The sequence below is a fragment of the Mycolicibacterium pyrenivorans genome, assembly GCF_025821625.1.
GTDB classification, from domain to species: domain Bacteria; phylum Actinomycetota; class Actinomycetes; order Mycobacteriales; family Mycobacteriaceae; genus Mycobacterium; species Mycobacterium pyrenivorans.
Map to the genome: position 1 here is coordinate 1 of NZ_JACKSH010000211.1, position 43,018 is coordinate 43,018.

The window sequence follows — 43,018 nt, forward strand, 5'->3', positions numbered from 1 at the left end:
GACCCGCGAACACACCAAACCCGCCGTGGCACCCACGGCAACACCGACGCGCCCACACCCAGCGCACCTCACCTCTATTTTCGGATTAGCAGGCCCGCTCTCGCGGTTTTCCTGCTGGAATGCAATTCCGGCGGGTCAGGCAGGGGGTCAGCGCTTGCGGGCGGGGGCCTTCGTCGCCTTGCGCGCAGGCTTGGTGTTCTGCTCGAGGAGCCGGCCTGCATGGTCGAGGATGCACTCGAGACCGAACTCGAAGTTACGGTCGTCGGCGGCGCTGAGGTGATGACCCTGCTGCGTGACGGCCGCCAGCAACGGGGCGGTCTCCGGGTCGATCGCCATCGTGTCGTCGATGTCGCCGTGCGCCTCCTCCCCGGCCAGGTTCTTCTCCCGGAGTCGCTGCAGGACCACCGACCCGCGGACGTGGACCGACATCGCCGAGTAGGTGTCGAACGCGTCCTCGGGGGACAGCCCCGCCTCGACGAGGCTGCTGATCGCCTTCTCCACCTCCTGGACACCCAGTTTCGCCGCGCGGGGGCTCAGCGCCGACCGGATGAGGATCAGGTCGGCCAGTATCGGGTTGCCCAGGAAGGTCTTTCGCATCGCCCGCGCGTGATTGCGCAGTGTCTCGCGCCAGTCCTTCGCTTCGACGTAAGGCGTGGCGAAGGCGTACTGCCGCAGCGCGCGGTCCGTCATCGCGTTGAGCAGGTCGTCCTTCTTGCGGAAGTACCAGTAGATGCTGGTGACTCCGACGCCCAGATGCTTGCCGAGAAGCGGCATGCTCAGGTTGTCGATCGACACCTGCTCGGCGAGCTCGAATGCGCCGCTGATGATGTCGTCGGGGTTGATGGAACCACGTTCGCGCCGTTGACGCTTCTCCGCGGTCGCCTGCTTCGCCACTCAGGGCACCTCCGTCATTCGATGCTGCGCTGTGCAGCTCCTGGAGCGGGTCGGTAGTCCTGAAGGTACCCGCCGCAGTAGTCTGAACTGCGCCTTTGCAGTCGTGTCGCGCCGCCGCCGTGAACGCGACCTTACCGTCCGGTTGCTGCCCGGTCGCGGCCACCGTGGTTCCGCTCTTTTACTGTAAGGCCTATAGTAAGCTCTTCCAGCAATATCCGGCGACATCGCGCGAACGGTGTTGAGCGGCAAGCGAAAGGGATGATGTGTCAGACGAGGTTCTCCTGGAACGCCACGGACGCATTCTGGTCATCACCATCAACCGACCGGAGGCGCGCAACGCCTTCAACCTCGCGGTGGCGCAGGGTCTGGCCGATGCCATGGACGAGCTCGACGACACGAACGAGCTCTCGGTCGCGATCGTCACCGGCGCAGGCGGCACCTTCTGTGCGGGCATGGACCTCAAGGCCTTCATGGCCGGCGAGGTGCCCGCGATCCCCGGTCGCGGCATCGGCTTCACCGAACGCCCGCCGCGCAAGCCCGTCATCGCCGCCGTCGAGGGCTACGCGTTGGCCGGCGGCACCGAGATCGTGCTGGCCACCGACCTGGTCGTCGCGGCCAAGAACGCCAAGTTCGGCATCCCGGAGGTCAAGCGGGGGCTGGTGGCCGCGGGCGGCGGACTGCTGAGGCTGCCGCACCGCATTCCCTACCAGAAGGCACTCGAACTGGCGTTGACCGGCGACAATTTCACCGCCGAGGAAGCCTCGCAGTGGGGCTTCGTCAACGTCCTCACCGAGCCGGGCGAGGCCCTGGCGGGTGCGATGGCGCTGGCCGAGCGCATCACTGCCAACGGGCCCCTGGCGGTGGCGGTCACCAAGCAGATCATCGCCCAGTCGGCGGACTGGAGCGAGGCCGAGATGTGGGAGAAGCAGAGCGAACTGATCATGCCGGTGTTCTCGTCGAAGGACGCGATGGAGGGCGCGACGGCGTTCGCCGAGAAGCGTGCGCCGAACTGGACGGGAACCTGACGGCACCCGCATGGACCTCGGGTTCGCGAACGCGACCGCCGTCGTCGTCGGCGGTGGTCGCGGTATGGGCCTGGCGACCGCGCGTTGCCTCGCTGAGGACGGCGCCCGGGTGGCGCTGGTCGGCCGCACGAAGTCCGTCCTGGATCAAGCCGCCGGGGAGCTGAGTCGTCTCGGTAGTCCCGACGCCCTGGGCATCGTCGCCGACGTCGCGGACAACGACCGGCTGGAAGAGATGTTCACCGAGTTGGGGAACCGTTGGGGCGGCGAACTCAACGTACTGATCAACACGGTGGGCCCCAGCGCGGCCGGCTCATTCGAGGAGCTGACCGACGACCAGTGGCGGGCAGCCGTCGAGGACGGCGCGATGGGCATGGTGCGGTGCGTGCGGGCGGCGCTGCCGCTGCTGCGCAACGCCGAGTGGGCGCGGATCGTGAACTTCTCCGCGCATTCCACCCAGCGTCAGAGCACCAGGCTCGCGGCCTACACCGCCGCCAAGGCGATGGTGAACAGCGTGTCGAAGAACCTGTCCCTGCAGTTGGCTCCCGACGAGATCCTGGTGAACGTCGTCTCGCCGGGCAGCATCTCGTCGGAGGCGCTGCTGGGCTGGGCCGAATCGGTGGGCGTCGACGGCACCGATCCGTACCGGTTGATGGAGGCCATCGACGAGCACTTCGGACACCCGGCGCACCTGCCCCGGGCGGGCCTGCCCGAAGAGATCGGACCCGTCGCAGCGTTCCTGGCGTCGCGACGCAATTCCTACATGACCGGTGCGAACGTCAACGTCGACGGCGGTAGCGACTTCATCTGAGTTCTCATCCGATCAACTCCGGCGAGGGAGCGGCACATGGCAACGGCCAGGGAAGCGCGCGAGTGGGCGCATGGGGTGATCCGCGGGATCGGTGATTCGCTCTACACCCCGTTCGCGGGCGATGCGGGCGACGACATCGACTGGGACGCCTACCGCACGCTGGTGCGCTACTGCGTGGGCGACCTCGGCCGCGAAATGCTGTGGTGCGTCAGCGGTCTCGCCGAATTCTGGGCGCTGACACTCGAGGAGCGCAAACGGCTCCTGGAAGTGGCGATCGAGGAGGCGCGGGCCATCAACCCCGACGTCGTCATCCAGGCCTGCACGGCGGCGACGGCGGCCAAGGACTGCCTGGAACTCACCCGGCACGCACAGGAGTCCGGCGCCGACATCGTCTACATCCAGACACCGATGATGGAGTGCCACGGTGGCGAGGGCGTGCTGAACTTCTTCCGCTACATCGCAGACCGCACCGACATCGCCCTCGGCATGTTCAACTCCCCGTCGTCCGGGTACGTGCTGAGCGCCGAGGAGAGCGCGCGGATCGCCGCCGAGATCCCCGCCGTGTGCGCCACCAAGGAGGGTGCGTTCCGGCCCGCCAACAGCCGTCGGCTGCACGACCTCGCGCCCGAACTGCTGATCTGGGAGTGCGACACCACCGTCTACCGCGCGGGGTGGCTGCGCGACGGAATCGTCTGCGCGGCCCAGTTGGGCACCGCGGGCTACCTGTTCGAGACGCCGCAGCGGCGGCTGTTCACCGAGTACTGGAACCTCGTGTGGGACGGCAAGCTGATCGAGGCGATGGACTACGCGCGGACCACCGGGATGGACCGATTCGAACTCGATCGGGGCTCCTGGTACACCTGCTACCCGGGCCGGCCGGACTACTTCACGCACTGGGGTGCAGCGTTCAAGCACGCCGCGTCAGTGCTCGGCCTGCCCGTCGGCTCCTACCCGCACTCACGACCCCCGCAGGCGCTGCTGCCCGACGCCGCCAAGGACCAGATCCGGTCGGCATACGTGGGCCTCGGCCTGGTCGAAGCCTGACGCTCATGGGTGCCTGAGCCGTCTTGCGGAAGGGTGTACCGATAGGTGTACAGTATGTGCATCCATCCAGCTGATGCCCTAGGAGTCGACCAGGCGATGAGGTCGTCACGATGACTGTTGCGGACAACGCCGGAACCGTCTCCGACACAACCAGTCCGGTGCTTTTCGAACTCCGCGACAGCGGTGTCGCCGTGGTGACGCTGAACCGCCCCGAGCGCATGAACGCGTGGGGCGGCGGACTGGCGGGTGCCTTCTACCGGTGCATCGACCGGGCCGAAGCCGACCCCGCCGTCCGGGTCATCGTCCTCACCGGCAACGGTCGCGCGTTCTGCGCCGGCGCCGACATGGGTGACCTGGACACGATCGGCGAGGCAAACGAGTCTTCCGGAGAAACGGACGTGACGAAGCTGGTCGGGGAACGCCACCCCCACTTCGTCACCGGGCTGCGCAAGCCGATCATCGCGGCGATCAACGGAGCGTGCGCGGGCATCGGCCTCACGCAGGCGTTGATGTGCGACGTCCGGTTCGCGGCCGCCGGCGCCAAGTTCACCACCGCGTTCGCCCGTCGCGGACTCATCGCCGAGTACGGCATCTCGTGGATACTGCCGCGCGTGGTCGGCTGGGGACAGTCGCTCGATCTGCTGTTGAGCGGGCGCACGTTCTATGCCGAAGAGGCCAAGGAACTCGGCATGGTCTCCGAGGTCGTGCCGCCTGAGGACCTGATGCCCCGGGTACTTGCCTACGCCGAGGACATGGCCGCGCACTGCGCGCCGAGCTCGATGGCGGTCATCAAACGTCAAATCTACGGCGACGCTTTACGAAACGTCCACGACACCAGCGCCACAGCGGAGAAACTCATGCACGAGTCGATGCTGCGGCCCGACTTCATCGAAGGTATCACCGCCTTCTTCGAGAAGAGACAGCCCAGCTTCCCGCCGTTGGTATCGGAGCAGGAGGAACTGCCATGAACGTCAAACCCCTCGATTATCGGGCGATCGATGTCGACAACCATTACTACGAGCCGATCGACTCGTGCACGCGCCACCTGCCCAAGGAGTTCAAACGCCGCGGCGTGCAGATGCTGACCGAGGGCAAGCGCACGTTCGCCGTGATGGGGGGTGTGGTCAACCATTTCATCCCGAACCCGACGTTCGATCCGATCATCGAGCCCGGGTGTCTGGACCTGCTGTTCCGCGGCGAGATCCCCGAGGGCGTGGATCCGGCGTCGCTGATGAAGGTGGATCGGTTGGCCGACCATCCCGAATACCAGAACCGCGATGCCCGGGTGAAGATCCTGGACAAGCAGAACCTCGAGACGGTGTTCATGCTGCCGACGTTCGCCTGCGGTGTGGAAGAGGCCCTCAAACACGATATCGAGGCCACGGTGGCGACGGTGCACGCGTTCAACCTGTGGCTGGACGAGGACTGGGGTTTCGACCGCCCTGATCACCGGTTCCTGTCGGCGCCGATCATCTCGCTGGCCGACCCGGACAAGGCGGTCGAGGAGGTCGAGTTCGTGCTGGGTCGCGGGGCGAAGATCGTGTGTGTGCGGCCGGCGCCGGTGCCGGGTGTGGTGAAGCCGCGGTCGCTGGGTGATCCGGTGCACGACCCGGTGTGGGCGCGGTTGGCCGAGGCGGGGGTTCCGGTGGTGTTCCATCTTTCCGACAGTGGCTATCTGGCGATCGCCGCGCTGTGGGGCGGCAAGGCGACGTTCGAGGGGTTCGGCAAGAAGGATCCGTTGGATCAGGTGTTGCTCGACGATCGGGCGATCCATGACGCGATGGCGTCGATGATCGTGCACCAGGTGTTCACCCGGCATCCGAGGCTGAAGGTCGCCAGCATCGAGAACGGTTCGTACTTCGTCTACCGGTTGATCAAGCGGTTGAAGAAGTCGGCGAATACCGCGCCGTATCACTACAAGGAGGATCCGGTCGAGCAGTTGCGCAACAACGTCTGGATCGCGCCGTATTACGAGGATGACGTGAAATTGCTGGCCGAGACGATCGGTGTGGACAAGGTCCTGTTCGGTTCGGACTGGCCGCACGGCGAGGGGTTGGCCGATCCGATGGCGTTCACCGCCGACATCCCGCAGTTCCCCGAGTTCAGCGCCGAGGACACCCGGAAGGTGATGCGCGACAACGCACTCGACCTCCTGGGCGTGAACGTGAGAGCCTCCGCCTAGTCATGGGGGAATGGACCATCGGCGATGTCGTCGACGCCATCGCCGACGTCATCCCCGACCGGACGATGACGGTCTGCGGGGAGCGCACAACCACCTACGGTGACATGGCGCAGCGCACCCGCCAATTCGCGAACTTCTTGGCGGCCAAGGGATTCGGTGTGCACCGCGGTCGGGACGAGCTCGACAACTGGGAGTGCGGGCAGGATCGCATCGCGTTGATCATGCACAACGACCGCTACCCGGAAGTCGTCGTGGGTGCGCTCAAGGCCCGCACCGTGCCGGTCAACGTCAACCACCACTACACGCCGCGCGAAGTCGCCGACCTGTTGGCCTACGTCAAGCCCCGCGCGGTCGTGTACCACCGCGCGCTGGGGGCGAAGTTCGCCGACGTGCTGCCACCCGCCGGTTGCGATCTGATGATCGCCGTCGACGATGGCAGCGACGCGGTCGCCCTGCCCGGGTCGGTGTCGCTGGACGCCGCGGTGGCCATGGGCGATCCGGAAAACCGCATCGTCGCCTCGCCGGACGACCTCATCATGTACTGCACCGGTGGCACCACGGGACGCCCCAAGGGGGTGCTGTGGCGCCAGAGCGACACGTATGTGTCGTCGATGGTCGGCGCCGATCACGAGTCGGCCACCGAGATCCACGACAAGGTGATCCGAAACGAAGGCCCGCCGTGGTTCGCCGTCTCGCCGCTGATGCATGCGGCGGGGTTGTGGACGGTGTTCTCGGGCGCGCTCGCGGGATTGCCGGTGGTGCTGTACGACGACCGCGCGAAGTTCGATCCGCGGTCGGTCTGGCAGACCGCAGAGCGCGAGAAGGTCGGCCTGATGACGATGGTGGGTGACGCCTACGCCTCGCCGCTGATCGACGAACTCAACCGCAACAACTACGACCTCTCGTCGATCTATGCGATCGGAACCGGTGGCGCGGCAACCAATCCCAAGCACGTGAGTGCGCTGCTGGAGAAGCTGCCGCAGCTGACGATCATCGACGGCTACGGATCGTCGGAGACGGGGAACATGGGCTTCGGGCACAACCAGCGAGGGTCTCATCGCGAGACGTTCGACCTGCGCGAAGGGGGGACCGTGGTGTCCGAGGACATGACGCGGTTCGTCGAACCCGGGGAGCCGGAGGTCGGCTGGGTGGTACGCAAAGGCCGCATTCCGCTGGGCTACTTCGACGGTCCCGACGCCACCCGCAAGACGTTCCCCGTCGTCGAAGGGCAACGGGTCGTGGTGTCCGGTGACCGCGCGTCGCTCGAGTCGGACGGGACACTGCGGCTGTACGGGCGCGACTCGCTGGTGGTGAACACCGGCGGGGAGAAGGTGTTCGTGGAGGAGGTCGAGGCGGTGCTGCGCGCCCACCCCGGCGTGGCCGACGCACTCGTGGTCGGACGCGACAGCGACCGGTGGGGGCAGGAAGTGGTGGCACTGGTGCAGATGCACCCCGGGGAGAACATCACACCCGATTCACTGCATGCCGCGTGCACCGCGGAGCTTGCTCGATTCAAGGCGCCCAAGGAGTTCATCGTGGTCGAAAAGGTCCGTCGGCTCGGCAACGGGAAGGCCGACTACCGGTGGGCGAAGACCGAAGCGGGCCGCCGATCGGATACGGCGGCGGGCCGCCAATCGGATACGGCGGGCAGCCGGCCATGACACGACGCGTCAGCCCGAAAGTCATTGATTGCCTGGTCAACGTCCACTTCGGCGAAACCGCCAAGCAGCCCGACTTCATGCTCAAGGTGCGTGACGACTACTTCAAGGGCCCCCAGTCGCTGTACGACCAGGTCGAGCTCCCGGCGCTGCTCGACGAAATGGACGAGCACGGTGTCGCCAAGGCCATCCTGATGGACAACCTCGTCAAGCCGTCGGTCACCGCGCGCAAGTTCGCCGAGGAGCGCCCCGACCGGTTCGCCCTGGCGATCGGCGGCGTCAACCTGCTGCGTCCGGTCCCGGCGCTGCGCGAGCTGGCCGCTGTGCACAACGGCCTGCCCGTCGCGTATACCGCTGTCGGACCGAGCTTCTGGGGCGACGGGATGTACCCGCCCAGCGATGCGGTGTACTACCCGCTGTACGCGAAATGTGCCGAGCTGGAGCTGCCGCTGTGCGTCAACACCGGGATTCCCGGTCCGCCCATCCCCGGCGAGGTGCAGAACCCGATCCATCTCGACCGGGTGTGCGTCCGCTTCCCTGAGCTGAAGCTGTGCATGATCCACGGCGCGGATCCGTGGTGGGACATCGCGATCCGGCTGCTGATCAAGTACGCCAACCTGCGCATCATGACCTCGGCCTGGTCGCCGAAGCGGCTGCCCGACAGCCTGTTGCACTACATGCGCACCCGCGGGAAGGACAAGGTCATCTTCGCCTCGGACTGGCCGGTGCTGCGGCAGAGCCGCGTCGTCCCGGAGGCGTTGGCCCTGGATCTGCCGCCCGAGGTTCTCGACAACTATCTCTTCAACAACGCGAACGACTTCTTCTTCGGTGGCGAGCACAAGGAACAGGAGCCCTGATCATGGACCGCTACGAACTGCGCAGGCTGGATTACAGCCTCAGCGAGGACCACCAGGCACTGCAGGCGGCCTACAACGACTTCTTCGGCAGCCGATGCTCGATCGAGACGGTCCGCGCTGCCGAAGAGTCCGGTTTCGACAAGAGCCTGTGGGAACGGCTGTGCGCCATGGGCGCGACGACGATGGCGCTCCCGGAAGCCGTGGGAGGCGACGGGGCCACGCTGGTCGACCTGACGCTGGTCGCCGAGGAGATCGGTCGGTCGCTCGCCCCGGTGCCGTGGATCGACCACGTGTGCGCCGCGCGGCTGCTGGGAAGGCTCGGTGCAGTGGAGCCCGAGATCGTCAACGGCAAGCAGTTGGTGGGGTTCGATCCGCAGCAGGACAGCGCATCCGGAGTCAGGTTGATCCCGACGGGGTCGGTCGCCGACCACATCGTCATGCGTGACGGCGACAACGTCGTGCAGCTGACCTTCGCCTCGCGCCCCGCGCGGGTCGACAACATAGGCAAGCTGCCGATGGCGTGGGTGGACCCGGCCGCGGCCGACAACCGCACCGTACTGGCCAGCGGCGCCGAAGCGCTCGCTGATTACCAACGCGCACTGGATGAATGGCGGTTGCTGACCGGCGCCGCACTGGTCGGGCTGGTCGAGGAGACGATGACGATCGCCGCCGAGTTCGCCAAGACGCGCTACACGCTCGGCGTGCCGATCTCGACGCTGCAGGGGATCTCGCATCCGCTGGCCAACATCGCCATCACGGTGCAGGGCGGCCGCAATCTCGCCAGGCGCGCGGCCTGGTTCCTCGACAACGAGCCCGACGAACGGCCGGAGCTGGCGCCTTCGGTCTTCGTGTTCATGGCCGAGGAGGCCGCCAAAGCCGCGACGATGGCCGTCCACGTACAGGGCGGGCTCGGCGTCTCCGCCGAGGCCGCCGCCACCGCCTACCTGGTTCGGGCCAGGGGGTGGGCGATCGCCGGCGGTGACCCCGGCGTCACCGCCAAGCGCATCGCCGCAATCGTCGCCGATCGTGAAGGACGGAGCTGAGCAATGGATTTCTCACGAGTGCGACTCGACGACGACGACCAGAAGTTCCAGAACGAGGTCCGCAGCTTCCTACAGGAGGTGGTGACCGAGGACGTCCTGCGGCGGGATCGCGAAACCGGGGACAACTTCGACGAGGGCGTGCATCTCGCGCTCGGTGCCGCCGGTTACCTGGACCGCGATTGGAACCCGGACTCCGAGCGGCCCTTCACGCGGATCGAGCGGCGGATCTGGGAGCTGGAGAAGCGCCGTGCGCACGTGCCGTGGGTGACGTCGGGGACGACGTCGATGATCGCCAGGTCCGTGGAGAAGTTCGGTTCACCGGAGCTCAAAGACGAAGTGCTGCCGCGGGTGTACAGCGGACACGTGCGGCTGTGCCTGGGCTACACCGAGCCCGAGGGCGGCTCCGACGTGGCCACCTGCAAGACCCGCGCGGTCCGCGACGGCGACCAGTGGATCATCAACGGGTCCAAGATGTTCACCACCGGCGCACACAACTGCCAGTACGTCTTCCTGATCACCAACACCGACCCGAGCGCGCCGAAACACAAGAGCCTCACCATGTTCCTGGTGCCGCTCGATTCGTCCGGTGTCGAGATCCAGGGCATCCGCACCGTCGACGGCGACCGCACCAACATCGTCTACTACAGCGATGTCCGGGTGGACGACCGATACCGGATGGGGGAGGTCGACGGGGGGTGGACGGTGGTCCGCGAACCGCTCAACGCCGAGCACGGTGCGGTGGACGCGGCCGACGACGGACTGGCGGACGTGTCGATCATGATGCACCAGGCCGGGTTCATGGCCGCCGCGGTGGACAAGGCCGCCGCACAGTCGACAGTGGCAGATCCCAACGGCCGCAGGCTGATCGACGATGGCTCGGTCACATACCGTCTCGGCCGCAGTGTTGCCAGAATGGAGGCCGCGCTGTCGGCACCGAGCATCTTCGGCAGGGTGGCACTGGCGCAGACGATGCGTGACATCTCGCCGGACCTGATGGACATTCTGGGCGCCGCGTCGGCGCTGCCGCTCGGGACCGATGGCGCGGCCGACGACGGCGCAGCCGAATACGTCTACCGGTTCGCGCCGCTGGTCGGCATCTACGGCGGCACGCTGGAGGTATTCCGCAACATGATCGCGCAGTACGTCCTCGGGCTCGGCAAGCCGAACTACTCGCCGCCGGCGGTCAAGGCCGCCTCTTAGCCCGAGCGTGGCAGCCGACGAGCGCCGCATCGGCACGATCCGGCAGAGAAAAGGCGAGGAACGAGCGCGATGACGACAACAGACGTGGCGTTCGACCCCTTCTCCGAGGAGTCTTCACCTCCCCCTACGAGACGTATGCGCGCATGCGTGACGAAGCTCCGGTCTACTACAGCGCGGAGTTCGACTTCTACGCGCTCACCCGCCACGAGGACGTGGCGGCGGCGTTCAAGGACCACCAGACGTTCTCGTCTGCCTATGGCGTCGACCTGGCGATGGTGCGCAAGGGCGAAGTGACCGAGCACGGCTCGATCATCGCCATGGACCCGCCGGAGCACCGCCGGATGAGGAGCTTGCTGAACAAGGTGTTCACGCCGCGGGCGATCAAGGCGCATGAGCCGCTGGTGCGATCCCTGATCGACAAACACCTCGATGCCGTGAACCCGGACCGCTTCGACGTCGTCCAGGACTTCTCCGCGCTGTTTCCCGTGGACGTGATGACCACCCTGCAAGGCGTGCCCGAGCAGGATCACCAGCAGATCCGGGTCTGGATCGATGAACTGCTGCACCGTGAGCCCGGCGACGTCGACATGACGGAGTCCGGCCGGAAGGCCGCCGTCGACATGGCGGTCTACTACTACCGTCTGGTCAAGCAGCGCCGAAACGAACTCGGTGACGATCTGCTGAGCCAACTCATCACGGCCGAGATCGAACGCGACAACGGTGAGATGGCCCCGCTCGAGAACATCGAAATCACCGAATTCGCAACACGGTTAGGCGGCGCGGGCGCGGAGACGGTAACCAAACTGCTCGGCAACGCAGCCGTGGTCTTCGCTCAGAACCCTGACCAGTGGCAGAAGCTGCTCGACGACCGCAGCAAGATTCCTCTCGCGGTCGAGGAACTCCTGCGGTATGAAGCGCCGGCGCAATACAACGTGCGGTGCTCACTACGCGAGACCACGCTGCATGGCGTCACGATCCCTGCCGGGAAGCCGGTGTTCCTGGGGGGCGGCTCGGCGAACCGGGATCCCGCCGCATGGACCGATCCGGACAGGTTCGACGTCGACCGGGACCGAACCGAAGCCCAGAACCTCGGATTCGGGTACGGAATCCACAGCTGCCTCGGCGCGGCACTGGCCCGCATGGAAAGTGTGATCGCACTGGACAAGCTGCTGGACTTCATGCCGCGGTACGAAGTGGATTGGAGCCGGTGCCAGCGGGTCAACATGCAGAATGTCGCCGGCTGGAGCAATGTGCCGGTGCGGGTCCTGAGATAGCCCGGGGGCTTGACTCAGGTACTCAGGATCGTGGCGCCTGCGGTACCCGGTGCCCCGTAGAGCTGGGCGAAACCCACCTTCGGGTTGCCCGGGACCTGCCGGTCGCCCGCCTCTCCGCGCAACTGACGGACGATCTCGTGCAGCTGCCGCAGCCCGGACGCGCCGATCGGCTCGCCGTTGGCCAGCAGGCCACCGTCGGTGTTGACCGGCATCGCGCCACCGATCTCGGTGGCGCCCTCGGCGATCAGCTTCTCCTGGTCGCCGTCGGCGCAGAATCCGGCCTCGGCCATGTGGATGACCTCGGCGCCGGCATCGGTGTCCTGCAACTGGATCACGTCGACGTCGGCGGGTTCGATGCCCGCCTTCTCGAAGGCCGCGCGTGCGGCGTACACCGTGGGCGCCACATCCTCCTCGACTGGCGCGAAGGTCGTATTGACCTCATAGGCGCCGTATCTGCGGGTGCGCACCTCGACCGCGCGGACGAACACCGGCTTGGCGGTGTACCGGTGGGCGAGGTCGGCGCGGCACATGACGACCGCCGCCGCGCCCTCGTCCGGTGAGCAGAACATGTACTGCGTCAGCGGGTAGTTGAGCATCGGGGAGTCGAGGATCGCTTCTTCGGCCATGGGCTTGCGGCGGAAGGCATTGGGATTCAACGCCCCGTTGCGGAGATTCTTGTTGACCACCTTGGCCAGGGTCTGGTGGCTGATCCCGTGCTCATGGAGATAGCGGTTGGCTTTCATGCCGAAGAACTGCGTCGTCAGGTACTGACCGTTCTCGGCGTACCAGCTCGGCATGCCCACCAACGCCGGGTCTTCGGTGAAGGCGCCGCGGGGATGCTTGTCCAGGCCGACGGCGATACCGATGTCGTAGTCGCCCAAGCGGATTCCGTCGGCACACGCCTTGGTGGCGCTGGCCGCCGTGGCGCAGGCGTTGAACACGTTGGTGAACGGGATCCCGGACAGGCCGACCATCCCGACGATGGCGTCGGGGTTGGCCACCGTCCAGCTGCCCCCCACCCCGAACTGGATGTCGTTCCAGGTGATTCCTGCGTCGGCGACGGCGGCGGTGATGGCGTCCACGCCCATCTCCATCGCCGATTTGCCCTCGAACCTGCCGAACGGGTGGATACCCACACCGATGATCGCCACGTCGTGCATGTCGGGAGTTCCTCTCGGGTCAGACCGGCTGGAAGGCGAAGGTGACGATCTCGTCGCCGTCGACAACGGTGAGGGGAATCATGGTCAATTCGACCTGCATGCCGAACTCCAGCCTGCCGGGGTCGCACTCGGTCAGGCGTCCCTCGACACGGATGATGTCGCCGAGTTGCACCAAGCCGACGCCGAAGGGTTCGAACCGGCGGCCCGTCGGTCCCTTGTAGGGCGGTCCCGGTGGGAAGCCCTGTGTGGTCCAGGCGATCAACGTGCCGCGGCGGGGGAGTGCCAACTCGGTCATGCCTGCGGCGCTGCATTTCGGGCAACGGGTCTGGGCGGGGAACGCCGTGGCGCCGCAGCCCTCGCACTGGCTGCCGATCAGCTGCGGCTGCTCGTCGGGCCAGGTCGTGATGTCGGGCGCGAGTGCCTTCTGCATGCGGGTCCTCCGTGCGTTCCGGTCTTCATGATGAGCCAACGGTAAATATTACGGTAAAGTCCCTCAGCCGGAAACGTCCGGTGGTGGACGCCGGCGAACCAGCTGAACCTGTTGGATCGCGGCCACCGGGCCGAGCTCGTCGAACAGCGTCCCTCGGGAAATGCCGACTCCGTCTCTGCCGTAATGATTCTCGGAGCGGACGCCGACCCACTTTCCTTCGGGGAGCCGGTGAATGTGCACCGCGAGATCGGTGTTGAGGAACGTCCACTCGGCGGGGTCGAGCCGGGTTCCCATGCCGTTGGCGATGTCGGCCACCGCGAACAACTGCTGGGTCGGCGTCATCGTCTCACCGGCGACCAGATCGACCAATGGCCTGGCCCAGCACTCCGCCTGCACGCTGTTGAGGATGTCGTTGAGCCAACGCCAGTCCAGGCTCTGGATATAGGTCTGATCCGCGCCTGCATCGGCCATGCGGCGCCGCCCCTGCGTCACCGGCGGGAGCGTCTCGGCGGGCGTGAAGTGCAGTTCGTCGGTATCAGTGTGCTGGAACCGCCAGGCGGTGGCCTTCGCGACCGGCCGCGGAGAGCCGTCCGGACCGGGGGCCAGCATCTCCGCGGCGACAAGTTCGATCCTCGTGCCCGGACGTTCGACACGGGCGCTCACCCACAACTCGTCGGTGACCGGAACCGGCCCGAGGAGGTCGACCACGACCCTGCTGATGCGGGCATCGTCGCGGGGTGAGCAGCGCTCCAGCGCCCGGACCAGCAGAGCCGACACCGGCGCGGCGTTCTGCATCGTCGACCCCCACGTGCTGATCACATGATCGGACGCCGCGAACTTCTCCCCCTGGGGATCGGCAGAATCGATGAGCTCGTAGTAGGCGTCGGTCACGTCCCGGTCCTGTCTTTTCGCACACGGCGGTCGCCAGCGGCAGGATATGGTCGCACTTATCGAAAGTGCAACTGGAGGCCTTACAGGATGTCACCGGGGGTCGATGAGATCCCGGAGGCGTTCGGCGGGGAACACGGTCGCCTGCGCCGCTCGCACCCGATCGGCCAGATCGCGGTCCGATGTCGCGACCCTGAGCTGTTCCGGATGCGGGTCGGAGGTCACCAACCGGACGATCTCGTCGTCGGCGGAGTTCGGCGCCGCCGACGAGGCGTGGGCCACGGTGACGACCGTCGACTCGATCGGCGGCGAGGGCGGCCGCTCGAACACCACCGTCACGTCCACGCCGTCGCGCAGCGCCCACCCCTCCAGGCGGTCGACCAAGGTGGCCATCGCGCGGTGCCGGTTGCGCCACCAGCCGTCCGGGCGCGAGCCGATCACATTCATGCCATCGACAATCCAGCGCACCCGAATCAGACTATCCCGGTACCGCGCTGCAGAAAGGGCGACTTGACATGGCCGAGAACACCGCGGCGAGCGCTGGGCGCGAGGCCGCAGCCGGGGCCGAACAGAAGGTCACCTTCTGCCGGATCTGCGAGCCGCTGTGCGGCATGATCGCCACCGTCGAGGACGGCAAGCTCGTCGCGCTGCGCCCCGACAAAGAGCACCCGCTGTCGTCGGGGTTCGCCTGTCAGAAGGGCATCGCCTTCACCGAGGTGGTCAACGACCCCGACCGCGTCACGGTTCCGCTGCGCCGGACGGCCGCCGGGTTCGAGGAGGTGACCTGGGACGAGGCGATGACCGACATCGCGACGCGGCTCTCGGCGATCCTGCGGGAGCACGGGTCGGGCGCGGCGGGTTGGTACTTCGGAAATCCCGGTGCGTTCAGCTATTCGCACGTGCTCGCCGCGCTGGCATTCGTGAAGGGCCTCGGCAGGCGTTCGCATTTCTTCACGGCCTCGTCCCAGGACACCAACAGCCGTCTGATGGCCAGCCAACTGCTCTACGGCACCCCGACGTCGGTGCCGATCCCGGACTTGACCCGGACCGACCTCCTGGTGATGATGGGCGCCAATCCCGTTGTCTCGCATGGCAGTTTCCTGACTGCACCGAGGATCAAGGACCTGATGCACGACATCGTCAAGCGGGGTGGCCGCGTGGTCGTGATCGACCCACGCAGATCGGAGACGGCCACCCAGTTCGAATGGTGCGGGATCGTCCCCGACACGGATTCGCACCTGTTGCTGTCGCTTCTGCAGGTGATGTTCGCCGAGGACCTCGTCGACACCCGCCGGCTGGCGTCCTACGCCGAGGGGCTGGACTGGCTGCGCGCGCTTGCGGCACGGTTCACTCCCGAGATGACGCAGTCCCACACGGGCATCGACCCAGGCGTGGTGCGCGGGCTGGCGCGCGACCTCGCGATGACGCCGCGGGCGGCCGTCTACGGACGGTTGGGGACCTGCGCCGGCAGGTACGGGACCCTGACCTCCTACCTGATCGACGTCGTCAACCTCGTCGCAGGCAACCTCGACGAGCCGGGCGGATCGGTGTTCGGCAGTCTGGACCTGCCCGCCCAACGCTGGGCGAACATGGCCATGGGCGCGATGCTGCGGCGCACCTACCGGCGCAGGCGATCCCGTGTCGGGGGGTTCCCGTCGTTGATCGGCTCGGAACCCGCAGCGCTGATGGCCAAGGAGATCCTCACCCCGGGCCCCCGTCAGATCAGGGCGTTGTTCGTCAGCGCGGGCAATCCGGTGCTCTCGGTGCCCAATGGCGACGAACTGGAATCGGCGCTGTCGTCGCTGGAACTCTCTGTGGCACTTGATTTCTACGTCACGGAGACGACGTCGCACTGTGACTACATCCTGCCGGTGACGACCATGTACGAACGTGACGACTTCCCGCTGACGTTCCAGGCCTTCCAGGCCACGCCGTTTCGCCAGGCCACCGAGGCGGTGGTGGCGCCTGCCGGGCAGGCCCGTCAGGAATGGCAGATCGTCGGGGAGTTGATGCGGCGGTTGTCGGGACGCACGCCGGTGTTCACGCTGCTGTCGCTCTCGGGCAAGGTGCTCAGGAGATTGGGTCTCGACGCCTCGCCCCGACTGCTGGCCGACGGCATCATCCGGTCGACCCGTGGCGGTGACCTCTTCGGGTTGCGGCGCGGCGGCCTGACCTTCCGCCGCCTGACCGATCGCCACCCGCACGGGACCGTGCTCGCCCCCCACCTGAGCACGGGCGTGCTAAAGAAGTGCATCAGCTACCCGCGGGGCCGAATTCGGTTGGTGCACGACGAGATCGCCGAACAGATCGCCATGCTGTCGCGCAATCGCCACCCGGACGGCTACCCGCTGCGGATGATCGGGATGCGTGAACCGCGTTCGGAGAACTCCTGGATGCACAACTCGCCGCTGCTGATGCGCGGGGAGCGCACCCACCACGGGCTGATCAACGTCGACGACGCCGCCGATCTGCACATCGGCGACGGCGACGATGTACAGGTCAGCTCGCCCTACGGCCAGATCAGGGTCCCGGTCGCCGTGACCAAGGACATCATGCCGGGGGTCATCGCCGTGCCCCACGGTTGGGGCCACAAGGGCACCGGCGGTTGGCGTCTCGCCAATCGGGCGGGTGGCGCCAACGTGAATCGGCTGACCTCGAGCGACCCCCGCGATGTGGAAGCGCTCTCCGGCATGGCGTGGCTGACCGGGGTGCCGGTGCGCGTGGAGAAGGTCTGAGCCCCGCCTACCGGCGTTGCTGTCGACAACTTTCCCGGTCGCGTGTCCGCGGGGTCGTGCCCCGGGTTCGACACCGTGTGCCCGATTTGCCCCCGATCTTCTCGAGAGCCAGCTAATCTGCCGGCAGAAGAGTTTATGACGGGGATGTCAATTTGGGGTCGCGCCGGGGCGAAGCTGCGCGCGACCTGGGAGAATCACGCCCTGTTCACCCCGATCTGAGCAAACTGCTGACAGCGGCGAGGGGGCGGGGTAGCTTCCGAGACGAAACGCCGGTGGCGTTCCGTGTTTGCCGCGGTTGCGGTGCCGCCGTGTGGCTCATAGCCTATGACCTGCTCGCGCAATCATTGCGCGACTCACACGTTAGGGGGATCGGCTCATGATGCTTCCAGATATGTACTTCTCGCGACCCGCGACTGTCCTTCCCGAGACGGCGATGGACAACGACGAGGTGCTCGCCCGGGTCCGTGACTCGTTCAGCGGTCCGGCGTCGGAGTGGGATGGGATCGAGCAAACCATCCGCTATGTCTTCGATCGATGTAATACGAAGACGCGCTATCTGGACCAGAGCACGACCCTGTCGCCCGGCGAGTTCGCGGCGAGTGCGGCGACCGCCTGCCTCGAACAGAACGGCGTGGCGGCGAGCGACCTCGATCTCGTCGTCTACGGGGGGATCGCGCGCGACAACTTCGAACCGGCCACCGCGGCCGAGGTGGCCGGCCGCATCGGCGCGCGGCCACTCCACGCGACCGACGTGACCTGCGCCTGTGCCGGACTCATCGAAGCGATGCACACCGTCGCGGGCTACTTCGCGCTGCACCCCGAGATGAAGACCGCGCTGATCTGCGCCGGTGAGCTGACGCGCGACCGGATCACCTACGACATGGGATCGCTGCAGGACGTGGCGCACTTCGCCGCGGGCCTGACGCTGGGCAACGCCGCCGCCGCACTGCTGGTATCCCGGGAGCCGCTGGCCGGGGGGAGCGCGCGTCTGGAGGGCATCTTCCACAAGACGCTCTGCGAGCACTACGGCCTGTGCAAGACGCCGGTCGACGGGCACTTCACGTCGAAGTCGAAAGAGCTGTTCGCACTGTCGGTCCACGTGCCGCCCGAGGTTCGCGCCATGCTCTCCGAGATCGGATGGTCGTCGGAGGAGGTCGACCACTACGCCTTCCACCAGCCGAGCGAGGCTGTGCTCGAGCGAGTGCTCACCGAGCTCGGCGCCCGTCCGCAGGCATGCATCCACACCCACTCGTTGTTCGGCAACACGGCGAGCACCGCGTGGGCCCTCGCGCTCGACTACCGCCTCAAGAGCGGCACCGTGGAACCCGGTGACAAGATCGTGCTGGCGAGCGCCGCGGCCGGGTTCACCATCGTGGGCGCCGCCGCCGTGTGGGAGGGCTGAATGGATCGCTACCTGCGGGTCTACCGGGTCATCAGCAAGACGTTCGGATTGCGGCTACGGCCGCTCGGCACGTTCCTGGTGCTCCAGCTGCGGCAGGCGATCTCTGCGACCACCATGGGTCTCGACCGCGTGGTCTTCCCTCGTTACAAGGAAGAGCCGATCGACCGGCCCATCTTCATCATCGGCAACCCGCGCAGTGGCACCACGTTCCTGCACCGGTTCCTCCTCGGAAACGGCGGCCTGGCCGCGTTCGAGCTGTGGGAGATGCTCTTCCCGGCCATCACGGCGCGCAAGCTGCTCGGCCGCGTCGTCCCGCGATTCGACCGGCTCTCACCCGCGCGTTACCACCCGTCCGACGTGCACGACACCAGCCTGCGCGGCATCGAGACCGACGACCCGGCGTGGTTCTTCCACACCCTCGACGGACCCTTCGCGTGGGCCTACTTCCTGGCCTGGCAGGATAACTGGGGGAGCGAGCTGTCCCAGCGCGCCTTCGGGATCAGCGGGGTCACGCCGCAGGAGAAGGAACGTTTCTTCCGTTACTACGAAGAGTGCTGGCGAAGGAACCTCTACTACAAGCACAGCGAGCGCATCCTCGCCAAGACGAGCATGCTCACCTTCCGTCTCGACGAGGTCCTCGAGCGCTACCCCGACTGCAAGCTCGTGTACATCATCCGGGACCCGGTCGAGGTCATCCCGTCCGGGATGTCGCTCATCGCGAGCGTGCTCGAGAACGGCTACGACGCCTTCAACAGGACCAGCAAGGAAGACCAGCAGCGCTGGATCGAAAACCTCTACCAGGCGTCCTGTGACATGCTCCGGGTCTTCTACGAGGCGTACTCGTCCGGCCGGATTCCGGAGAAAAACCTCTGTGTAGTGAGGTACACCGATCTCATCGAGAACCTCGAGCCCACGATCGACCGGATTCTGGAGTTCGCCGAGATCGAGCCCACAGAAGCCTTCAGGGAAGAAGTGCGCGCGCAGGCCGAGCGGCAACGCTCGTACACCAGCAAGCACAAGCACGCCCCCGACCGGTTCGGTCTCAGCGCAGAGCGCATCCACAAGGACCTCGCGTACGTCTACGAGGCATTCGGTCTCCCGATGAAGTCCGGCTGACACGGGTGCATACAAACGACGGGCCGGACGAGAATCGCTCGGTGCGCGACGGCGAAGCCGACGGCGCGAGGACGATATCCAGCAACAATGGAAAAGTTTACTGAACGATGCTGAAAACCGGCTGTGTAGGCGGCCCCGACTTGTATAGTTCTGCTGACACGCTGGTAGCCCATGGGGGAGAGCAATGAACGCTGGAAGTTATATCGGTCGCATCGGAGGACTCGCGGTTGCCCTCGGGGTAGGCGCGGCGGTCTTCACGGGAACCGGGGTCGCCTACGCCGAGCCCACCGGCTCGGACTCGTCGACTTCAGGCGCGAGCGATACCGGGACGAGCAGCGCGGCCGGCGGCTCGGATTCGGAGACGACCTCGACGGCGGACACGACCTCGGAGTCGGACGACTCCTCGACGTCGGAGGCCGAAGATGCCGAAGATGCCGAGGAGGCCGAGGAGGCCGAAGAAGCCGAAGAAGCCGAGGGCACCGGCAAGAAGCCCCGCCAAGGCATCTGGAGGGATCTCTTCGGCGGAGGCAAGGGGGACACCACCCCGGACGAGGAGACCAGCGAGCCGACACCGGGATCGTCCGACCCCGCCGGCGAGACCCCGCAGAGCACGGGTGACACGGCGGACGCCGAGAAGGCGCCGCGGACCGGCAGGCATCGGTTGTGGTCGAAGCCGGCCGACGAAACGACGACGTCCGCGTCGGAGACGGAGAGCGACACCAGCGCCGCGAAGGTCGTCGCGGACACGCAGGAAACCAAGACCTCGCTGGCGACCGTGAGTGTCGATGAGCCACAGACGGCGTCGACGGCGTCGGAGGAATCGACGACCGAGGATTCGGCGGAGACGACCACCACGGCGGTCACGACGGAATCCGCCGAGACCACTTCGTCGGTCTCGAGGCCCCTCGCCACGCTGGTCAGGAACATCCTGGACGCGTTCGCCGGCAACTCGCCGTGGTCGCCCGCGGCAGAGTCGCCGCTTTCCTGGTTGTTCGCCGCGGCGGCACGCCGGGATTTCACCAGTTCCGCCGACGCAGAGGCCCAGAACCCCACCATGGTTCTGAACGGCTACCACGTGGTGGCCACGGGTGACCCGCTGTTCGTGGGTTCCTTCTACGGCATGTTCACGAACTTCCCGGGCTTCCAGGGCGTGGTGCAGGGAGAGCAGGAGTTCGACCTCGTCGACCCGGACGACGGTACCGTGGTCGGCTCCTTCACCGGGCTGGTGAGCCAGAACAATTCGATCGGCTTCAACAAGGTCTACACGGAGGTCGTCGTCACCGAGGTGTCGGATGAAAACCTTGTCGGCACCGAAGCCGGCGACCTTCCGCCGGTCGGCACGGTGCTCGCCAGCTTCGGCACGGGCCGCTACGGCACCGTCTACTCGGCCATGCCCGTCGAAGGCGGCGAGACCGTCATCAGGTACAACCGCGTGACCCGCTTCGGCACCTTCAAGATCTTCACGCCGTACGACGCAGCCCACGACCTCACCGACTACGTGTCGTTCAACAGGCCCATCAAGACCGTCGACGGCTTCTATCTCGCGCCGACCGTCGACAACTCCGCCGAGATGATGTCGGTGACCGGCTTCCCGCCGTTCTTCACCGCCGTTCAGGGAAAGCAGATCTTCAGCGTCTTCGACGACGAAGGCAACGAGGTCGGCCAATTCGAGGGGCTCGTCACGGTCACGTCGGACGTCCTCGGTACCTACACCGAGGCCGTCTACGTCACCGAGACCCTGTCGGGGAACGTCGGCACCGCCGCCGGGGACACCCCGCCGGTCGGCACGGTGTACAACGTCATCTACTTCCACAGCGACAACCTGTACGTGATCTACTCGGCCAAGCCCGATCCCGGCGGCAACGTGATCTCGACCATCTTCGTCACCCCGAACGGGAACAAGGAACTCGACATCAACTTCGATGCGGCGACGCCGCCGGAGCGCGAAGAGCTGGTCGTTCCCGGCGAGTACACCCTGGTTCCGGTCGGCGAGAAGCAGGTCATCGGGATCAACGGGCTGCCTCCGCGTGAGGCGATCATCCAGGCGTACCAGCAGTTCAAGGTCTACGACGCCGACGGCAACCTGCTCGGCACGGTCGATGCCGACAGGACCACCCAGTGGGATGTGGACGGTGACAGCACCGAGGCGGTCCTCATCACCAACGTCACCTCGGGCACCCCGGGCCTAGGTGACGGGGACGTCCCGCCGGTCGGCTCGGTGTTCAACTTCAACTACACCGGAACCACGGGATTCGGGCAGGCGTACTACGCGCTGCCGCGCGAAGACGGAGCCCGCAGCAAGATCGTGTTGAAGTTCGTGACACCGTTCGGCGGTATCCCGTTGTGGACGAACTATGACGCCGCCAAGGGTCTGGCCGACTACGACTACTACAACCCGTTCGCGCAGAACTTCGAGATGTCGGCACTGAGCGCACCGCTCTCCGCGTCGGGTGCCAGCGCAGGATTGCTGGGCGCATCCCAGATGTTCTGCGTGCTCGACTCAGGGGACGAGTGCGTCGCCGCCTGACGTCAGCAAAAAAGCACCCGGCGCCGCGGCGCCGGGTGCTTTTTTGCGATAGCTCCGCCGGAATTGCATTCCAGCAGGGCCGAACTCGAACTTTCTCTGCTGGAATGCAATTCCGGCGGCGATGAACGCTAGGCGATGGCGCCGCTGTCCTTGAGCGCTTCGATGCGGTCCCAGTCCAAACCGAGTTCCATCAGCACGATCTCGGTGTGCTCGGATGCCTGCGGCGCCCGGGTGGTCTCCAGTGGCTCGTGATTGAACTGCACCGGCCCGCGCACCACCTTGAAGGGTGCTCCGCCGTCGCTCGCCTCGACCTCGACGATCATGTCGTTGGCAATGGCCTGCTCGTCGGTACCCAGATCGACAAGACTCTGGAACGGCGCCCACTGGCCTTTCATGGTCTTGAGGTGCTGACGCCAGTATTCGAACGGCTTGCTGCGGATCGCCTCGGCGATGAGTTCCACACCGGCTTCGGCGTTTTCGATCAGCGGCATGACGTCGGAGAACCGCGGATCGTCGGCGAGTTCCGGCAGGCCGAGGTGTTCGAACGCATCGCGGATGTAGCCGGTCGGGCTGACGATGCACAGGTTGATGGTTCCGCCATCCGAGGTCAGGTAGTTGGCCATGAACGGGTTCACCGATGCAGTGGCGCCGGGCATCAGCGACCGCATGGTCTCGCCGGTCTCCATGCCCTGCGTCACGCTGGCGCCGGCTGCCCACCACGCGGTGCTCAGCAATGACACGTCGATCTCGACCGCCTCGCCGGTGCGCTCGCGGTGGAACAGCGCCGCGGAGATCCCGCCCGCGATGTTCATGCCACCGATCGAATCGCCGAACGCCGGAATGCCTTGCGGCAGCGCCCCTCCGAGCTCCTCGGGCGTCAGCGCATGCCCGACGCCGCTGCGGGTCCAGAACGCGGTGCCGTCGAAGCCGCCGGTGTCGCGTTCGACGCCCTTGTCGCCGTAGGCGCTGCCGCGTGCGTAGATGATGTTCGGGTTGGCCGCGCGGATGTGCTCGACGTCGAACTTGTTCTTCTGACGCTGCGCGGGCATGTAGTTGGTCAGGAACACGTCCGCGGTCTTGGCGATCTCGTAGAGCACCTCCTGACCGTCGGGCGTCGACACGTCGATGCCGACGCTGCGCTTGCCGCGGTTGGGATGCTCGATCAGCGGATGACGATTGGGGTCCAGCTGGAACCCGCCCATGTTGATGAAGCCGCGCTGGGTGTCGCCGCGCACCGGGTGCTCGACCTTGATGACGTCGGCGCCCCAGTCGGCGAGTATCGCGCCCGCCGCGGGCACGAACGTGAACTGCGCAACCTCAAGGACGCGTACGCCCTCCATCACCTTGATCAAGGCTCGTCCCTTCTGACGTCGGCGTCGAGCGGCTTCTCAGGGAGCGAGTGTAGCGGAGATCCGATACTGTAACGTTTACCGTTGATCATACGACAATTCCCGCCCACGGAGGTGCAGGTGAGCGACGGCCCGGAAACCCCAGTAGTCCCGGGGGCCTCAGCGCAACGATCCGAGACCAGTGTCGAGGCGGGCGGCCGCGCGAGGCAACGCGCCGAGCGCCGCATGCTCATCGACGGTGAACTCGTCGACGCAGCTTCGGGCGCGCAGTTCGACAACCTCAGCCCAGCCACTGGCCTGCTGCTCGGCACCACCGCAGCGGCAGGCGCGCGCGACATGGACCGTGCCATCGGCGCGGCGCGCCTGGCGTTCGACACGACCGACTGGTCGACCAACCGGCGGCTGCGGAAGCGGTGCCTGGAGCAGTTGCAGGCCGCGCTGGAAGCCGAGAAGGAGTACCTGCGCGACGAACTCGTCGCCGAGGTGGGTTGCCCGGTGATGACGACGCAGACGGCGCAACTGGACTGGCCGCTGACCGAGTCGCTGCGTTATCCGGCGCAGCTGATCGATGCCTACGAGTGGGAACGGATGCTCGAGGGCGGTGGGCTGTTCGGCGACCGCAACGTCCGCATCGTCGTCAAGGAGCCGGTCGGCGTCGTCGCCGCGGTGACGCCGTCGAACTTCCCGATCGAGGTCATCCTCAACAAGCTCGGACCGGCGTTGGCTGCGGGCAACACCGTCGTCCTCAAGCCCGACCCCAACACCCCGTGGAACGCCACCCGGCTGGGGCGGCTCGTCGCCGAACACACCGACATCCCGGCCGGGGTGGTCAACGTGGTGACGACGCCGTCCAACGAGGTGGCGGGAAGGCTGGGCACCGATCCGCGCGTGGACCTGGTGTCGTTCACCGGCTCCACCGCGGTCGGCAAACTGCTGATGCGCCAGGGCGCCGACACGATGAAGCGGATGTTCCTCGAGCTCGGCGGCAAATCGGCGGCCATCGTTCTCGACGACGCCAACCCGGCCGTCATCGTCCCCACCGCTGTGGGGGTCTGCGTGCACGCCGGGCAGGCGTGCGCGGCGACCAGTCGGATGCTGATCCACCGGTCGCTCTACGACCAGGCGGTCGCCGACATCACCACGGCGTATCAGTTCGTCCCGGTGGGTGATCCGGTCGACCCGGGAACCCTTGTGGGTCCGGTGATCAGCGCCGCGCAGAAAGACCGCGTGCTGTCCGCGATCGACGGAGCGCGGCGCGACGGCGCGGAGATCACCGTCGGTGGGGGACCGGTCGAGCGGCTGCCGGAACACCTGGCCGGGGGGCACTTCGTCGCGCCGACGGTGGTGGTCGGGGTCGACAACAGCGCGGCGATCGCACAGCAGGAAGTCTTCGGGCCCGTGCTGGTGCTGTTGCCGTTCGACGATGACGACGACGCCGTGCGGATCGCCAACGACAGCGCGTTCGGGCTGGCCGGCGCCGTCATGTCACGGTCGGTCGATCGCGGGATGGCGATCGCGCGGCGTGTCCGCACCGGCGCCTTCGGCGTCAACGGCGGCATGTTCTACGGGGCCGACGCGCCGTTCGGCGGCTACAAGAGCAGCGGCCTCGGCCGCCAGTGCGGCATCGAGGGGTTCGGACAGTACCTCGAGACCAAGACCATTGCCCGCCGCGAACGCAAGCAGAAGTAGGAGAGCACGAATGGGCAAGCTGGACAACAAGGTTGCGATTGTCGATGTGCGCGAACCCGCTGCGGTGTGGAACGCGATCGCCGACGGGGTGGAGGCGCTGGGCCGCCTCGACGTCGTCGTGGCGAACGCGGGTATCTGCGCGATGGGCAAGGGCCAGACGATCCAGTCGTGGTCGGACACCATCGACACCGATCTCGTCGGTGTTGAACACCGACATGCTGCACAACGAGGGCATGTACACGGTGTTCCGCCCGGACCTCAACGAGCCGACGCGCGAGGACGCCGAGCTGTCGTCCCGGTGATGCAGGCGATGCCGGTGCCGTACATCGAGCCGCAGGACGTGTCCGACGCGGTGGTCTTCCTGGCCGGCGACGACTCGCGCTACATCACCGGCACGCAGCTGCTTCGACGCGGGTGGCTACGTCAAGTCCGTGCCCTGGAAGGGGTAGCGGGGGTGAAGGTCACCGGCAACGCGGTCGGTGACCGGAACGGCTGACCGTGGATGTGCGGGTCGTCATCGAGGACCAGCTGGATATCCGACAGCCTGTCCAGCAGGCACTCGACGGCCACCCGGGTCTCCATCCGGGCCAGATGCAGGCCCATGCACGTGTGCTCGCCCGCGGCGAAGGAGATGTGCGGCACCCGCTTGCGGAAGATGTCGAACTCCTCTGAGCGCTCCCAACGATGCGCGTCGCGGTTGGCCGACCCGATGCAGACGTCGATGACCGACCCCGCAGGGATCGCGACGCCGTCGATCTCGATGTCCTCGGTGGCGAAGCGCTGCACCGTGGTCAGCGGGGTCTCGTAGCGCAGCCCCTCCTCGATCGCGGGCCCGATGAGTTCGGAATCGGCGTTCACCGCGTCGAATTGGTCGCGGTGGGTGAGCAACAGGTAAAGCAGGTTCCCCGACGACCGGTAGGTGGTCTCCAGGCCGGCGGGCAGCAGCAGCCGCAGGAACGAGTAGATCGCTTCGTCGCTGAGCTTCTCACCGTCGATCTCCGCCGACACCAGATCGCCGATGATGTCCTCGGTCGGCGCCGAGCGGCGCTTCTCGATCTGGTCGAGGAAGTAGTCCTTCAACGCCGCCGACGCCTCGAACGCGCGCTTGTACTTGATCGTGTAACTGATCAGTTCCACCGCGCGCTTGCGGAACCAGGGCAGGTCGTCCGCGGGCAGGCCGAGCAGCTTCGAGATGACCCGGGTGGGGAACTCGAAGGTGAAGTCGCGCACCAGATCCGCGCGCCCGGACTCGACGAACTCGTCGATGAGTCCGTTGACGACGGGTCGCACGATCTCGGGTTCCCAGCGCGCAAGGGATCGCGACTTGAACGCCGCGGAGACCAGGTTGCGGTGTTCCCAGTGCGGTTTGCCCTCCATCGCCAGGATCGTCGGACCGATGAACAGGCCGATGGTGGAGTCGTAGATCTTCGAGTTGAACACCTTGCCGTCGCGGAACACCCGGTTGACGGCGTCAAACGACACCGCGGCGTAGAGCTTCTCCGGCCGCAGCGAGTCCGGCGTCGTGGACCAGTCCATGACCGAGCCGGGGAACACGCCGCCCTCGCGTCGCATGCGCGCGAACATGGGGTAGGGGTCGCGCAGGTCGATGGGCTCGTTCATCGCGACGTCCTGTACCGGGGTCTCCACGTCTGGCCTCCAGTCGGTTTCCGGGCTGACACCCTGGTGCAGGGCTGTGCATATGATTACGGTAAAGGTTACAGTAATGCCTCCCGCGGCTGTTCTGGGTGGTTCCGGGTTCTAAAGTGGGATCGGCACGCCTGCGGTCATCGAGCTGATGAACCCCGAGTCGACGTGCAGATCCTGACCGTTGATCCATTGCGCCGCATCGGAGCCCAGGAATGCGATCGCGGGAACGATGTCGTCGACGGTGCCGTGCCTGCCGTAGGTCGACCTCAGAATGTCCAGCACGTCCTTGCCCATGGAGCGTTCGAAGTCGGCGAGGATCGGGGTCTCGACCGGTCCCGGGCTGACGGTGTTCACGCGCACGCCGTACTTGGCAAGGGCCGGACCTGCCAGGCGCTTGGCGTAGAGCAGGACGGCCTGCTTGGAGGATGTGTAGACGGGGAAGCCGGGATCCTGGCGGGCCTGCCACTTCTCGACCGACTCCGCGTCGGTTGCCTCCAGCAGTTCGGTGAGGCCGTCGAGTCGCTGTTCCCACCCGATGCCGGCGATCGAGGCGACGGCCACCACCGCGCCGCCGCGGCGCAGCAGCGGTAGCATGCCCTCGGTCATCAGCCGCATACCGAGGTAGTTGACCGTCAGGACATCCCGTGCAGGGGCGGTACCCGGAACCCCGGCGACGTGGGCCAGCAGGTCCCACCCACCGTCCAGGCGACCGATCAGTTCGGCGATGCTGTCCGCGTCGCGCAGGTCGCACTGCGCATGCTCCGACGCCGGCGTGTCATTGGGTCGCAGATCGACCGCCAGGACGTGATCGCCGTTGTCGTGGAAATGGGTGGCAACCGCTGCGCCGATGCCGGATCCGGCGCCGACGACCACGACCTTGCGCTGCTGGGCAGCCATACGCACCGACCTCTCGCGACACGGGCCCACGTCGCCCGAAACAACACTGAATGACCGACAGTAAGGATGACTGTAAACAATTCCTGAGCGCTGGCCAATGTGCAGGCGATGTTACTGTTGCCCTTACCGGACGAGCGACGGAGGAATCGCACATGGTGGTGTCCCTTGACGAGGTCCTCGACCGGCAGCGGCAGGCGTTCCTCGCCGACGGTCCGCCGGACGTCGCGCTGCGACGCAACCGGATCGACCGACTGCTGGCGCTGGTGCTCGACAACGCCGACGACTTCGTCGACGCGATGACCGCAGACTTCGGCACCCGGCCGAGGACGGGATCGCTGTTCACCGAGATACTGGGCATGATTTCGGTCATCGAGCACACCAGAGCCCATGTGCCGCAATGGATGCGGCCGACGCGATTGATGCGCGCGGCGCGGGTCTTCGGCATGAAGGCCGAAGTCGAGCCCTCGCCGTTGGGCGTCGTGGGGATCATCGGCCCCTGGAACTTCCCCCTCAACCTGGTGGTGCTGCCCGCGTCGGCGGCGTTCGCGGCGGGCAATCGCGTCATGATCAAGATGTCGGAGGTCACGCCGCGCACCGCCGAGTTGATGAAGACGCGCGCCGCCGCCTACTTCGACCCTGCCGAACTCCACGTCGTCACCGGCGACGTCGAGGTGTCCGCGCAGTTCGCGGCGCTGCCGTTGGACCACCTGTTCTTCACCGGGTCACCGGCGGTGGGTGGGCTGGTCCAGCAGGCCGCGGCGGCCAACCTCGTGCCCGTCACGCTCGAGCTCGGCGGGAAGAATCCGGTGGTGGTCTCACCCGGTGCCGACATCGCCCGCTCGGCCACCCGGATCGCCCAGGGCCGCATGATCAATGGCGGCCAGGTCTGCGTGTGTCCCGACTACGTGTTCGTACCGGCCGGCCGGGCCGACGAGTTCGTCGGCGCCGCCCGCGACGCGCTGCGTGCGATGTTCCCCTCGATCGTGGCGAACGCCGACTACTGCTCGTCGGTGAACGACGCGAACTTCGACCGGGTCGTCGGGCTCATCGAGGATGCCCGGGCCAAAGGCGCCCGCATCGAGACCGTCGCACCGCCCGGCGAGGCGCTCCCCGATCGACGCACCCGCAAGATCGCCCCGACGATCGTGCGCGGCGTCGACGACAGCATGCTCATCGCCACCGAGGAGACGTTCGGTCCGGTCCTCACCGTGCGCCCCTACGACCGGCTCCGCGACGTCGTCGACTACGTCAACGCACGTCCGGCCCCGCTGGTGGCGTACTGGTTCGGGCCGGACGACGACGACTTCCGGTCGTTCGTGCAGCACACCCGCAGTGGCGGCGTCGCACGCAACGACTTTGCCGCACAGATGATTCCGTCAGCCGCGCCATTCGGCGGCGTCGGCCGCAGCGGGATGGGGGCCTACCACGGCAAGGCAGGCTTCGACGCCTTCAGCCACTACCGCGCCGTGGTGGGCACCGACCTGCCGTTCACCATCACCGGACGCGCGGCGCCGCCGTTCTCGCGGTCGATGCGCGCGACCACGTCGCTGGCGCTGGCGATGGCGCGCAACCGCACCCGCCGCAGGCTCAGAAGTCGTTGATTCGCCTCCGGCTCAGGACCCGCCGATCGCCTGTTCGCGGGCCCACCGGTAGTCGGCCTTGCCTGCCGGGCTGCGTTCGATGGCGGGCCGGAACACCACCGCCTTGGGCAGCTTGTAACGCGCGATCACCTCGGCGGCGTGGTCGATGAGTTCCTGCGCGTCGACGCGGGCGCCCTCGGCGAGCGCCACGACGGCCACCACCTCCTGGCCCCACCGCTCACTCGGCCTGCCGGCGACCACCACGTCGGCGACCGCGGGGTGCGACGCGACCGCGGACTCCACCTCCTCGGCGAAGATCTTCTCGCCGCCGGAGTTGATCGTCACCGAGTCGCGGCCTAGCAATTCGACCGATCCGTCCGCGAGGTGCCGGGCCCGGTCGCCGGGCACGGAGTACCGCACGCCGTCGATGACCGGGAAGGTGGCGGCGGTCTTGACCGCGTCGCCCTTGTACCCGAGCGGCACGTAGCCGCGCTGGGCCAGCCAGCCCATGTCGTCGTGACCGGGTTCCAGAATCGAGCCCAGGTCCTCGGACGCGACGAAGGTGTCCGGCCCCGCGGTGAACTTGCCCGTCGACACCGCACCCGACGCCGACATGTGCGTCATCTGCGCGCCGGTCTCCGAGGACCCCACGCCGTCGACGACCATCAGGTCGGCCTTGCTGTCGATCAGCCGCTGCTTGGCGGTCGGGGTGAGCTGCGCGCCACCGTTGGCCACCACCGCCAGCGACGACAGGTCCGCGTCGGTGCGCTCGAACGCGTCCGCGAGCGGGCGGGCCATCGCGTCGCCGACCACGGTGACCGCCATGACCTTCTCCCGCTCGATCGTGCGCACCACGTCGTCGACGTCGAGATGGCTGGTGACCGGTGAGAACACCACGGTCTGACCGGTGGTCATCGCCGTCAGCACGGCCCATTGCGCGGCGCCGTGCATCAGCGGCGGCAGCACCATCAGCTTGGTACCCGGCGCCTCGGCGCAGCGGGCGGCGATGTCCTCATAACAGGTGGCCAGTTCGCCGGTGTAGAGGCTGCGGCCGCCGAAGGAGGTCATGAAGATGTCGTGCTGACGCCACAGCACACCCTTGGGCATGCCCGTGGTGCCGCCGGTGTAGAGCACATAGAGGTCGTCGGGGGACTGCTCGACCGGCGGCACGTCGGCGGGTCCGGCCGCGACGATCGACTCGTAGTCGACGGCGCCGGGCAACAACTCGTTGCCCGAGTCGTCGGCGATCTGGATCAGCACCTTCAGGTCCGGCAGATCGGCCAGCACCTCGGCCAGCCGCGGCGCGAAGGCCGCGTGGTAAAGCAGCGCGGTCGCGCCGGAGTCCGACAGCAGGTGCTGCAGCTCGCTCTTGACGTAGCGGTAGTTGACGTTGAACGGCGCGACGCGGGCCCGCCACGCGCCCAGCATGCCCTCGACGTACTCGGGGCCGTTGTGCGCGTAGATGCCCAGCAGGTCCTGCCCGACCTCATGGCCCGGCAAGTCCGCGCGTTCGGTGTGACAGCCCAGCCCTCGGGAGTGCAGGTAGTTCGCGAGCCGGTTCGATCGCTCGACGACCTGGGCGTAGGTGAAGCGGCGGTCGCCCTGGACGATGAACTCACGATCGCCGATGGCCGCCACGACGGCGTCGGCGGCGGCCGGGACGGTGAACTGGATCGACTCGGTCATGCGATGGACTCTAGACGGCCGCGCACTGCGGGTAGACAGTTGGTCCAGGACTGTATGGCCATCAGGTGCGTCCCCATTCCTCGATGAGATCGTCGGTGGTCGTGACCGTCGCGAGCAGGGAAAGCGTGTTGTCGATGATCGCTCCTGCGTAGTCGGCCGGGATCCCGGCCACCGCGTCGCGCGGCAGGACCACCCGGTAGGCGGCGTTGACCGCGTCCATCACCAGGTTGGTGATCGCCACGTTGACCGAGACGCCGACCGCCACGATGGTCGTCACGCCGAGGTTGCGCAGTATCGAATCGAGGTCCGTGCCGCCCATCGGCCCGATGCCGTGCCAGCGGTGCAGCACGAGATCGGTTGGCTGGGCGTCGAGTTCAGGCACCAACTGGGTGCCGGCGCTACCGGGACCGATGTCGACGCCTGCCGCGCCGAACGCGAAGATCTTGGCGTTGTGGTTCGAACCCAGGCCGTCGGGCCTGCGCTGCACCACGCAGTGCACGACCGACACACCCGCGGCCCGCGCGGCGGGAAGAAGCCTGGCGATGTTGGGCAGCGCCTCGCGGCGCGCTTCGTAGGCGAGCGCCTTCAGGCCGGCATTCGGTCCGACGATCGCGCCCTGGCACTCCTGGGTGACGACGGCGGTGTGCCCGGGCGCCACCAGTTCGGCCAGGTCGATCCTCATGCCGTGGTGACCGGTTGGCCCGTCGGGGGCACCTCGTAGAACTGCGTCGCCCACTTTCGCATGGCCATATACGGTTTCGCGTCGATCTTGGCCAGCGGCGGGTGTTCGACGTATTTCTGGTAGCGCCAGATGTCGCAGTCCTCCCACACGGTCTTGAGGAACTGCCGTTCGACCTTGGCGCGCACGTGGTCCGGCGGGATGTCGGACGTCTCGCCGGGCTCCTTGGGCCACCAGATCGAATAGAACATGTCGGACACCTCGTCATCGACCGGTGTGCACGCGAAGATCAGCCGGTGGTTCGACGAGCCCTCGAAGGCGCTCATCGCGAAGCCGAGGCCGGAGAAGTGGCTGTGGATGCGCAGTGCCATCTTGTCGGGGTCGTCGCTGCGGGTATCGGGCCAGCCGGTCAGGAACCGCCACTCCTCGTCGACGTGCTCCCAGTGCAGGCACACCGGCGTCACGGTCGCGCCGTGCACGTAGCGGAAGTGCGAACTGTCGGGGCCGTTCTCGGCGACGATCTGGGGATGCACCGGGATCGCGTCGGCGCGGCTGGAGAACTCGGGGTAGGGCCGGTAGTAGGCGTTCGCGTCGGTCTCGAACTGTGGGAATTTGTGAAAGATGTCCCGCAGTTCCCACTGGGGCTCCTTGCCCTGGGGCTGGTACCACATGAAGATGCAGCCGTACTGCTCCTTGACCGGGTAGGACCGCAGTCGCAGCGCCCGGTTGGGACGGTCCGGCTGGTACGGGATGTAGGTGTTGGACCCGTCCGGCCCCCAGCGCCACCCGTGGAACGGGCATTCGACGCAGTCGCCGACGACCTTGCCGCCGTGCCCGATATGAGCGCCGAGGTGCTTGCAGTGCGCCTCGAGGACGTGCAGTTCGCCCGACTCGTCGCGGTAGGCGGCGAGATCCTCGCCGAAGTACTTGAGCGCCCGCACCTCACCGACTTCGAATTCCGCCGACCACCCGATCATGAACCATCCGGTGACCTTCCAGGTGAACGGAACCTTCACGACGCCTCCCTTGACGACCTCCGAGATACGTTCGGCCGAAACCGGCACGCAGTCCGGCGACAATACTGTAATAGTTACAGTAATATATGCAGCGCAGTCTGGACCACCGATCCCCGTGAGGAAATGTGACAGTGCCGTCGACGCCTCCTGCGCGATCCGACCCCACGGGGCCCACCGGGCCCCTCGACGTGATCGTCATCGGCGCGGGGTTCTCCGGTCTCTACGCCCTTCATCGGCTCCGTGTACTGGGATTCCGGGTGCGGGTGCTGGAACAGGCCGACAACGTCGGCGGCACTTGGCTGTTCAATCGCTATCCCGGCGCGCGGTGCGACATCGAGAGCATCGAGTACTCGTACAGCTTCTCCGAGGAGATCCAGCAGGAGTGGGTGTGGACCGAGACGATGCCGGCCCAGCCCGAGATCGAGGCCTACCTCAACTTCGTCGCGGACCGGTTGGACCTGCGGCGCGACATCGCGTTCGGCGCGGAGGTCGTGTCGATGACCTTCGACGAGGACTCCGAGGTGTGGCACGTCCGGACGGCGGCAGGCGAGGTGTTCGTCGTCCCGTACGTGGTCGCGGCGTCGGGAATCCTGTCGGTGCCGCTGGAACCCGCAATCGACGGCATGGACACCTTCGCAGGCACGTCGCTGTTCACCAGTCGCTGGCCGGCCGACGACGTCGACCTCACCGGTAAGCGGGTCGGCGTCATCGGCACCGGTTCCACAGGCGTGCAGCTGATCCCGGTCGTGGCGCGTCAGGCCGGGCACCTCACGGTGTTCCAGCGTTCGCCCGCCTACACGCTGCCGTGGCAGGTCCGTGCGTTCGCGCCCGGGGAACTCGACGCTCTGAAGGGCGACTACGACCAGATCCGCGAGGCGCAGCGACAGCATCCCGTCGGTGCGGCCCGCCTCAGTGCGTTCTCCGTGCTGCTCGACATGCTGGCCAAACCGCCGTTGAAGGCGGCCACCCGGGAAGAGCAACTGGCGGCCATCGACGACAACGGGGTCATGGGAGCACTCAGCTGGGGCGACATCTTCTTCGACATCGAGGCGAATCAGCAGGCCGCCGAACTCTACGGCGAGGCGGTGGCCCGGATCGTCAGGGATCCGGAGACGGCTGCCGCCCTGAAGCCGACCCACCCGTTCGGTTGCAAGCGCCCGATCATCGACCAGGGGTACTACGAGACGTTCAACCGCGACAACGTGACCCTGGTCGATCTGCGCAAGGACCCCATCGTCACGGTCACTCCCGAGGGCATCCGGACCGAGCAGGACCTCCACGAGTTCGACGTCATCATCTACGCGACCGGCTTCGACGCCATGACGGGCGCGCTGACCCGCATGGACATCCGCGGACGCGACGGGATGTCGCTGGCGGACTTCTGGGGCTCCGAAGGGCCGTACTCCTATCTCGGCATCGCGGTCGCCGGGTTCCCCAACCTGTTCATCGTCCAGACTCCGGGAAGTCCCTCGGCGGCAACCAATTTCGTCGCCGCCCTGGAGCAGCACGTGGAGTGGATCGGCGATTGCCTGTCGTATCTGCGCGACCACGATCACCGCACCATCGAGGCGCTGCCGGACGCCCAGCGGGAATGGATCGAGCACACCACGGCACTCGTCGCGCCGACGGTGCTGGTGCACCCGACGTGCAACTCCTGGTACAACGGCGGCAACGTCCCCGGCAAGAAACGGATGTACATGGGCTACACGGCGGGGATCCCCGAATACCGAAGGCGCTGCGACGAGATCGCCGACGCAGGCTACACCGGGTTCAAGCTCGGGTGAAGGCCACGGAACGGGCGTGGCGGATCGGCAGGGACTTCGGCGGGGTGCTGCCACGGGCACGCGCGGCCGTGGCGGGCGATGGCGACTGGAACCCGTTGTCGCGCAGGGGTGCCCGTCAGCTCGGCGAGGTCATGCTCGACGAACTGGCGCTGTCCGGCATGACCCTGACGGCGCCGCCGCCGAAGCTGGAGCGCTCGGCGGCATCCTGCGCGGCGACGGTCGATGAGCTGGCAGGCCGCGGCGTGGCGGGTGCACACGCCGAACCGGATCCGTTGCAGGTCACAGCGCTTCGCCGGCGGCGGTTCGGGCGCCAGACCTACGAACAGCTGAGGTTCGACCACGACCCCCGCCTGCCAGCTTCCCTGGCCGCGGAAGGCTTCGGCGGCCCGGCCACCGCGGTCGTGCACCTGTGTCGACAGGGCGACGACCGCCGGCCGTGGCTGGTGTGGGTGCACGGCGCGGGCCAGGGCCGGCCGATCGATCTGATGTTCTCCCGCGCCAGGCGGATCCAGGAGGACCTCGGCTTCAACGTCGCGTTGCCCGTCCAGCCCGGGTCCGGTGTGCGGCAAGGCGCGTGGCCCGAGTACCCCAACATGGACCCGCTGGCCAACGTCGCAGGCATGATGCGCGTCGTGTCCGAGGTGCGCGCGGTCGTGCGGTGGCTGCGGCCCCGGGCCAGCGCGGTCGTAGTGTCCGGTGTGTCGATGGGAAGCCCTGTCGCCGGACTGGTCTCCCACCTCGAGCCTGTCGACGCCGTCGCGGTGTACACACCGATCTTCGGCCTGAACGCGATGATCGCCGCCCACCTGGGCCGGTGGGGGCCGTCGGTGCGGGACACCGTCGAGTTGCTGCAGTCCGACACCGTGGAGCAGGTGATGTCGGCGGTCGACTATCAGCGCGTCGAACCGTCGGCTCCACCGGAGCGCCGGCTGATCGTCGGCGCGTGGCACGACCAGATGGCCAGACGCGAACCCGCGCTCGCGCTTCACCAGCGCTGGGGCGGCCAGTTGTACTGGCATCAGGGCAGCCATGTCGGGCATCTGTTCGCCGGCGGGGTGCAGGCCACCTCGGAGCGCTTCCTGCGTGCCGTCAGCCGGGAGGGTGACCGTAATCCCGAATGAGCCGTGCCCGAAGGCATCTCAGCTCGACTTCGAGGTCGTTCCCACCGGGCAACACCAGCCAGAGGTAGGCGATGCCGTACACCGCTGAGCTGATGTCGGTGACGGCGGCCGCGACGTCGACGTCGGGACGCACCGACCCGTCGGCGATGCCCTTCTCGAGTCCGGCCCTGACCTTCTCCAGACCCACCTCGAGTTGGCCCAATGACCGGGGGCGCAGGGCCGAGGTGCTCTTCACCGCCTCGAAGGCGGCGACGAACATCGCACGGAGAAGCTCAGGGTCATCGGCCGCGAGCTGGCCGATGCGGTCCAGATGCGCCAGCGCGTGGTGCAGACCGTCGGCCTCCGGGTCGAGATCGGGGCTCAACTGCGCCATGTACTCGCGCATGAAGATCGCGTCCAGGACCGCGTCCTTGCTGCCGTACCGCGCGTGCACCATGGCCCGGCTGTATCCGGCCCGACGGCCGATCTCAGCGGCAGTCGTTGCCTCCCAGCCTTTTTCGATGATGAGTTCCGCGGCCGCACGAGCCAGCTTGCGGCTGGAGATCTCGACACGCTCCGGCTGCCTGAGTCCGCGGCTGGGGGAAGGCACCCTTGCATATTAGACGATCGACAATTATGTTACTTGCGGCGCGTCAAATATCTGGCGGAGGAACTCGATGGTGAGTGCGGGCACGGCGTCGGTTCCCGGCGGCATCGACGAGCTGACCCCGCACTGGCTGACCGATGCACTGGGCGCCACCGTCACCGACGTGCGTGTCGAGCGGATCGCCCAGGACAGTGGGTTCTCGTCGCTGCTCTACCGGCTTCACCTGACCGCCGGTGAGGGCGTGCCTGCCACGCTGATCGCGAAGTTGCCCGCGCAGTCCGAGGCGCGCGGTGCGATGGAGCTCCTCGGAGGGTACGGCCGCGAACTGGCGTTCTACCGGCACGTCGCCGGACGGGCTCCGATGGCGACGCCGCAGGTGCACACCGCCCGCATGGCCGAGGATTCCGTCGACTTCGTGCTGCTGCTCGAGGATCTTCAGCACTGGGACAATGCCGACCACCTCGCGGGCCTGGAGACGGAGCAGGCGCGGTTGTGCATCGACCAGCTGGCCGGACTTCACGCCTGGTCGTGCGATGCTGCGAACACCTCTGTGCTGGAGCACTTCCCGAGCCTCGACACGCCGCTCGCGCGTGACCTGCTGTTGCCCGCGTTCGCGCCGGGCTGGCAGATCTACCGGGACCACAGCAGCGCCGCGGTGCCTGCGGGCGTGGCCCGGTTCGCGGAGGACTTCGCCGACCGAGCGGTCGCGGCCCTGCCGGCGCTGACCGAGCGCGACATGCTGCTGCACGGCGACATCAGGGCCGACAACCTGTTCTTCGACGGTGACCGGATGAAGGTGGTCGATTTCCAGTTCGCCGCACGCGGCGCCGGTGCGGCCGACATCGCCTACCTGGTCACCCAGGGTCTGCCCACCCGGACGCGGGCAGGCGGGGATGAAGTCCTGATGCGGCATTACCTCGACCGGCTCGCCGGGCACGGCGTCACCGACTACTCGTTCGACGATGCCTGGCGTCACTACAGATTCGCTACGGTCTACCTGATGGTCCTGCCCGTCATCACCCTCAACGGCTGGGACGCGCTGCCCGAGCGGTCCCGCCGCCTCTGTATGACGCTGACCGATCGCGCCGTCGCCGCCATCGACGAGATCGACGCTTTGGAGGTGTTCCGTTGAGCCGCAGCGCCCGAGAAGTCGTCGAGCTGTACAACCTGGTGGTCTGGAACGAGAAGAACTTCGAACTCGCCGAAGAGTTGATGGGTGACTCGGTGATCCGTCACGACGTCGGCGAGGCGACCACGCTGACCCACGAGCAGGCCGTGGCGCGCATCGTCGACCACTGGGAGATGTTCGAGACGATTCGCTTCGACCTGAACCTGGTGGTCGCCGGTGACGACGGTGAACACGTGGCGATCGTGTACCAGTCGCCGATGAAGCTCAAGGACGGCACCGAGACCACCGTCGGCAGCATGGAGATCTTCCGGGTGATCGACGGCAGGATCACCGAGGTCTGGAATTGTGGCTACAAGCAAGGAGTCTGGGCGTGACTGAACCTGTTCTCGACGAACTCGGCTTTTATCTGCTGGCCGGTGCCGGGGGTGAGGGCCCGGCCACGCTGATGGACGAGGCCCGCCATGGCGAGGAGCTGGGATTCGGCACCGGGTTCATCTCCGAACGCTGGAACGTCAAGGAGGCGTCGTCGCTGTCCGGCGCGGCGCTGGCGGTGACCAGCCGCATGCAGATCGCCACCGCGGCAACCAATCACAACACCCGCCATCCGCTGATCACCGGGTCGTGGGCAACCACGATGCACCGGCTGTCCGGCGGCCGCTTCACCCTCGGGCTCGGGCGGGGGATCGCGGCGATGTACAACGCGTTCGGCGTTCCCGCGGTGACGACCGCACAGATGGAGGATTTTGCGCAGGTCATGCGCAAGCTGTGGCACGGGGAGCTCGTCTTCAACCACGACGGGCCCATCGGCAAGTACCCGGTGCTGTTCCTCGACCCGGACTTCAACGAGGACATCCGGTTGGCCATCGTCGCCTTCGGGCCCCAGACCCTGGCCCTGGGCGGACGCGAGTTCGACGACGTCATCCTGCACACCTACTTCACGCCCGAGACGCTGCAGCGAGCCGTCAAGACCGTCAAGGACGCCGCCGAGCAGGCCGGCCGTGATCCCGCCAGCGTGCGGGTGTGGTCGTGCTTCGCCACCGTGGGCGACCACCTCCCCCAGGAGTTGCGGCTGAAGAAGACCGTGGCGCGGTTGGCCACCTACCTGCAGGGCTACGGCGACCTGTTGGTCAACACCAACGGCTGGGATCCCTTGGTGCTGCAACGCTTCCGCGACGACAAGGTGGTGCAGTCGATTCCCGGAGGCATCGACCACAAGGCCACCGCCGAGCAGATCGAGCACATCGCCACGCTGATCCCCGACGAATGGCTGGAACCGTCGGCCACCGGATCGGCGCGGCAGTGTGTCGACCGGGTGCGCAAGGAGTTCGACTACGGCGCCGACGCGGTGATCATGCATGGGGCCACTCCCGCCGAACTCGAACCGATCATCGCGGAGTACCGCGCCACTGACCGCTGACGCCTGTGATTTCGGTGTTGTTGGTCATGCTGAGATTGACCAGCTACACCGAATCGCAAGGGGGGCCACGGGCTAGGGCGTGATGAGGCTGCGGCACACCGGTTCCGCGGCCGCCTGACGGCTGTAGATGCCGCGCTCGAGCGCGTCCAGCAGCGCGTCCCTGGTCTCCTGCGGGTGGATGAGGTCGTCGAAACAGAGATGGCCGGCCGACCGGAACGACGCGTCGACCTCGGCCTGGCGCAGCCCCTCTTCGACGTCCTCGGCGGCGTGGGAGGCACGGCTGAGCGCCGCGGCGCTCATCGCCCCCATCGTCGCGCCGGGGTAGGCGAACGTCGCGCTCTGGTTGTCGAACCCGAGCAGCGACATCACCATCGAGCCGAACCCGTAGGCCTTGCGCAGCGTCACATGCAGCTTCAACGTGGTCGCGGCGGTCTGCGCCGCGAACATCCTGGCGCCGCTGCGGAGTACGCCCTGGCGTTCGGATCGGCTGCCCGGCATCATCCCGGGATTGTCGGCGAGGAACACGATAGGCAGATGGAACGCGTCGGCCACCGAGATGAAATGCGCTGCCTTGTCGGCGGCGTCGGCATCGATGGAGCCCGCCATCACCTTCGGTTGGTTCGCCACCACCGCGACCGGATGCCCACCCAGGTGGGCGAGTGCGCAGATCATCGCCGGGCCGAACTTCGGCTGCACCTCGAACCAGTCCGGGTTGTCGAAGACGACGTCGAGCACCGCCCGCATGTCGTACACCCGGCGGTTGCCGCGCGGCACGATCTCGAGAAGTTCGGGGGTCGAGCGGCGACCGGTCGACTCGTCGGCGGACAGCGACGTCGGATAGGACCAGGCGCTCGACGGGAAGTACGACAGATAGCGGCGGATGTCGTCGAGCACCGCGGCGTCGTCCTGGCCGAGGTTGTGGATGACCCCGCTCGCCAACGCCACCCCCGGACCACCGAGCTCCTCCTTTGAGATCTCCTCGCCGGTGGACTCTTTGACGACCGGGGGACCGGCGGTGAAGATCGCACCCTGGCTGGTCATGATGGTCCAGTCGCACACCGGCGCGACCAGCGCACCGTGTCCTGCGGACGGGCCGAACAACCCGCCCACCGTCGGCACCTTGCCCGAACACCGCGCCTGGGCCAGCAGATCGGTGGGGGTGCGGCCGTAATGCTCCCCGCTGGGACGGAAGCCCGCTCCCTCGAGCAGCATCACCATCGGGATCCGTTCCCGCAGTGCGAGTTCGGCGAGTCGGTACCGCTTCGCGTTGCCTCCAGGGCCGATGCTGCCCGCCAGCGTGGTGAAGTCCTCGGCGCCCACCATCACCGGTGACCCGTTGATCAGCCCTGAGCCGGCGACGATGCCGTCCGCCGCGATCTCGCCGCCCACGAGGGTGCCGAATTCGCGGAACGACCCCTTGTCAAGGAGGTGGTCGAGGCGTCCACGAGCGTCCAGCTTGCCCTTGCCGTGGTGCTTGGCGAGCCGCTCGTCGCCCCCCATGGCGCGGGAGTGCGCACGCCGGCGCGCGAGTTCGTCGAGGGTGTCTGTCCAGTCGTCGGCACTCGCCATCGGCAACTCCTGTCCTCGGTGGGCACCCTCGCGAAGGCCCGCAACGTTGACCTTACTGAATTGCTTACTGTAGCTTCGTTCGACATGGGTGCTGAAGGCGGCCTGAAGGTGGACGCGGCCGTCGTCAGCCGGCTTGCGAAGGTGCCGGACGGTGCCCGCACGCTGGAGCGTCGCGGCTACGACGGATGCTGGACCGCGGAGGTCAGCCACGACCCCTTCCTGCCGCTCACGCTGGCCGCCGAACACACCTCCACAATCGAACTCGGCACCAGCATCGCGGTGGCGTTCGCGCGCAACCCGATGACGATGGCCCAGATCGGGTGGGACCTGCAGGACTACTCCCGGGGGCGGTTCATCCTGGGGCTCGGGTCGCAGATCAAGCCGCACATCGAGAAGCGCTTCAGCATGCCGTGGAGCAAGCCGGTGGCCCGGATGCACGAGTTCGTGCTGGCCATGAGAGAGATCTGGTCCTGCTGGCGCGAGGACACACCCCTGCAGTTCGAGGGCGAGTTCTACACCCACAAGCTGATGACGCCGATGTTCGTACCGCCACCGCATCCGCACGGTGACCCCAAGGTCTTCGTGGCCGCGGTGGGGGACCGGATGACCGAGATGTGCGGGGAGGTCGCCGACGGCCTGCTCGCCCACGCGTTCTCGACCCAGCGGTACGTCCGCGAGGTGACCCTTCCGACGCTGTCCCGGGGCCTGGAGCGGGCGGGGAGGCTGCGCGGCGACGTCGAGGTGTCCAGCCCCTTGTTCGTCGTCACGGGCCGGGACGAGGCGGAGGTGCGGGCCGCCGCGGCGCCCACCCGCAAGCAGATCGCCTTCTATGCCTCGACCCCCGCGTACCGCAAAGTGCTGGAGCTGCACGGTTGGGGCGACCTCCAGACCGAACTGCACCGGCTGTCACGCGAGGGCGACTGGGACACCATGGGATCGCTGATCGACGACACGATGCTCGACGAGTTCGCCGTCGTGGCACCGGTCGACGAACTGGTGAAGAAGATCCGTACCCGATGTCAGGGACTGATCGACCGAATACTGGTGGGCTTTCCGCCCACCATCGACGAGGCCACGGTCGTGAGCCTGGTATCTGATCTGCGCAGCGGCGCATGACGAAGGAGGAAACCGGTGAGCGCTTGCGCGAAGAGCAGAGGAGACATATGAGCGTTCGTGTTGCCGACGACGCTGCCAAGGTGTTCGCCGATCCGACGGCCTATGCCGACGAGGCGAGCCTGCACGCGGCACTGCGCCACCTGCGGGCGAACGCTCCGGTGTCCTGGGTCGACGCCCCCGGCTATCGCCCGTTCTGGGCGATCACCAAGCACGCCGACATCATGGCGATCGAACGCGCCAACGACCTGTTCACCAACTCGCCGCGACCGGTGCTGACCACCGCCGAGGGCGACATTCAGCAGGCGGCCATGGGTGTCAGCACGCTGATCCACATGGACGACCCGCAGCACCGCAAGGTAAGGGCGATCGGTGCCGACTGGTTCCGCCCGAAAGCGATGCGGGCATTGAAGGTTCGCGTCGACGAGCTGGCGAAGTCGTTCGTCGATCAGATGGCCGACCGCGGGGACGAATGCGACTTCGTGCAAGAGGTGGCGGTCAACTTTCCGCTCTACGTCATCATGTCGTTGCTCGGCATTCCGGAATCCGACTTCCACCGCATGCTGACCTACACCCAGGAGTTGTTCGGCAGCGACGACACAGAGTTGCGGCGCGGGGCCACCATCGAGGAGCGTGGGCTGGCGTTGTTCGACATGTTCACCTACTTCAACGAGATCACCGCAGCGCGGCGGGCGCAGCCCACCGAGGATCTGGCGTCGGCGATCGCCAACGCTCGCATCGACGGCGAACCGCTCTCCGACATCGACACGGTGTCCTACTACCTCATCGTCGCCACCGCCGGTCACGACACCACCAGTGCCACCATCTCGGGTGGGTTGCAGGCCCTCATCGAGCATCCCGACCAGCTGCGGCGGCTTCAGGCCGACCCGGGCCTGATGGGCCTGGCCACCGAGGAGATGATCCGCTGGGTCACCCCGGTGAAGGAGTTCATGCGAACCGCGCAGCAGGACACGGTTGTTCGCGGTGTCCCGATAGCGGCGGGGGAGTCGGTGTTGCTGTCCTACCCGTCAGGCAACCGGGACGAGGAGGTGTTCACCGAGCCGTTCATCTTCGACGTCGGCCGCGAGCCCAACAAACACATCGCCTTCGGCTACGGCGTCCATTTCTGCCTCGGCGCCGCCCTCGCCCGGATGGAGATCAACAGCTTCTACTCCGAGCTGCTTCCCCGCCTGAAATCCGTCGAGCTGACGGGAGCGCCCGAGAACGTCGCCACGATCTTCGTCGGTGGGCTCAAGCACCTGCCGATCCGCTACGAACTGTCGTACTAGGAGTTCCCGCGGGCCGCTGCTTTGAGAGCATCGAAATGTCCTGCGCCGCCGCCACGTTCGCCCTCCTTGTGATGGGAGAGTGCCTGGATGGTCACGTCGTGTCCTTCGGCGGCCTTGCGCAGCGCGCCGACGGTGGCCTGGTCCTTGGGGATGTGGGTGAACGGGTCCCAGTGATACCAGCGCATCGCGTTCTCGTAGGTCATCTTGTTGATCTCGACATCGGG

General features: G+C 67.0%; 35 protein-coding genes and 3 pseudogenes. 24 read left to right on the top strand and 14 right to left on the bottom strand.

What is annotated here, in order from left to right; genetic code table 11:
- Positions 1-147: 147 nt before the first annotated feature.
- Positions 148-894: a TetR/AcrR family transcriptional regulator gene (locus H7I57_RS23715; protein WP_264026494.1), complete on the bottom strand. Its 747-nt coding sequence runs from the start codon at positions 892-894 to the stop codon at positions 148-150.
- A gap of 263 nt (positions 895-1,157) precedes the next feature.
- Here H7I57_RS23715 and H7I57_RS23720 point away from each other — a divergent pair, with 263 nt between their 5' ends.
- The 10 genes and pseudogenes from H7I57_RS23720 to H7I57_RS23765 all read left to right on the top strand — a co-directional run bounded on the left by H7I57_RS23720 (position 1,158) and on the right by H7I57_RS23765 (position 11,985).
- Positions 1,158-1,919 carry a crotonase/enoyl-CoA hydratase family protein gene (locus tag H7I57_RS23720; RefSeq protein WP_264026495.1) on the top strand — a complete coding sequence of 254 codons (762 nt, stop codon included), beginning with the start codon at positions 1,158-1,160 and terminating at the stop codon, positions 1,917-1,919.
- 10 nt (positions 1,920-1,929) lie between these two features.
- Positions 1,930-2,727, top strand: a complete 798-nt coding sequence (locus H7I57_RS23725) for an SDR family NAD(P)-dependent oxidoreductase (protein ID WP_264026499.1) — start codon at positions 1,930-1,932, stop codon at positions 2,725-2,727.
- A gap of 36 nt (positions 2,728-2,763) precedes the next feature.
- Positions 2,764-3,771: a dihydrodipicolinate synthase family protein gene (locus H7I57_RS23730; protein WP_264026500.1), complete on the top strand. Its 1,008-nt coding sequence runs from the start codon at positions 2,764-2,766 to the stop codon at positions 3,769-3,771.
- A 110-nt stretch (positions 3,772-3,881) separates the two neighbouring features.
- Complete coding sequence (locus H7I57_RS23735) at positions 3,882-4,739, top strand: enoyl-CoA hydratase (protein WP_264026502.1); 858 nt, start codon at positions 3,882-3,884, stop codon at positions 4,737-4,739.
- The gene (locus H7I57_RS23740; protein ID WP_264026503.1) at positions 4,736-5,953 is read left to right on the top strand and encodes an amidohydrolase family protein; all 1,218 of its coding nucleotides are present in this window, start codon (positions 4,736-4,738) and stop codon (positions 5,951-5,953) included. The genes H7I57_RS23735 and H7I57_RS23740 overlap by 4 nt, the downstream gene beginning before the upstream one ends.
- Positions 5,954-5,955: 2 nt before the next feature.
- The gene (locus H7I57_RS23745) at positions 5,956-7,614 is read left to right on the top strand and encodes an acyl-CoA synthetase (protein ID WP_264026505.1); all 1,659 of its coding nucleotides are present in this window, start codon (positions 5,956-5,958) and stop codon (positions 7,612-7,614) included.
- On the top strand, positions 7,611-8,468 hold the full coding sequence (locus H7I57_RS23750; RefSeq protein ID WP_264026507.1) for an amidohydrolase family protein: 858 nt from the start codon (positions 7,611-7,613) through the stop codon (positions 8,466-8,468). The genes H7I57_RS23745 and H7I57_RS23750 overlap by 4 nt, the downstream gene beginning before the upstream one ends.
- Before the next feature lie 2 nt (positions 8,469-8,470).
- Positions 8,471-9,511 carry an acyl-CoA dehydrogenase family protein gene (locus tag H7I57_RS23755; RefSeq protein WP_264026508.1) on the top strand — a complete coding sequence of 347 codons (1,041 nt, stop codon included), beginning with the start codon at positions 8,471-8,473 and terminating at the stop codon, positions 9,509-9,511.
- A gap of 3 nt (positions 9,512-9,514) precedes the next feature.
- Positions 9,515-10,711, top strand: a complete 1,197-nt coding sequence (locus H7I57_RS23760) for an acyl-CoA dehydrogenase family protein (RefSeq protein ID WP_264026509.1) — start codon at positions 9,515-9,517, stop codon at positions 10,709-10,711.
- 69 nt (positions 10,712-10,780) lie between these two features.
- Positions 10,781-11,985 (top strand): annotated as a pseudogene (locus tag H7I57_RS23765) (cytochrome P450).
- 14 nt (positions 11,986-11,999) lie between these two features.
- Here H7I57_RS23765 and H7I57_RS23770 read toward each other — a convergent pair.
- From H7I57_RS23770 to H7I57_RS23785, 4 genes are all read right to left on the bottom strand, one after another.
- The gene (locus H7I57_RS23770) at positions 12,000-13,145 is read right to left on the bottom strand and encodes a thiolase family protein (RefSeq protein ID WP_264026511.1); all 1,146 of its coding nucleotides are present in this window, start codon (positions 13,143-13,145) and stop codon (positions 12,000-12,002) included.
- 19 nt (positions 13,146-13,164) lie between these two features.
- On the bottom strand, positions 13,165-13,575 hold the full coding sequence (locus tag H7I57_RS23775; protein ID WP_264026513.1) for a Zn-ribbon domain-containing OB-fold protein: 411 nt from the start codon (positions 13,573-13,575) through the stop codon (positions 13,165-13,167).
- 63 nt (positions 13,576-13,638) lie between these two features.
- The gene (locus H7I57_RS23780; RefSeq protein ID WP_264026515.1) at positions 13,639-14,466 is read right to left on the bottom strand and encodes a thioesterase family protein; all 828 of its coding nucleotides are present in this window, start codon (positions 14,464-14,466) and stop codon (positions 13,639-13,641) included.
- A 90-nt stretch (positions 14,467-14,556) separates the two neighbouring features.
- Entirely contained in the window at positions 14,557-14,931 is a 375-nt protein-coding gene (locus tag H7I57_RS23785) for an NYN domain-containing protein (protein ID WP_264026517.1), read from the bottom strand.
- Positions 14,932-14,978: 47 nt separating this feature from the next.
- Here H7I57_RS23785 and H7I57_RS23790 point away from each other — a divergent pair, with 47 nt between their 5' ends.
- The 4 genes from H7I57_RS23790 to H7I57_RS23805 all read left to right on the top strand — a co-directional run bounded on the left by H7I57_RS23790 (position 14,979) and on the right by H7I57_RS23805 (position 22,243).
- Positions 14,979-17,198: a molybdopterin-containing oxidoreductase family protein gene (locus H7I57_RS23790; RefSeq protein ID WP_264026520.1), complete on the top strand. Its 2,220-nt coding sequence runs from the start codon at positions 14,979-14,981 to the stop codon at positions 17,196-17,198.
- Positions 17,199-17,574: 376 nt separating this feature from the next.
- Positions 17,575-18,600: a 3-oxoacyl-ACP synthase III family protein gene (locus H7I57_RS23795; RefSeq protein WP_264026522.1), complete on the top strand. Its 1,026-nt coding sequence runs from the start codon at positions 17,575-17,577 to the stop codon at positions 18,598-18,600.
- A complete protein-coding gene (locus tag H7I57_RS23800; RefSeq protein WP_264026523.1) occupies positions 18,601-19,716 on the top strand; it encodes a sulfotransferase family protein in 1,116 nt (371 codons plus the stop codon). It abuts the gene before it with no gap.
- 184 nt (positions 19,717-19,900) lie between these two features.
- Positions 19,901-22,243: a hypothetical protein gene (locus H7I57_RS23805; protein WP_264026525.1), complete on the top strand. Its 2,343-nt coding sequence runs from the start codon at positions 19,901-19,903 to the stop codon at positions 22,241-22,243.
- A 128-nt stretch (positions 22,244-22,371) separates the two neighbouring features.
- Here H7I57_RS23805 and H7I57_RS23810 read toward each other — a convergent pair whose 3' ends face one another.
- Positions 22,372-23,583, bottom strand: coding sequence for a CaiB/BaiF CoA transferase family protein (locus H7I57_RS23810; protein WP_264026552.1), 1,212 nt, complete (start codon positions 23,581-23,583; stop codon positions 22,372-22,374).
- A 234-nt stretch (positions 23,584-23,817) separates the two neighbouring features.
- Between H7I57_RS23810 and H7I57_RS23815 the strand changes: the two genes are divergently transcribed.
- Together H7I57_RS23815 and H7I57_RS33995 are read left to right on the top strand one after the other, a co-directional pair.
- Positions 23,818-25,281, top strand: a complete 1,464-nt coding sequence (locus tag H7I57_RS23815) for an aldehyde dehydrogenase family protein (protein WP_264026554.1) — start codon at positions 23,818-23,820, stop codon at positions 25,279-25,281.
- 203 nt (positions 25,282-25,484) lie between these two features.
- Positions 25,485-25,730: pseudogene (locus H7I57_RS33995) on the top strand (SDR family oxidoreductase); the annotation flags it as partial.
- On the opposite strand, the gene H7I57_RS23825 reads toward H7I57_RS33995, so the two are convergent.
- Positions 25,705-26,928, bottom strand: a complete 1,224-nt coding sequence (locus tag H7I57_RS23825) for a cytochrome P450 (RefSeq protein WP_264026526.1) — start codon at positions 26,926-26,928, stop codon at positions 25,705-25,707. The pseudogene H7I57_RS33995 and the gene H7I57_RS23825 sit on opposite strands and share 26 nt — an antisense overlap.
- Before the next feature lie 111 nt (positions 26,929-27,039).
- Positions 27,040-27,825: a coniferyl-alcohol dehydrogenase gene (locus H7I57_RS23830; RefSeq protein ID WP_264026527.1), complete on the bottom strand. Its 786-nt coding sequence runs from the start codon at positions 27,823-27,825 to the stop codon at positions 27,040-27,042.
- A 152-nt stretch (positions 27,826-27,977) separates the two neighbouring features.
- On the opposite strand from H7I57_RS23830, the gene H7I57_RS23835 reads away from it, so the two are divergent.
- Entirely contained in the window at positions 27,978-29,426 is a 1,449-nt protein-coding gene (locus tag H7I57_RS23835; RefSeq protein WP_264026528.1) for a coniferyl aldehyde dehydrogenase, read from the top strand.
- Positions 29,427-29,438: 12 nt separating this feature from the next.
- Here H7I57_RS23835 and H7I57_RS23840 read toward each other — a convergent pair whose 3' ends face one another.
- The 3 genes from H7I57_RS23840 to H7I57_RS23850 form a co-directional block, all read right to left on the bottom strand.
- On the bottom strand, positions 29,439-31,091 hold the full coding sequence (locus tag H7I57_RS23840; protein ID WP_264026529.1) for a medium-chain acyl-CoA ligase Mig: 1,653 nt from the start codon (positions 31,089-31,091) through the stop codon (positions 29,439-29,441).
- A gap of 61 nt (positions 31,092-31,152) precedes the next feature.
- On the bottom strand, positions 31,153-31,773 hold the full coding sequence (locus H7I57_RS23845; RefSeq protein WP_264026531.1) for a cysteine hydrolase family protein: 621 nt from the start codon (positions 31,771-31,773) through the stop codon (positions 31,153-31,155).
- A complete protein-coding gene (locus H7I57_RS23850; protein ID WP_264026532.1) occupies positions 31,770-32,786 on the bottom strand; it encodes a Rieske 2Fe-2S domain-containing protein in 1,017 nt (338 codons plus the stop codon). Before H7I57_RS23850 ends, H7I57_RS23845 begins: the two co-directional genes overlap by 4 nt.
- Before the next feature lie 131 nt (positions 32,787-32,917).
- Here H7I57_RS23850 and H7I57_RS23855 point away from each other — a divergent pair, with 131 nt between their 5' ends.
- Positions 32,918-34,570, top strand: coding sequence for a flavin-containing monooxygenase (locus H7I57_RS23855; protein ID WP_264026533.1), 1,653 nt, complete (start codon positions 32,918-32,920; stop codon positions 34,568-34,570).
- Positions 34,567-35,691, top strand: a complete 1,125-nt coding sequence (locus tag H7I57_RS23860; RefSeq protein ID WP_264026534.1) for an alpha/beta hydrolase — start codon at positions 34,567-34,569, stop codon at positions 35,689-35,691. Before H7I57_RS23855 ends, H7I57_RS23860 begins: the two co-directional genes overlap by 4 nt.
- On the opposite strand, the gene H7I57_RS23865 is transcribed toward H7I57_RS23860, so the two are convergent.
- Positions 35,660-36,280: a TetR/AcrR family transcriptional regulator gene (locus tag H7I57_RS23865; RefSeq protein WP_264026536.1), complete on the bottom strand. Its 621-nt coding sequence runs from the start codon at positions 36,278-36,280 to the stop codon at positions 35,660-35,662. The genes H7I57_RS23860 and H7I57_RS23865 overlap by 32 nt on opposite strands.
- A gap of 67 nt (positions 36,281-36,347) precedes the next feature.
- Here H7I57_RS23865 and H7I57_RS23870 point away from each other — a divergent pair, with 67 nt between their 5' ends.
- From H7I57_RS23870 to H7I57_RS23880, 3 genes are read left to right on the top strand one after another with little or no spacing between them, the layout of a single operon-like run.
- Entirely contained in the window at positions 36,348-37,409 is a 1,062-nt protein-coding gene (locus tag H7I57_RS23870; RefSeq protein WP_264026537.1) for a phosphotransferase, read from the top strand.
- The gene (locus H7I57_RS23875) at positions 37,406-37,780 is read left to right on the top strand and encodes a nuclear transport factor 2 family protein (protein ID WP_264026540.1); all 375 of its coding nucleotides are present in this window, start codon (positions 37,406-37,408) and stop codon (positions 37,778-37,780) included. The genes H7I57_RS23870 and H7I57_RS23875 overlap by 4 nt, the downstream gene beginning before the upstream one ends.
- Entirely contained in the window at positions 37,777-38,823 is a 1,047-nt protein-coding gene (locus H7I57_RS23880) for a TIGR03857 family LLM class F420-dependent oxidoreductase (protein ID WP_264026541.1), read from the top strand. The genes H7I57_RS23875 and H7I57_RS23880 overlap by 4 nt, the downstream gene beginning before the upstream one ends.
- Before the next feature lie 72 nt (positions 38,824-38,895).
- On the opposite strand, the gene H7I57_RS23885 is transcribed toward H7I57_RS23880, so the two are convergent.
- Positions 38,896-40,392, bottom strand: a complete 1,497-nt coding sequence (locus tag H7I57_RS23885; RefSeq protein ID WP_264026543.1) for an acyl-CoA carboxylase subunit beta — start codon at positions 40,390-40,392, stop codon at positions 38,896-38,898.
- Positions 40,393-40,476: 84 nt separating this feature from the next.
- Between H7I57_RS23885 and H7I57_RS23890 the strand changes: the two genes are divergently transcribed.
- Positions 40,477-41,508 carry an LLM class F420-dependent oxidoreductase gene (locus tag H7I57_RS23890; RefSeq protein WP_264026544.1) on the top strand — a complete coding sequence of 344 codons (1,032 nt, stop codon included), beginning with the start codon at positions 40,477-40,479 and terminating at the stop codon, positions 41,506-41,508.
- Positions 41,509-41,555: 47 nt separating this feature from the next.
- Positions 41,556-42,794, top strand: a complete 1,239-nt coding sequence (locus H7I57_RS23895) for a cytochrome P450 (RefSeq protein WP_264026546.1) — start codon at positions 41,556-41,558, stop codon at positions 42,792-42,794.
- Here H7I57_RS23895 and H7I57_RS23900 read toward each other — a convergent pair.
- Positions 42,791-43,018: pseudogene (locus tag H7I57_RS23900) on the bottom strand (amidohydrolase family protein); the annotation flags it as partial. The gene H7I57_RS23895 and the pseudogene H7I57_RS23900 overlap by 4 nt on opposite strands.

Bases quoted from the DNA above. Each gene is read 5' to 3' on its own strand.
- H7I57_RS23725 (WP_264026499.1), top strand. From the start codon at position 1,930: ATGGACCTCGGGTTCGCGAACGCGACCGCCGTCGTCGTCGGCGGTGGT.
- H7I57_RS23730 (WP_264026500.1), top strand. From the start codon at position 2,764: ATGGCAACGGCCAGGGAAGCGCGCGAGTGGGCGCATGGGGTGATCCGC.
- H7I57_RS23735 (WP_264026502.1), top strand. From the start codon at position 3,882: ATGACTGTTGCGGACAACGCCGGAACCGTCTCCGACACAACCAGTCCG.
- H7I57_RS23740 (WP_264026503.1), top strand. From the start codon at position 4,736: ATGAACGTCAAACCCCTCGATTATCGGGCGATCGATGTCGACAACCAT.
- H7I57_RS23745 (WP_264026505.1), top strand. From the start codon at position 5,956: ATGGGGGAATGGACCATCGGCGATGTCGTCGACGCCATCGCCGACGTC.
- H7I57_RS23750 (WP_264026507.1), top strand. From the start codon at position 7,611: ATGACACGACGCGTCAGCCCGAAAGTCATTGATTGCCTGGTCAACGTC.
- H7I57_RS23755 (WP_264026508.1), top strand. From the start codon at position 8,471: ATGGACCGCTACGAACTGCGCAGGCTGGATTACAGCCTCAGCGAGGAC.
- H7I57_RS23760 (WP_264026509.1), top strand. From the start codon at position 9,515: ATGGATTTCTCACGAGTGCGACTCGACGACGACGACCAGAAGTTCCAG.
- H7I57_RS23770 (WP_264026511.1), bottom strand. From the start codon at position 13,145: ATGCACGACGTGGCGATCATCGGTGTGGGTATCCACCCGTTCGGCAGG.
- H7I57_RS23775 (WP_264026513.1), bottom strand. From the start codon at position 13,575: ATGCAGAAGGCACTCGCGCCCGACATCACGACCTGGCCCGACGAGCAG.
- H7I57_RS23790 (WP_264026520.1), top strand. From the start codon at position 14,979: ATGGCCGAGAACACCGCGGCGAGCGCTGGGCGCGAGGCCGCAGCCGGG.
- H7I57_RS23795 (WP_264026522.1), top strand. From the start codon at position 17,575: ATGATGCTTCCAGATATGTACTTCTCGCGACCCGCGACTGTCCTTCCC.
- H7I57_RS23800 (WP_264026523.1), top strand. From the start codon at position 18,601: ATGGATCGCTACCTGCGGGTCTACCGGGTCATCAGCAAGACGTTCGGA.
- H7I57_RS23805 (WP_264026525.1), top strand. From the start codon at position 19,901: ATGAACGCTGGAAGTTATATCGGTCGCATCGGAGGACTCGCGGTTGCC.
- H7I57_RS23810 (WP_264026552.1), bottom strand. From the start codon at position 23,583: ATGGAGGGCGTACGCGTCCTTGAGGTTGCGCAGTTCACGTTCGTGCCC.
- H7I57_RS23815 (WP_264026554.1), top strand. From the start codon at position 23,818: ATGCTCATCGACGGTGAACTCGTCGACGCAGCTTCGGGCGCGCAGTTC.
- H7I57_RS23830 (WP_264026527.1), bottom strand. From the start codon at position 27,825: ATGGCTGCCCAGCAGCGCAAGGTCGTGGTCGTCGGCGCCGGATCCGGC.
- H7I57_RS23835 (WP_264026528.1), top strand. From the start codon at position 27,978: ATGGTGGTGTCCCTTGACGAGGTCCTCGACCGGCAGCGGCAGGCGTTC.
- H7I57_RS23840 (WP_264026529.1), bottom strand. From the start codon at position 31,091: ATGACCGAGTCGATCCAGTTCACCGTCCCGGCCGCCGCCGACGCCGTC.
- H7I57_RS23845 (WP_264026531.1), bottom strand. From the start codon at position 31,773: ATGAGGATCGACCTGGCCGAACTGGTGGCGCCCGGGCACACCGCCGTC.
- H7I57_RS23870 (WP_264026537.1), top strand. From the start codon at position 36,348: ATGGTGAGTGCGGGCACGGCGTCGGTTCCCGGCGGCATCGACGAGCTG.
- H7I57_RS23885 (WP_264026543.1), bottom strand. From the start codon at position 40,392: ATGGCGAGTGCCGACGACTGGACAGACACCCTCGACGAACTCGCGCGC.
- H7I57_RS23890 (WP_264026544.1), top strand. From the start codon at position 40,477: ATGGGTGCTGAAGGCGGCCTGAAGGTGGACGCGGCCGTCGTCAGCCGG.
- H7I57_RS23895 (WP_264026546.1), top strand. From the start codon at position 41,556: ATGAGCGTTCGTGTTGCCGACGACGCTGCCAAGGTGTTCGCCGATCCG.